This window comes from Streptomyces sp. NPDC004284, assembly GCF_042874035.1.
Lineage (GTDB): Bacteria > Actinomycetota > Actinomycetes > Streptomycetales > Streptomycetaceae > Streptomyces.
In genome coordinates, this window is record NZ_JBIAMJ010000003.1 from 284,342 (window position 1) to 342,012 (window position 57,671).

Sequence of the window (57,671 nt, forward strand, 5' to 3'; positions counted from 1 at the left end):
TGGTCCGGGGCACCGTCCGCATCCTGCTGCCGATCTCCGTCGTGGGCGCGCTGGTGCTGGTGGCCTGCGGGGCGATCCAGAACTTTGCCGGGATCCACGAGGTCGGCCAGTTCACGGGCGGCGCGCAGCAGTGGAACGGCGGGGCGGTCGCCTCGCAGGAGGTCATCAAGGAGCTGGGCACCAACGGCGGCGGCTACTTCAACGCCAACTCGTCCCACCCCTTCGAGAACCCCAACGGGCTGTCGAACCTCTTCGAGATCTACCTGATCCTCGTCATCCCCTTCGCCCTGACGCGGACCTTCGGCCGCATGGTCGGCTCGCTGAAGCAGGGGTACGCGATCCTGGCCACGATGGCCACCATCTGGGTCGGCTTCACCGCGCTGATGATGTGGACCGAGTTCGCCCACCACGGCCCCGCCTTCGACCTCGCCGGCGGTGCGATGGAGGGCAAGGAGACCCGGTTCGGCATCGGCGGCTCGTCGATCTTCGCGGTGGCCACGACGCTGACGTCGACCGGCGCGGTGAACTCCTTCCACTCCTCCTACACCGGCTTCGGCGGCGGGATCACGATGCTGGGCATGCAGCTCGGCGAGATCGCGCCCGGCGGGGTGGGCTCCGGCCTCTACGGCATGCTGATCATGGCGATCATCGCGGTGTTCCTCGCCGGTCTGATGGTCGGCCGCACGCCCGAGTACCTGGGCAAGAAGATCGGCACCCGCGAGATCAAGTTCGCGGCCTGCTACATCCTGGTCACCCCGGCCCTGGTGCTCTGCTTCACCGCCGTGGCGATGGCCCTGCCCACCCCGGCCCACTCGATGACCAACTCCGGTGCGCACGGCTTCTCCGAGATCCTCTACGCGTACACCTCCGGCGCCAACAACAACGGCTCCGCCTTCGCCGGCCTGAACGCCGACACGCAGTGGTTCAACACCACGATCGGCCTCGCGATGCTCCTGGGCCGGTTCCTGCCGATGGTCTTCGTCCTCGCGCTCGCCGGTTCGCTGGCCGAGCAGACGCCCGTACCGAAGACGGCGGGCACGCTGCGCACGGAGAAGCCGCTGTTCACCGGTCTCCTGGTCGGCACGATCGTGATCGTCACCGGCCTCACCTACTTCCCGGCCCTCGCCCTGGGACCGCTCGCCGAAGGACTCGCAGCATGAGCACCCTCACCTCCACCCGGCCCCCGCAGTCAGGGGAGCCCACCGGCGGCCGGCCGGCCGAGGCCGGACGCGTCGGCGGCGGGCTGTTCGATCCGAAGCAGCTGGTCAAGTCCCTGCCGGACGCCCTGCGCAAGCTCGATCCGCGCGTGATGGTCAAGTCGCCCGTGATGTTCGTGGTGCTGGTCGGCTCGGCCGTCACGACCGTCCTGGCGGTCGTGAACCCGGGGGACTGGTTCGGCTGGGCGATCACCGCCTGGCTGTGGCTGACCACGATCTTCGCCAACCTCGCCGAGGCCGTCTCCGAGGGCCGGGGCAAGGCGCAGGCCGACACCCTGCGCAAGGCCAAGACCGACACCGTCGCCCGCCGTCTGACGAAGACGGGCGAGGAGCAGGTGCCCGGCACCGAACTGCGCGTCGACGACCTGGTGGTCTGCGAGGCCGGCGACGTCATCCCCGGCGACGGTGACGTCGTCGAGGGCGTGGCCTCCGTCGACGAGTCCGCGATCACCGGCGAGTCCGCCCCCGTGATCCGCGAGTCCGGCGGCGACCGGTGCGCGGTCACGGGCGGTACGAAGGTGCTCTCCGACCGGGTCGTCATCAGGATCACGACGAAGCCGGGCGAGACCTTCATCGACCGGATGATCAACCTGGTCGAGGGCGCGGCCCGCCAGAAGACCCCCAACGAGATCGCCCTCAACATCCTCCTCGCGTCCCTCACGATCGTCTTCCTGCTCGCGGTCGTCACGCTGAAGCCGTTCGCGATCTACGCGGGCGCCGACCAGCAGACCTCGATGATCGTGCTGACCGCGCTCCTGGTCTGTCTGATCCCGACCACGATCGGCGCGCTGCTGTCCGCGATCGGCATCGCCGGCATGGACCGCCTGGTCCAGCGCAACGTCCTCGCCATGTCCGGCCGCGCGGTCGAGGCCGCCGGTGACGTCTCCACCCTGCTCCTGGACAAGACCGGCACCATCACCCTCGGCAACCGGCAGGCCGCCGAGTTCGTCCCCGTCAGGGGCACCACCGAGGCCGAACTGGCCGACGCCGCCCAGCTGTCCTCGCTCGCGGACGAGACGCCCGAGGGCCGCTCGATCGTGGTCCTCGCGAAGGAGGAGTACGGGCTGCGCGAGCGCCACCAGGGCGAACTGACGGGCGCCGAGTGGGTCGCCTTCACCGCCCAGACCCGCATGTCGGGCGTGGACGTGGACGGGCGCAAGGTCCGCAAGGGCGCGACCGGCTCGGTCGTGGCATGGGTGGAGGAGCGCGGTGGCCAGGTCGCCGAGGACGCCAGGGAACTCACCGACGCCATTGCGCAGGCCGGTGGCACGCCGCTGCTCGTGGCTGTGGAGGACGCGGACGGGGCCCGGGTCCTGGGTGTCATCCACCTCAAGGACGTGGTGAAGGAGGGCATGCGGGAGCGGTTCGACGAGCTGCGCCGCATGGGCATCAGGACGGTCATGATCACGGGCGACAACCCGCTGACCGCGAAGGCGATCGCCGAGGAGGCGGGCGTCGACGACTTCCTCGCCGAGGCCACCCCCGAGGACAAGATGGCCCTGATCAAGCGGGAGCAGGCCGGCGGGAAGCTGGTCGCGATGACCGGCGACGGCACCAACGACGCCCCCGCCCTCGCGCAGGCCGACGTCGGCGTCGCGATGAACACGGGCACGTCGGCCGCGAAGGAGGCCGGCAACATGGTCGACCTCGACTCCGACCCGACCAAGCTCATCGAGATCGTCGAGATCGGCAAGCAACTCCTCATCACCCGGGGCGCGCTGACGACCTTCTCGATCGCCAACGACGTGGCGAAGTACTTCGCGATCATCCCCGCGATGTTCGCCGTCGCCTACCCGTCCCTGGACAGGCTCAACATCATGGGCCTGGCCTCGCCCCAGTCCGCGATCCTGTCCGCCGTCATCTTCAACGCGCTGATCATCGTCGCCCTGGTCCCGCTCGCCCTCAAGGGCGTCCGCTACCGCCCCTCCAGCGCCGACTCGATGCTCCGACGCAACCTCGGCATCTACGGACTCGGCGGCCTGATCGCCCCGTTCGTCGGCATCAAGATCATCGACCTGCTCCTCTCCCTCATCCCCGGAATCGGCTGAAACGCGATGAACAACTCCGTAGGCAGTACCGGCCGGGTGCTCTGGGCCGGCCTGCGCGCCCTCCTCGTCCTCACCGTGATCTGCGGCGTCCTCTACCCGCTCGCCGTCACCGGCATCGCCCAGGCGGCCTTCCCCGGCAGGGCGAACGGCTCCGAGATCAAGGACGGGAGCGGCAGGGTCGTCGGCTCCGAGCTCATCGGCCAGACGTATCTGACCGGCGACGAGCCCGACCTCCGCTGGTTCCAGCCGCGCCCGTCCAACGGCCTCGGCAGCAACAGCGTCAACACCCAGTACAAGCTGATCCTGTCCGGTGCCACCAACCGCTCCGGCGACAACGCCGACCTGATCCAGTGGGTCAAGGACGCCAAGGCCGCCGTCGTCGAGGACAACTCGGTGAACGGCTACACGGTGAAGCCCTCCGACGTCCCCGCCGACGCCGTCACCTCCTCCGGCTCGGGTCTCGACCCGCACATCTCCCCGGAGTACGCGAAGCTCCAGGTCCACCGCGTCGCCGAGAGGAACCACCTCGCCGTCGCCCGGGTCGACAGGCTCGTCGCCGACCACACCGACGGCCGCATCCTCGGCTTCATCGGCGAACCCCGCGTCAACGTCCTCGAACTCAACGTCGCACTACGCGAATTGATTGATCGTCAGTAGGGCAGTACCCGCGTCTCGATCGTCGGGATGCCCTTGACCCACCAGTGGTCGTACCGCCCGTACACCCGTGGATCGCGGTCGGCGAGCAGCGTCCCCAGGGACGCCGCCTCGGCCGCGATCCCGTCCCAGTCCCCGGCCGTCAGCGGGTGGAAGGCCGAGGCCTCGATCCCGCCGTCGACCGGCCGCCAGACCCCGGCCACGTACCCGTCGACGAGCAGCGTCGGGAGGGTGTCGCCGTTCACGCGGATGACGTGCTTGCGGTACTCGGGCGGGATGATCCGGCTGCGGTCCGCGTACGCGAGGAGGACGCTGTCCCACATCGCCATCAGCCGGGGCGGGGCCGGAGTGTCCCCGCCCGGCCGGTCCGCCCCCGGTACGTCGTACAGCACGGTCCCGTCGGGCCCCTCAAGGCGGTCCAGTTCACCCTCCAGGGTCTTCACCGCCTCCCGTACGAGCCGGCGCGGGGCCGTCGTGAACTGCGCCATGTCCGGTACGGAGGCGGGCCCGAAGCCCTCCAGATAGCGCCGGAGCAGCACGGCCAGGCCGGCGGCGGACGCCTCCGGGTCGCCGAGCACCGGCAGTTCGGCTGCCGTGACGAAGGACTGCGCGGTCCCGAACGACCACGGCGGCCCGGTCGGCGCGTGCCACAGCGGCGCGTACTGCCGGATCATCCGCCAGACCACGGCCTCCACCGGCCCGCCCCGGTCCTCCTCGATGCGCCCCCTCATCTCGGCCCCGGTCCGCACGCTCCCCGCGTACGCCAGGAGGTCGGGCAGCAGCGCGTCGGCGTCGGCGGCCGTGAACCCCGCCTTCGTGTACCGGGGATCGTGCAGCCGCGAACCCCGCAGCGTCGGCTCCATGCCCTCCCGGAAGGCCCGGTAGTCCTCGGCGTGCACGAGGTGCAGCGTGAGCCGCATCAGCGTCGATCTGACCAACTCGTAGCCTCCCACGGCCCCGTCGAGGTCCTCGGGGTCGAAGTCCGCGATCCGGTTCCACAGCGCCACGTACGGCGAACCGGGGTGCTGCGCCTGGAGGCACACCACCCGCCGCACCGCTTCCGTGACGCCGAGCGGCGCCCGGTCCAGGAGCAACTGCCGGTGGAGCGTGGAGCGGTTGAGGGCGCGCGCGGTGAGGGCCATGGCGCGATTCTCCCTCCCGGGCCGCCCGGACACGCAACGTAGGGTCATGGCCATGGAGAACGCGCTGTCGCACATACCGACCCGCCCGCGCCCGTCCGGAGGGCGGGACGCGGTGGCGGCTCCCCCCGACGAGCCCTCGGACGCGCGGACCGGGCGCCGGGGCGTCGCCCTCACCGCCCTCTGCTTCCTCGTCTGCGCCGCCCTCGGCCTCCAGTCCTGGACGGCCCTGCGGGCCACGGGCTTCGACCTCGGCATCTTCGACCAGGCCGTGCGGGCGTACGCGCACCTCGCACTGCCCAGGTCGCCGATCAAGAACGTCCACCACGAGTTCCCGCCCGGCTTCTCGCTCCTCGGCGACCACTTCACCCCGGCGCTCGCCCTCCTCGCGCCGCTCTACTGGCTGTGGGACGACCCGCGGACGCTGATCCTCGCGCAGGCCGCGCTGTTCGCGGCGGGCGTGCCGGTGGTCCGCCGCATCGCCCGGCACGCCTTCGCGGACGCCGAGCCCCTCGTCGTACGCCGGGCCGCCGACCTCGGCGGACTCGTGTACGCGCTGGGCTGGCCGCTCCTCAACTCCTCCTACAACGGCTTCCACGAGGTCGCCTTCGCGGTGCCGTTCACCCTCCTCATGCTGGAACGCGGACTCGCCCACCGGTACGGCGCGGCCGCCCTCTGGGCCGCGCTGCTGTGCACGGCCAAGGAGGACATGGGCCTCGTCGTCGGCGCGTACGGCCTCGTCCTCGCGGTCCGCGCCCACCGCGCCGGCCACCGGACGGGCCGGACCACGGGGATCGCGCTCGCCCTGGCGGGGCCGCTGGTGTCCGCCGTCGTGATCGGCTGGTTCATCCCGGCGATGGGCGGACCCGAGGGCTACTACTGGTCGTACGGGCGGCTCGGCGCCGACCCGGGGGACGCCCTGGCCCACGTGCTCACCGCGCCCTGGATCCTGCTCCAGGCCGCCGTGACCCCCTTCGTCAAGGTCGCCATGCTCGCCTGGATCCTGGGCAGCCTCGCCCTGCTCCCGCTCGGCTCCCCGACCTTCCTGCTCGCCGTCCCCCTCCTCGCGGAACGCGTCCTCTCCGACAACCCCAACCACTGGCCGGTCATCAACCACTACGACGCCTTCCTGTGGCCGATCCTGCTGACGGCGTCCCTGGAGACCCTGGCGAGGCTGCACGCACGCCGGAGCTCCGTCCGGGGCTGGGCGGTCACCGCGCTCGTCCTCTCCTCCGCGGCGGCCGTCGCCCTCGGCCTGAACCTCCTCGTCCGCCCCGACTTCTGGCGCCCCTCCCCGGACAAACGCCCCCTCGCCACGGCGGCCGCGCTCATCCCGGACGGCGCGACGGTGGAGGCCGACAACACCATCGCGCCCCGCCTGACCGCCCGTACGGACGTGGTCATCGCCGACCGGACGCCACGCGGCGCCGACTGGGTCCTCCTCCGCACGGACGACCGCACCTTCCCCTTCGCCTCCACCGACGAACAGCGACAGCGGATCGCCCTCCTCCTCGCCCACGGCTACACGAAGACCTGGCACCGGGACGGCACGGTCCTCCTCCACCGCACCGACCCGGCCGTCGCCGTCCCCGGCACGCGCCGCCCGGGCCCGGACAGCACCCCTGTCCGGGAGGCCGTTCCCGGCGACGTGGGCGCCAACCTGCTCCTGAGGTGAGGCACTTCCCGACGCCGCCGGTTCACCGGGGGCACGTCCGCGGGTCACGCGGTCCTCACCCGCGCTCGTGAGCATCGGCGCATGACCTTCCTGCCCCGTGCCACGCGCCCGGTCCTCGCCGGTTCGGCCGTCGCCCTCGCCGTCGCGCTCCTCGCCCCGACCTCGCCGGCGTACGCGGCGGCCAACGCCGTCCCGACGTACGAGGTGAAGATCAACCTCACGACGGCGGCCCTCGACGCGGGCTTCGCGCCGAGCGCCGCGGTCAGGTCGGCGTTCGGGATCACCGGTTCCGCCAAGGCCCGCTCGTACAGCTACTACGACACCGACGGGCTCGCGCTCGACGCCCAGGGCTGGAGCGTCCGCCTCCGCCACAAGAGCGGCTCGTCGTTCGAGGAGACGTACAAGAAGCGGTTCCCCGTCACGAACGGCGACATCGACGCCGCGCTCACCACGGCCAACGCCGCCGGCTTCGACAGCGGCGACACCAACTACGACGCCGAGGTCGACTGGGGCTACGCCAAGCAGACCCTCAGCTTCTCCAACGAGAAGTCCCACAGCTCCAGCGGCTACTCGGGCACCGCGATGCCCACGAGCACCACCGGCCGCACCTGGCTCGTCAACGACATCCCCGGCAAGCTGGAGAACTGGAACGCCGCCGGCTGGGGCAAGACCACGCTCCAGGCCTCCCGCGCCCACGGACCGGTCACCGCCAAGGTGTACGGGGGCGCCTGGGGCCCCTCCGACGACGCGAGCATCGAGGTGCTGCCGGTCGTCGGCGCGAACGGGACGGGCACCGAGTACGTCGTCGAACTGTCCTTCAAGACCTCCTCGTACGCCGACGCGGCCACCCTGCACACGGACGCCATCGACGTCGCCGAGGCGAACGGCTGGCTGTACCACGGGGACATCCTCAAGACGCAGCTGATCCTCGACCGGTACTAGGCGGACCGCGCGTTCACCCAGGGCTCACCCGGGCGTCGCGAACGCGCCGCCCGGAATTGAGTGAAGGACTGGACCATGAGGCCGCCCTCACCGGCGACTTTCCATGTCATCCAGGGAGTTCAGATGAATCCGCTGAGCGCGCGTCTCCTGCGCCGGCCCGCCCTCGTCGTCCTGCCGTTCTCCGCCGCGCTCGCGTGCTCGGTGGTCGTCGGGACGGCCGACGCCACGCCGGCGCACCACGGCGAGCCCGCCGGCCGGGTCGTCTCCACCGCGACCCTGCCCGACATCCCGCTGGCCGGCTTCAGCAACGGCCTGCTGCCGGGCAGCGTCGCCGACGACCGGGGCGTCGCCCTCGGCGGCATCGGCAGCGACCTCTACCCGGCCGGGCGGCGCGGCGAGTACTGGACCGTCACCGACCGGGGCCCCAACGGACAGATAGCCGTCGGCAAGGACAAGCGGCGCACCTTCCCCGTGCCCGGCTTCGACCCGGCCATCGTCAAGGTCCGGGCCGAGGGCGACCGGCTCCGGGTCCTGAAGTCGATCCCGCTGACCACGGCGTCGGGCGCGCCCGTGACCGGGCTGCCCAACCAGGCCGGCCGCGACGAGGCCCCGTACACGTACGACGCCTCCACCCCGCTCACGTACAACCCGAACGGCCTCGACACCGAGGGCCTCGTCCGCGACCGGGACGGCAGCTTCTGGCTGGTCGACGAGTACGGCCCCTCGCTCGTGCACGTCTCCCCGAAGGGCCGGATCCTCGCCCGCCACGTCCCCCGGGGCCTGGGCCTGACCGGCACCGACTACCCGGTCGTCGAGTCCCTGCCGTCGATCTTCCTCCAGCGCAAGATCAACCGCGGCTTCGAGGGCCTCGCGCTGCTCCCCGACGGCGACCTCGTCCTCGGCCTCCAGAGCCCCCTGCTCCACCCCGACAAGGTCTCCGGCGAGAACTCCCGCACCACCCGCCTGCTGCGCTTCTCGCCCCGAGAGAACCGGGTCACCGCCGAGTACGCCTACCGCTTCGACGCCGTCGACGTCGTCGAGCCCGGCCAGACCAAGACCTCCGAACTGAAGCTCTCCGCCCTCGTCGCCCTCGGCGGCGACCGCCTCCTCGTCCAGGAGCGCACCGACAAGGCCGCCCGTCTCTACGAGGTCCGTCTCCGTCCCGCCTCCGACATCCTCGGCACCACCTGGGACACGGCGGCGACGCCCACCCTGGAGCAGCTCGACGACACGGCCGCGGCCGGGGCGCCGGTCCTCGACAAGCGCCTCGTCATCGACCTGAACACGGTCGAGGGCGTTCCCGGCAAGATCGAGGGCGTCGCCGTCGAAGGCTCCTCGACGCTCGTCCTCCTGAACGACAACGACTTCGGCATGACGGACGGCCCGGCGGCCTTCGACGCGAACGGCCGACTCGTCGACAGCGGCGTGGAGACCATGCTCGTACGGGTCAGGCTGGACCGCCCGGTCCACTGACGGCCGTTCGGCGGCCGTCCTCAGTACAGCGGATTGGGCATGGGCACGTAGCGGGCGTCGGCACCGTCCACGTCGAGCCAGCGCAGGAGCAGGTTGGTCTTGGCGGGCACGTGCGGAGAGCCGAGCAGCTCCCGGACCTCCGCCGGGCCGCCGTGCTCCGCCGCGTACCCGGCGAACACCGCCCGCGCCCGGGGCCACAGCTCACCGGCGAGCTCCGGATGGCGGTCGGTGAGGGTGCCGGCGATCTCGGACAGGTTGTTCGTCACCAGGCAGTACGCCAGCCGCTCCCAGCCGTGCGCCGCGTCCAGGACCGGGGCGGGCCCCCGCGCCGCGAACCGGTCCAGGAGCGCGCGGTGCCGCTCGGCGACGATCCGTACGCCCTCGTGGTCGCGGAAGACCACCCGCGCAGGGAGGCCGGCGCCGTCCACGCCGACGAGGACGTTCTGCAGGTGGCACTCCAGGACCAGGCCGTGCGCCCGCCAGGCGTGCAGCACCGGCGGCACCAGCTGGTCGAGGTAGCGCTGCCACCAGACGAGCGCCCGCTCGGCGGTCAGCCCGTCGAGCGGGTTGCCGGGGAAGCCCTCGGCGATGCCCGCCGCGAGCAGCGGCGTCACCCCCGGCGGCAGATGCGGCCGCAGGCCCTCGCGGGCGATCACCGCGAAGCCCTCGTAGGCGTGCTGCCCGCCGAGGTCGGCGGTGCGATAGCCCCGGTCGGCGAGGAAGACCGCCGTGGGCAGCGGCTCGAAGGCGGGCGCGAGCAGCTCGCCGACCGTCCGCAGCCACAGCAGGTCGCGCAGCTCCAGGCGCCGGTTCCCGTTGGTGATCCGCACGTCCAGGCTGAGCTTGCAGAAGAGGTCGGCCTCCGGCAGGTACACCGTCCGCACGGAGGAGGTCGCCACGGCCGGCCCCGCCCCCGGCGCGGTGGTGCCGAGCCGCAGCAGCCGCCCGTCGCGGAACGCGGGCAGCCCGTCCGCGTGGAGCAGGTCCAGCTCCCAGGGGTGGACGGGGAGCGGTACGTAGCCCTCCGGGGCGGCCCCGTCGGTGAGCACGTCGAGGAGCGACAGATCGCCGTCCTCCGCGACCACGTCGGCCCGGACCCCGAGGAGCTCCAGCGGGAACCGGGCGTACGCCTCCGGCGCGTACGGCAGCCAGCTCTCCGGGGCGCCCGTGCCGCGCGCCTTGGGTGCCGGGTGGTACCGGTGCCCGGCGAGCAGCGCCTGCTCCGACCGCAGGTACGGGTCCTCCGGCGGCCCCGTGGACGCCCGCGCCTCCTGGAGCGCCGCGATGACGTCCCGGCTGGCGGTCATCTCGCCGACGACGGTCCTGTTCGTGACCCCGGTGCGGCGGGCGAGCTCGTCCGCGGTCAGCGCCACGAGGGCCTCGAAGGTCAGCGGGAGCCAGCCGCCGTCGGTCCGGACACAGGGATCGGCGGGCCGGCGCCCGGCCCGCACCCGCAGCAGCCGACCGGTCTCGGGGAGCCGGTGGACGGCATGATCCGCGTCCACGTCCGCACCTGATCCGGGCCGGGCCACCTCCCGGATCAGACAGTTCAGGAGGGCGGTGGTCGACAGGGCGTCCGCCCGGTCCTTGGCTTCGCTCACGACAGCGCCTTCCACCCGTGCCCCGGAGGTTCCTCCACCGGTAGGGACATCTTGCGCCGGGTAGTGAGCCTTCATGCACTTCGCTCCGGATCACGACACGGGCGTACGCGACGCGGCACGCGCCCCCGAGGCCGCCTTCGCCGCCCAGCTCGCGGACGCGGCCCCCGGGCTCCTCGCCGCCTACCGCCAGGAGCTCCCCCCGGCCCGGGCGGCCGTCCTCGGCCGACTGTGGCGCGCCCTGCTCCACGAGCCGCTGCCGGGCATCGCGGCCCGCGACGCGCACACCGGGCGCGTGGACCTCGCCGACGGCCGGATCCTGACCGGCCCGCCCCGCCTCCCGTACGACCTCGTGGCCCCCGGGGAGGACACGACCGTACGGCTCGACGCCCACGCCCACGACCACCCGGCCACCCTCCTCGCCGCACTCGCCCTCCCGGGCGCCGACGCCCTCGTCGCCGAACTCGGCGACAGCGTCGCGTCCTTGGCGCTGTCCCGGGCGGGGGCGGGGAGGGCTGTTCCCGGGCCCGCCCCCGCGGACGACCCCCTCGCGTACGTCGAGCAGGGCGTCGTCGACGGGCACCCGTACCACCCCTGCTGCCGCAGCCGCCCCGGCCTCTCGGTGGCCGAGCAGCTGGCGTACGCGCCCGAGCACCGCCCGGTCGTCGGCCTCGACCTGGTGGCGGTCCCGGCCGACCGGTGCCGGGTCGCGGGGGAGTGGCCGGACCGGCTGCGCGACGGGGACCGGCTGCTGCTGCCCGTGCACCCCTGGCAGAGCGCGCACGTCCTGCCGGAGCTCGGACACCGGCCGTACGCCACCGGCGCGATCCCCGCCCGGCCGCTGATGAGCGTACGGACCCTCGCCCCGCTCGACGGGGGCCCGCACCTGAAGACGGCACTGACCACGCGGATGACCAGCGCGATCCGCGACATCTCGGCGAGCGGCGTCGAGAACAGCGCACCGCTCTCGGCCCTGCTGACGCGCGTCGTGGCCGACCTCGCCGACACCCTGCGGATCACCCGCAACCTCGCCGGCGCCTCCGCGCTCGTACGCGGCGAGCCCAGCGGCGACCTCGCCGTCCTGCTCCGCGAGTCGCCGTCCGCCGCCGCGCGCCTGCGGGCGGGGGAGACGGTCCTGCCGGTGGCGGCCCTCGCCGCCCGCCCCGCCGGCGACGGACCGCCCCTGATCCGGGCGCTCCTGGCCTCCGCCGGCGCCCCGGGCGCGGGCGCCGACTGGCTGGCCGCCTTCGCCGCCCTCGCCGTACCGCCCCTCGTCCGCCTCCTGAGCCGGGGTGTCGCGCCCGCCGCCCACGGGCAGAACCTCCTGGTCGTGCTCGACGCGCACGCCCGCCCCCGCCGCCTGGTCTACCGCGACCTCGCCGACGTCCGGCTGAGCCCGAACCGCCTCGCCCGGCACGGCTTCGACGCCGCCGCCGTCGGCGGGCGGGTGATCGACGACGACCCCGCCCTGCTCCGGACGATGCTCTTCGGCCACCTCTTCGGCACCACCTTCGGAACCCTGGTCTCCGCCCTGTCCGACCGGGACCGGACGGCCGGTGCGCGACTCTGGTCGACCGTCGCCGCCGCTGCCCACCACGCGTACGACGACCTCCCCGCGACCCCGGAGAACCGCACCGACCGCGCGGCCCTCTCCGCCCCGGAACTCCACGTCAAGGCCCTCACCCTGATGCGCCTGCACGGCGCGGACCACGACGAGTGGATCCCGGTCCCCAACCCACTGGCCCGTACGCGGCGGCCTTCATGAGGGTCTACGGGCCCGTCAGAGGCTGCGGGCCGTGATGTCGCCGTAGGAGGTGGTGGCCCGGATGGCAAGCCCGGCGGCGGAACCCCCGTCGTTCCGAAGGGAGTTGCGGATCCGGCCGTAGGCGGTGCCGGCGTCGAGGGAAGCGGAGACACCACGGGCGGCGCCGACACTGATCCCACCGGCCTCGGTGCGCAGCACGACGGTGCCGCGCACGGCCTCGTCGACCCGGATCTCGCCCTTCAGGCTCCTGATGTCGGCATCGCCGCCGAGCCGCCCGACCGTGATGTCACCGGCCTGCACGCCGAGGCGGGCGCTCGCGGTCTCATCGAGCTTGACGGCGCCCTGCGCCCCCTCGAACACGACGTCCCCCAGCCGCCCCACCCCACGCAACTCGGCAGCGGCCCCCTTCGCCTCGACCCGAGACCCGGCAGGCAGCTGGACCGTCACCTCGACCGCCCCGGACGGCCCGAACAACTCGTTCTTCGCCGCAGGCCCCGCGACCCGCAGAACACCGTCCACGAAAGAGACTTCGGTCCGCTCGGCCGCCCGCACGTCACGACTCCTGGAGGCGTCGGCCGGCAGGACCTCGACGGTGGTGTCGTCCCGATCGGCCGCGATGAGCCGGATACGCCCCGAGGGGATGTCGAGAACGGCGGAGACGGGGGCGGTGGTGGTGAACTTCTGCACGGTACTTCTCCTTGGACTCGTCGTTTCCGATGCAGGAAAAGCTACGTTGCGTTCGTGGGTCTGGCAACGCGAATGTTGCGCGAGATCGCCATCATTACAGGTAGATGCCAAGATTTCGTTGCAACGACTCTGGGGATAACGCAACGCCCGGAGCGCCATTCATTGCAATGGGATGAAAGTGAACGCCATGCGCGCACCCTCGGCCCGTGAACTGCGCGGGCGCGGGCGCCGGTACGGCCCCACCCGCCCTCGCGCACCCGCACCTCACCAGTGGGTGAAGTCATGGACGCCGGCGGGGGCACAGGGGTCCTGGACAGGGGAGCGGTTGACGTCGAGCTCGTCGGGGACGAGTGAGGGCGGCGCGGCCATGAGGGCGGTGTCGCCGACACGCACCCGCCCGCTGCCGTCCCGGAGGGAGACGTCGAGCCCGAGCCGGCCGGCGACGCCGGGCGTGGTGACGTCCAGCCGTGCGGTGGCGCGGTCCCGGAGGGGAAAGCCGTCCAGCCGCAGGCCGCTGCCGCCCTCCCCGTCGCCCTGGGGCCGAAGCGTCGAGGCGGCGGCGCGCAGCGCGTCCCCGAGCTCGAACGTGACGCCGTCGAGGGCGTCGAGCGCCTGCCGGCGGGCATCGACGAGCGGAATGCCCACGGGATCGGTGCCGTCCGGCGCGGGAGGGCGGACGAGCACCTGCCGGAAGGCCGCGATGGGATGGGTCCAGGGGATGCTGCCACCCTGCGGCTCGACCAACGGCACGTCGTACGCCACCGCCCCCTCCATCCGACGCCCGTCCCGCAGCACGACCCGAGCGCCCCCCGCCGGTCCGGCGGCGCCAGACCCCCCCCCCGGACGAGCCCCGCTTCACCCGTGCCCGAGAGCGGCGCCGACGTGAAGCGGAACAGCTGCCCCGTCAGGGTTCCGGCGCAGGTCCGGCATCCCCTCGTCGTCCCACCGCGACCATTCGTCCGGTGCGGCGCCGCGCTTCGGCCGAAAGCCATTCCCGAGCAGCAAAAAGACCCTCCCGAAGGAGGGTCTTCGTCGTGCGCCCCCGGCAGGACTCGAACCTGCGGCCAAGTGCTTAGAAGGCACCTGCTCTATCCACTGAGCTACGGGGGCCGGGTGGTGGCCGTGTGGCCAGGAGCCCCTGGTGGGTGGGGTGTGCCTGCCGGGACAAGGATAGGGCTCCGATCGCCTTGGCCTGGTTGCTTCACCTGCGTGGCACGATGTGGAGGTTCGGTGAAGCGAACCGATAATCGCAGGCAGGTGCGATTCGCGCAGCGCTTTTCACGCCACTCGGGGCGGGTGTTGTGCACTCGTTATGCCCGGCCTTCCGGCCACCACCCTTCTCTTCGGCGCGCAGGGTCGCAATAGGCTTCAAAAAGACTCATAAATTGGGCATTCTTCGCATGTGGTGACCTTGGACGAACGGCCTCAGCTGATCGACGCACTCTCCGCCCTGCGCGACCGAGTCGCGGCCGTGCGTCTCCCACTGCCCCTCCCGGACACGCCCCGCGCCCGCCAGACCCGGACCGAGCTGCTGGCCCAGCTCGACGACTACCTGGTGCCCCGCCTGAAGGACCCCGACGCCCCGCTCCTCGCCGTCGTGGGGGGATCGACCGGGGCGGGGAAGTCCACGCTGGTCAACTCCCTTGTCGGGCGCCGGGTCAGCGAGGCGGGGGTGCTCAGGCCCACGACGCGGACGCCCGTGCTCGTCTGTCATCCCGAGGACCACCACTGGTTCGCCGGAATGCGGGTCCTCCCGCAGCTCACCCGCGTCTGGCTGCCCCAGGCCGACGAGGACCACCCCGTCGACGAGCCCGCCCCCGAGGAGAACGCGCTCCGCGTCGAGACGGCCTCCTCGCTGCCCCGGGGGCTCGCCCTGCTCGACGCGCCCGACATCGACTCCCTCGTCGTCGAGAACCGGCTCCTCGCCGCCGAGTTGATCTGCGCCGCCGACATCTGGGTGATGGTCACCACCGCCTCGCGGTACGCCGACGCCGTGCCCTGGCACCTGCTCCGTACCGCCAAGGAGTACGACGCCACCCTCGTCACCGTCCTCGACCGCGTCCCCCACCAGGTCGTCGGCGAGGTCTCCCGGCAGTACGGGGCGCTGCTCGACAAGGCCGGTCTCGGCCACGTACCCCGGTTCACCATCCCCGAGCTGCCCGAGTCCACGGGCGGCGGCAGCGGACTGCTGCCCGAGAGCGCCGTCGCCGAACTGCGCGGCTGGCTCTCCCACCGCGCCGTGGACCCGGCCGCCCGCCAGCAGGCCGCCGACCGGACCGCCTCCGGTGTCATCGACTCCCTCGACGCCCGGCTTCCCGAGCTGGCCGGCGCGGTCGCCGCCCAGTACGCCACCGCCGTCCGCCTCGGCGGCGTCGTCGAGGCCGCGTACCGGGAGCAGGGCAGGCGGGTCCGCAAGGAGCTCGGCCGCGGTGCCGTCCTCGCCGGCGACGCCCGCACCCGCTGGCGCGGCTACCCCCGTGACAGCACCGCCGACGAGCTCCTGGACGCCCTCGCCGAATCCCTCGCCGCCCTCCTCCACTGCGCGGTCTCCGCCGCCGAGGAGCGCATCCGGGACACCTGGCGCCGCGAACCCGCCTCCGAGGCCCTCGGCCCCCTGCGGGCCGGCGGCGACCGGGAGGCGGCGGAACGCATCGGCGTGGAGGTGCGCCGCTGGCGCCGCGTCCTCGAAGAGCTCGCCGAGGAGGAGGTACGGGAGGTCGAGCGGCCCTCCGGCTCGCGCGCGGCCCGCACCGCCGTCCCCGAGCCCGACACCGTCGCCGCCCTCATCGCCGCCTCCCTCCTCGGCGGCCGCCGCGCCCGCGCCGCCGGCGAACGCCTCGCCGAACTCCTCGGCGCCCAGACCGCCCTGCGGCTGCGCGACAAGGGCGGCGAACTCGTCCTCTCGTACGTCGACCGAGTCCTGCACGCCGAGCGCGACCGGCGCCTCGCCCCCCTCGAAGCGCTCGACGTGACCCCCGAGCCGCAGGCGGAGCTGATCGCCGCGCTCTCCGTACTGCAGAAGGAGAAGTGACGTGGTGGACGAGCAGCTTGGACGTGACGGGCGGCGCGGTCACGAGCCCGAGCGTGGTGCCGGGCGCTGGGACGACGGGCTGATCGCACGGCGGGCCGCCGAGCGGACCGCCGTCGCCGAGGAGGCGCCGCGCGAACCGACGGAGGAGGACGCCATGCCGCCCCTCGGCGGCAGCTACGGCGGGCCCCTCCGCAACCGCCTCGACGCCCTCCACGAGCTCGTCGGACTCTCCCGCACCCGCGTCGAGAGCGAGGCGCTCGCCGAGGCCGGGCGCGTCCTCGACGAGGCCGCCGCCCGCCAGCGGCTCTCCTCCCGGCACACCGTGATCGCCCTCGCCGGAGCCACCGGCAGCGGTAAGTCCACCCTCTTCAACGCCCTCGCCGGCGTGCCCGTCTCCGAGACCGGCCTGCGCCGCCCCACCACCTCCGCGCCCATCGCGCTCAGCTGGTCCGAGGGCGCCGCCGGCCTCCTCGACCGGCTCGCGGTGCCGAGCAGGCTGCGCCGCCGCCCCCTCGCGGGGGGAGCCGCCGACGCCGAGCTCCAGGGGCTCGTCCTCGTCGACCTGCCCGACCACGACTCGGCCGTCACCGCCCACCGCGACCAGGTCGACCGGGTCCTCGGCCTCGTCGACGCCGTGATCTGGGTCGTCGACCCCGAGAAGTACGCCGACGCAGCCCTCCACGAGCGCTACCTGCGGCCGCTCGCCGGGCACGCCGAGGTCACCTTCGTCGTCCTCAACCAGATCGACCGGCTCGGCACCGAGGCCGCCGACCTCGTCCTCGACGACCTCCGCCGCCTCCTCGACGAGGACGGCGTGGCGCTCGGCGAGCACGGCGAGCCGGGGGCCACGGTCCTCGCGCTCTCCGCGCTGACCGGCGAGGGCGTGCCCGAACTGCGCGAACTCGTCGCCCGGTTCGTCCAGGAACGCACCGCCCCCGAACGCCGCCTCGCCGCCGACATCGACGCCGCCGCGGCCCGGCTGCGCCCCGCGTACGTCGCCGACGGGCGGCCCGGCCTCGACGAGCGGTCCAGGGACGCCTTCACCGACCGGCTCGCCGTCGCCGTCGGCGCCCAGGCCGCGGGCGAGGCCGCCGAACGGGTCTGGCGGCGCGGCGCCATCCGCGCCTGCGGCACCCCCTGGCTGCGGCTCTACCGCTGGTACGAGCGGCAGCGCGCGCACGGCTCCACCGACCCGCACCTCGCGGCCCCCGTCGAGGACGAGCTGACGGCCCGCCAGCGCGTCGAACAGGCCGTGCGGATCGTCTCCGACGAGGCCTCGCGCGGGCTCCCGACGCCCTGGGCGCAGGCGGTCCGCGAGGCGGCCGCGCGCGGGGCCGAGGGGCTTCCGGAGGCCCTGGACGAGCTGACGGTCTCCCTCGGGGACCCGGCGGCCCGGCCGCCCCGCCCCGCCTGGTGGCCCGCGGCCGTCCTCACCCAGGCGGTCATGACGCTCCTGCAGATCTTCGGAGCGCTCTGGCTGGTGGCGCAGATCGTCGGCGTCGTCGAGCCGGGCCTGCTGCCGCCGGTCCTCGTGATGCTCGGCGGGATCATCGGCGGTCCGCTGGTCGAATGGGCCTGCGAGGGCGCCGTGAAGGGACCGGCCCGCCGGTACGGGCAGGAGGCCGAACGCCGCCTGCGGGAAGCGGCCGCGGCCTGCGGCCGGGCCCGGGTCCTCGACCCGGTGGCGGCGGAGCTCGTGCGCTACCGGGAGGTGCGCGAGCAGTACGCGACGGTCGTCGGCACCCGGCCGTCGGCGGCCGCCCGGGTGGTGGGCGGAAGCCGTTCCGGTACGAGGCGGCTGGGGGCGACGCGGACGGGGGTACGGGGGAGGTAGCGAGGGCCGAGGTGCCCGTTTCCCGCCCTTGCGGGTGAGGGAGTTGTCCCCAGGTACGCGGCTGTCCACAGGCCTGAGCAGGGTTCGCCCGACCGCCTCACCATGGTCCTCACGGGGTGTCCACGCAGCAGGACACAAGGACAGCAGGGCACCAGGACAGTGAGGGCGACCATGAACGACACGACCGTGACGCTCGTCGGCAACGTGGCGACGGCGGTGGAGTACCGGGACACGGCGGCCGGCGGGGTGGCCCGCTTCCGGTTCGCGGTGACGGCGCGCCGCTGGGACCGGGAGCGGGGCCTCTGGTCCGACGGGAACACCAGCTTCTACACGGTGTCGGCCTGGCGCGCGCTCGGGGCCAATCTCGCGGCCTCGGTGGCCGTCGGCGAACCGCTCGTGGTGCACGGACGGTTGAAGGTCCGCGAGGAGGAGCGCGACGGGCTGCGCAAGACGTTCGTGGACGTGGACGCGGTGGCCGTGGGGCACGACCTGAACAGGGGGACGGCGGCCTTCCGGCGTTCCCCGCGGGCGGAGCGGGCGGCGCCCGAGCCGCAGCCCGAGCAGGACCCGTGGACGGTGGCGGCGGAGGAGGGAACGGCCGTCACTCCGCAGCTGGTAACCGCTCCCTGACCTTGTGTTGTGGCGATTTGTCGACCAACTTGCGTGGGTGATAACGATTCCGAGTCGGAATGGTTATCTGACCGTAGGGCAGGGCACAGGGGGGTTTCCCGTCCCTAGGATTCCCGAATACTCGTGCGGCACATGAGCCCATTGAGTCTGTGAGTTCTGCTGGCGTGCGCTCCCCCCACGCGAATCGACCAAGTTCGCGGAGCGTCTCGCCCGGAGGGGAATCCAATGTTTTCAGTTCGTGGGCGTGGCGTTGCCCGCCTGGCAGCCACGATCCTGGTCTCCGGCCTCGTCGCGACCGGTGCGATAGCGACCGCCGGTCCGGCGCTGGCCGATGACGGCGCCCCGGGCGCCGGCGGTGTCACGGCGAAGTTCGGTGGTTTCACGGCGGACAAGGGCTCCATCGAGATCACCGAGAAGGACGGCACCGACGAGCAGGACGCCACCAAGTGGTCCGTCTACGGCGGTCTGTTCAAGATGGAGGTCGACGGCGGGGGCACGCTCTTCACCTACTGCATCGACCTCCGCACCGAGGCGAAGCACGACTTCGACTACAAGGAAGTCGGCTGGGACCAGTCCTCCCTGCACGCCAACGACAACGCGGGCAAGATCCTCTGGATCCTGGAGAACTCCTACCCGAAGCTGTCCGCCGAGACCCTCGGCGGCAAGGTGGGCGCCGACCTCTCCAAGGGGGAGGCCGCCGCCGGCACCCAGGCCGCGATCTGGACCCTCTCCGACGGCGTCGTCGCGACGCCGAAGGACGAGGACGCCGAGAAGCTGAAGGAGTACCTGCTGGAGAAGGCGGTCGGGCTCGACGAGCCGACGGCCTCCCTCAGCCTCTCCCCGGCCACCGTGGCGGGCAAGGCCGGCGAGAAGCTCGGCCCGATCACCGTCACCACCAACGCCACCGCCAAGCTCGCGACCGCCCCGGGCGCCCCCGCCGGCGTCCAGGTCGTCGACAAGGCCGGCAAGCCGGTCACCGACGCCAAGAACGGCGACCAGGTCTACCTCGACGTCCCGGCCGGCACCGCCGACGGCACCGCCGACCTGACCGCCGAGGCCACCACCAAGGTCTCGCTCGGCCGCGCCTTCGTCTCCATCGACGGCCCCTCGCAGACCCTGATCCTGGCCGGCTCCAGCGACTCCACCGTCACCGCCAAGGCCTCCGCCACGTGGGCCAAGAAGGGTGCCGTCCCGTCCGTCTCGGTCGCCAAGGACTGCGACAAGGGCGGCCTGGAGGTCATCGCCTCCAACAAGGGCGACGAGGCCTGGACCTTCGACCTGAAGGGCACCTCGTACACGGTCGCCGCCGGCGAGACGAAGACCATCACGGTCCCGGTCGCCGAGGACGAGGCGTACAACTTCACGATCACCGGCCCGAACGGCTTCGAGGAGACCTTCGAGGGCGTCCTGGACTGCAAGACGGCCACCCCCGGCCCGAAGCCGTCCGAGACCCCCTCCACCACCCCCTCGGCCACGCCTTCCACCCCGTCGACCACCGGCGGCACCACCGGTGACACCACGGGCGGCACGACCGGCACCACCGCGACCGGTGGCGGCGACCTCGCCGAGACCGGCAGCTCCAGCGCCACCCCGATGATCGCCGGCATCGCCGCCGCGCTCGTCGTGATCGGCGGCGGCGCGGTGTTCTTCCTCCGCAAGAAGAAGACCACCGGCCAGTAAGCCCGAGCCCAGGGTGCCGGGCCCGCGCCCGGCGCCCTGGCTCAGGCCCCGGCCCACGCCCGGCACCCCGGCTCAGGCCCCGGCCCACGCCCGGCACCCCGGCTCAGGCCTCAGGAGTGAGGCCCGGCCACAGGGAGTGAGGCTCAGCTTCGGCGCGTGAGGCCCCGCCTCGGCGGACGCGGCGCCGTCTCGACGGGCGAGGCCCCGGCTCGGTCGGTCTCGGTCGGTGAGACCCCGGCCCCGGCGAGTGAGGTACCGACCCCGCGGGGTGATCCGCGTCACACGCGCTTCCCGTCGAGGCCCCCGTACGACCCCGGACCGCATCCGCGCCCGGGGTCGTCGCACGTCCATGGCCCGAAACGGCCCCATTCCGCCCCCGGTGGACCCTGCCGGGGCCCCGCCCCGTGGCTCACCGGTTTCCGCCTGGGGGTGGCGGTCAGGCAAGATGGGGTGTATCTGCCCACTCACTCCTTGCCGGACGGTTTCTCTTGGCTGAGTACATCTACACGATGCGCAAGACGCGCAAGGCGCACGGCGACAAGGTCATCCTCGATGACGTGACGCTGAGCTTCCTGCCGGGTGCGAAGATCGGTGTGGTCGGCCCGAACGGTGCCGGTAAGTCCACCGTTCTGAAGATCATGGCCGGCCTGGAGCAGCCGTCCAACGGTGACGCGTTCCTGTCGCCCGGGTTCTCCGTCGGCATCCTCATGCAGGAGCCGAAGCTCGACGAGAGCAAGACCGTCCTGGAGAACGTCGAGGACGGCGTCGCCGAGATCAAGGGCAAGCTCAACCGGTTCAACGCGATCGCCGAAGAGATGGCGACGAACTACACCGACGAGCTCATGGAGGAGATGGGCAAGCTCCAGGACGACCTGGACCACGCCAACGCGTGGGACCTCGACGCCCAGCTGGAGCAGGCCATGGACGCGCTGGGCTGCCCGCCCGGCGACTGGCCGGTGAACAACCTCTCCGGTGGCGAGAAGCGCCGCGTGGCGCTCTGCAAGCTGCTCCTCGAGGCCCCCGACCTGCTGCTCCTCGACGAGCCCACCAACCACCTCGACGCCGAGTCGGTGAACTGGCTGGAGCAGCACCTCGCCCAGTACAAGGGCACCGTCGTGGCCATCACCCACGACCGGTACTTCCTCGACAACGTCGCCGAGTGGATCCTGGAGCTCGACCGCGGTCGCGCCCACCCCTACGAGGGCAACTACTCGACCTACCTCACCAAGAAGTCCGAGCGCCTCAAGGTCGAGGGCCAGAAGGACGCCAAGCGCGCCAAGCGGCTCAAGGAAGAGCTCGAGTGGGTGCGGTCGAACGCCAAGGGGCGCCAGGCCAAGTCCAAGGCCCGTCTCGCGCGCTACGAGGAGATGGCGGCCGAGGCCGACAAGATGCGGAAGCTGGACTTCGAGGAGATCCAGATCCCGCCGGGCCCGCGTCTGGGCTCCATCGTCGTCGAGGTCGAGAACCTCTCGAAGGCCTTCGGCGACAAGGTCCTGATCGACGACCTGTCCTTCACCCTGCCCCGCAACGGCATCGTCGGCGTCATCGGCCCGAACGGCGCCGGCAAGACCACGCTCTTCAAGATGCTCCAGGGTCTGGAGACCCCGGACTCCGGCACCGTCAAGGTCGGCGAGACCGTCAAGATCTCGTACGTCGACCAGAGCCGCGCCAACATCGACCCGAAGAAGACGCTGTGGGCCGTCGTCTCCGACGAGCTCGACTACATCAACGTCGGCCACGTCGAGATGCCCTCCCGCGCGTACGTCTCCGCGTTCGGCTTCAAGGGCCCGGACCAGCAGAAGCCGGCCGGCGTGCTCTCCGGCGGTGAGCGCAACCGTCTGAACCTGGCGCTCACCCTCAAGCAGGGCGGCAACCTGCTGCTCCTCGACGAGCCCACCAACGACCTCGACGTCGAGACCCTCTCCTCCCTGGAGAACGCGCTCCTGGAGTTCCCCGGTGCGGCCGTGGTCATCTCCCACGACCGCTGGTTCCTGGACCGAGTGGCCACGCACATCCTCGCGTACGAGGGCGACTCGAAGTGGTTCTGGTTCGAGGGCAACTTCGAGTCGTACGAGAAGAACAAGATCGAGCGCCTCGGCCCGGACGCGGCCCGTCCGCACCGTGCCACGTACAAGAAGCTGACCCGAGGCTGATCACCTCATGGCTCGGCACATCTACAGCTGTCCCCTGCGCTGGTCGGACATGGACGCCTTCGGGCACGTCAACAACGTCGTCTTCCTGCGGTACCTGGAAGAGGCGCGGATCGACTTCATGTTCCGGCTGGCGCCGGGGGACGGTTCCCCCTCGTTCTCCGGCGGGTCCGTCGTGGCCCGGCACGAGATCGACTACAAGCGGCCGCTGGTCCACCGGCACGAGCCGGTGACCATCGAGTCGTGGGTCACGAAGATAGGCGCGGCGTCCCTGACGATCGCCTACGAGGTCAAGGACGCCGACGTCGTGTACGTCCGGGCGTCCACGGTCGTCGTGCCCTTCGACCTGGAGGCGCAGCGCCCGCGGCGGATCACCGCCGAGGAGCGCGAGTTCCTCCAGGAGTACGTCGACGACGGGATGTCGTCCGCCGCATGACCGTGCTCGCACCGCTGCACTTCGCCGACGCCAGGGAGGCGGCCGCACTCGCCGCCTTCCTCACCCGGCTCGTCCACTACGACCGGGCCGCCGCCGTCCGCCTCCAGGCGGGCGGCGGGGCGCTGGCCGTCTTCGGCCGGCCGCCGTCGTTCGAGGTGCTCGCGATCCGTACGGCCCGCCTCGTCGACGCCGTCGACCTCGACGTCACCGTCTCCGCCGGTGAACTCCTCGACGGCATCGAGGAGTCGGCGGGCAAGGCGGTCGTCCCGGACTCCGTGACCGGCCCGCCGTGGACCGGTGTCCTCCCGCCGCGCGGCGGCTGGGAGCCGGTCCCCGGCCTGCCCGACGTCGCCGGGCTGCGGGGCGCCGTCGCGGCCGCCGTCGGCGAGTTCCGCACGCGGGACGAGGAGCTGCCGGAGGAGCGGCGCACCCGGGCCGGGCGCGACGCCCTCGGCCGCGAGATCTGGTCCCGGACCCTCGGCACCACCGGGCTGCCGCTGCGCGCCGTGCACGCCGCGCAGTCGCTGGGCTTCCTGCCGCCGGTGGAGGCGCCGGTGGCGCTGTTCTCCTCCGGGCCGTGGCTGCGGCTGCGCACCCCGTACGGCTCGATCGCGCTGCGCACCGTACCGATCGCGATGGGGCTCAGCCCCCGGTGACCGACGGCGACATCGGCATCGGCATCGACATCGACGTTGAGGTCGAGGTCGAGGTCGACGGGGTCCTCACCGGGGACGAGCTGAACGCCCTCTTCCGGGCCGCCTGGCCCGGGCACCGGGACACCGACTTCGGGCCCGTGTTCGCCCGCAGTCTGCTCCGGGTGACCGCCCGCCGGGCCGGGCGGCTCGTCGGATACGTGAACGCCGTCGGGGACGGCGGCGTCCACGCGTTCCTCCTCGACACCACCGTCCACCCCGACGAGCGCCGCCGCGGCCTCGGCGGCGCCCTCGTACGGGCCGCCGCCGCGGCCGCCCGCGAGCGCGGCGCGCACTGGCTGCACGTGGACTACGAGCCGCACCTCGCCGGCTTCCACGAGCGGTGCGGCTTCCGTCCCACGGCGGCCGGGCTCATGGACCTGACCTCCTAGGGCCTTTCCGCGTCGTCCGGCCACACCCCGATGTGGTCCTGCTCCAGTTCGAGGGCCACCCGGTGCTCCATGCCCAGGGACTCCGTGTACTCCGCCGGGAGCTGGAGCCGGCCCGCGCGGTCGAGCATCGCGTACTCCCGTGCCACGAGCGACTCCTGGCCCTGGGCGTCGACCTCCGTGCGGCGCAGGACCTCCGAGGAGGTGCGGCCGTCGCGGATGGCGACCGTGCGGCGGACCTCGGAGGCGACCGCCTGGTCGTGGGTGACGATCACGATCGTCGTGCCCAGCTCCTCGTTGGCGCGGCGGAAGGCCGCGAAGACCTGCTCGCCGGTGGCCGAGTCCAGCTCGCCCGTCGGCTCGTCGGCGAGGAGCACGGCCGGGTTGTTGGCCAGGGCGACCGCGATGGCCACCCGCTGCTGCTGGCCGCCGGAGAGCTGGTGCGGGCGCCGGTCCCGGATCTCCTGGATGCCCAGCATGGCGAGGAGCTCCTCGGCCCGCTCCGCCTTCTGCTTCGAGCGGCCCCGCAACTGCATGGGCAGCGCCACGTTCTGGGCGGCCGTCAGATACGGCAGGAGGTTGCGGGCGGTCTGCTGCCAGACGAAGCCGACGACCTCGCGGCGGTAGCGCAGCCGCGCCTTGCCGTCCATGCCGAGCAGGTCGCAGCCCGCGACCCGGGCCGCGCCGGCGGTCGGCACGTCCAGGCCCGCCAGGATGTTCATCAGCGTCGACTTGCCGGAACCGGAGGCGCCGACCAGGGCCATCAACTCGCCCTCCTTGACGAGGAGGTCGAGCCCCTGGAGCGCCTGCACCTCCACCCCGTCCGTGGTGAAGATGCGGACGAGCCGGTCGCAGGCGATGAGCGCGTCATGACCGTACGAGGGCCGGTCGCGGTGCGCCGTGGCCCGCCGCTCCAGCTCCTCCAGGGTCGTGTCGGACGGGGCCGTGCCGGTCTTCGTCATCGTGCGTCTCCTGCCCTGAGTTCCTTGATCGAGCCCCTGCGTCCCACCCACCACGCCTGTCCGACCGCCGCGAGCCCCGTGAGGACGACGACGGCGAGCGCGGGGAGCACCAGCGACCACGGGTCCGCCCGCAGCGGGGCGCTGTCCAGCGGGGCGAACTCCGGTGCCGTCCCGAGCGCGAGCCGGAACAGGTCGATGCCCGGGGCGAGCAGCGGCACCGTCGCCAAGCCGACGAGGATGCCGCCGAGCGCCGCGAGGACCGCCTGCGGCAGCGCTTCGAGGCCGAGCAGCCGCCGCGCCTGCTTCCGGGTGAGCCCCATCGTCCGCAGCCGCGCGAGGAGCGTGTTCCGCTCGGGCGCGCTCTGCAGGAGCGAGAGCAGCAGGGCGACCACGGCGAAGGCGGCGCCCGCGCCGATCGCGCCCAGGTAGATCCGCTCGGCGCCGGACTGGAGCGGCGAGTCCACGTACGTGGCCCGCTTCTCGCTGCGGAGCGCCACGTCGAGCCTGGACGACTTCGCCTTCACGGCGGCGCGCAGCGCGGTGCCGTCCACCGGTCCCGTGACGAGCAGCTGGGTGTTCGTCCGGTGGGTGAGGTCGGCGCCGTTGACGAGGAGGAAGTCCGCGTCGTCCAGGGCCGGGGTGGTGGAGCGGACCGCGACCACCTTCACCCGGAAGGCGCCCGCCGCCGCGATGATGCCGATCGGGGCGCGGCCGAGCCGTTCGGCGACCTTCGGCGAGGCGATCGCGGGCAGCACCCGCTCGGTGTCCGCGACGGCGTCCTCGCCGCCCTTCCCCGTCGAGGCGAGCAGCCCGGCGGGGAACGGCCCGAAGCCGGTCCGGTTCGCGAGCCGGGTGTACGAGGCGGGGTCGACGCCCACGATCGGCGCGCTCATCGGCTCGACGGCGGTCCCCTGGACGGACGGCAGGGAGACCCCGTACTCGATCTGGACCGGCGCCACGTCCCGCACGCCCGGCAGACCGCGCACCGACTCGGTGAGTCCGGCGGGCAGCGGGGTCCATTCGACGTAGCCGCCGATCCGGGCGTCCGCGCCGGTCGCCAGGAGCGCCGCCCGGTCGCGGGCGTCGGCGACGCCCGCGAGGACGGAGCCGCCGAAGGCCGCCGTGGCCAGCGCGAGGACGAGGGCGAGCAGCGGGAGGGTGCCCGAGGACGGGGCGCGTCCGGCGCGGGCCAGGGCCAGCGGTCCGACGGCCCCGCGCAGCCGGCGGGCCGGGCGGGCCAGCCAGCGCAGCGGCAGCGGGTAGATCCGTACGAGGACGGAGGCGGCGATCAGGCCGACGAGCACGGGTGCGGAGCTCACCAGCGGGTCGCCGGAGTCGCCGGAGCCGTCGGTGCCGCGCAGCCGCAGCGAGGCGACCGCGCCCACCGCGAGGACGAGCAGGGTGAGTTCGAGGACCGTGCGCCGCCGGGAGGGGCGCGCGGTGAGCAGGTCGTCGCGTCCGCCGTGCAGGCGCGGCCGCCGGTGGCGGACGACCGCCCGTACGGGCAGGACGAGCATCGCGATCAGGGCGACCAGGGCGGCGGCGAGGACGGAGGGGGCGAGGGGGATGCCGCCGGACCCGCCTTCGGGCGGCCGGACGGTCGCCACGGCGAGGCCGAGGGCGAGCGCGGCGGCCGGCAGGGTGACGGCCGAGGTCTCGCCGAGCAGCCGCAGGCCGATGCCGGTGAGGGAGGCGCCGCGGGAGCGGAGCAGCGCGAGCTCGCTGTCGCGGCGGGCGACGAACAGGCCGCCGGTCATCGCGAGGACGACCGCGGCGACCGTGCCGACCCCGAAGACGGCGACGGCCACGACCGGGTTGATCGCCTCGCGCATCGACCGGTACGAGTCGACGATCGCGTCGAGGTCGGTGGTGAGGGCGGCGTTGCCCCCGACGGCCTTGCGGAGCTTGACCAGGTCGGGGCCGCTGGCCGCCGAGTCGAGGGCGGAGGCGAGCCGGCCGGTGTCCCGGCCGGTGAGGTGGCCGGCCGTCGGCATGTACCGGAAGAAGAGCTCCGGCTCGGTGTTGGTGGAGAGGACGAGGGGTGCGGAGGTGGGGGAGAGGAGCAGCGCCCCCTGCCAGTAGTACTTGATCTCGTCGCCGACCTTGGCGGTCAGCGCCGGGGTGCGCAGCAGCGGTTCGACGGCCCAGTACGGGGACTGGGGGCCGCGGGGTTCCACGATCCCGGTGATCGTGACGGCGAGCGGTTTCGGGCTGGTCTTGCTCGGTACGTGCACGACGGAGCCGGGCTTCATGTGCAGGGACTCGGCGGTCTGCGTGGTCACGACGGCTTCCGGGGCGTCGGCCGTGCCCGCGGCGAGCCGGCCCTTCCGCAGCGTCGCGTGCTCGGGGAGACGGGACGGGGCGGAGAGCGCGAACTCCGGGAGGAGCCCGTCGGGCTGGGGCAGCCACGGGTCGAGGCCCTCGACGCGCTTGAGCGTGCGGACGCCGTGGACGGTCTGCTCCGGGTCGGTCAGGATCGGCTCGGGCAGCAGCGCGCGCGCCTCGTCGCTCTTCCGTTGGATGAGGCCGGGGTCCAGGCCGGGACCGTGTTCGGACAGCGGGATCGGGGTCGTCAGTTCGAGGACGGCGTTGCGGGGTTCGGCGCTCCGGATGTCGTGCCGCAGGCCCTCCGTCTCGTACCGGTCGACCGCGCGCGGCAGCGCCGCCGCGAGGTACGCGGTGACCAGGACGAGCAGGGCGAGGGCGGCGGCGGCCCAGGGGGCGGTCCGCAGCCGGGTCCGCACCCAGGGCGCCACCGCGCGGGCGGGCTTGTCGGACCGGGACCGGGGCATGTCGGGGGCCTTCCTGCGTACGGCGGGCACGTCGGTGCGGTCGTGGGGGGCTTGGCCCGTACGGGGCGTGTCGGTGCGGTCGCTGTCCTCGTCAGGAGTCGTCGGCGGCATCAGTTGTCCCCCTGGTGGCGCAGGGTCACGGCCGGGTCGGCGCGGCGCAGGGCGATCGAGGCGACGATGGCGAGCGGCAGGGCGGCGACGCCGGCGAGCAGCAGCGCCACCTGGCCGAGGGGCAGTTCGACGAGGACCGGCGGGACGGGCCGGGCGGCCTGGCCGGTGAGGACGACGAGCGGGACGACCGTCCGGGCGAGGACGGTGCCGAGCCCGATGCCGACGAGCAGGCCGATGCCGATGAGCAGCCCCTGTTCGGCGGCGACGAGCCGGGCGAGCTTGCGGCGCGGTGCGCCGAGCGCCCGGAGCACGCCGAACTCGGCGGCCCGTTCCCGCATCGCGCCGGCCGAGCCGACGGCGAAGCCGACGGCGGCGAGCGCGGCGGCGGCCGCCGCGACCGCCATCAGGGCGGCGTTGGGGCCCGCGCCGAGCGGGTCGCCGAGGAGTTCGGCGGCGACCTCGTTCCGTACGAGGATCTGGGTCGGTTCGATGTCGGGGCGGGCCCGCAGGGCCGCGGCGGCCTCGGCCGCGTGGCCGGGGGCGGTGGTCAGCCACCACTCGGTGGGCGGCAGGGTCGCGGTCCCGTCGGAGTCGGCCGCCAGGAACCGGTTGACCGCGGCCAGGTCGAGGAGGATCGCGCCGCCGTCCTCGGGGGTGGCGGTGCCGGAGGCGACGGAGTCGGTCTGCGCGCCCGGTCCGGTGGTCGGCAGTTCCTTGACCACCTGGTCGACGGTGACGTCGAGCTGCCGGCCGGCGAGGGCGACCTGGATCGGTTCGCCGGGCTTGGCGCCGGTCGCCGTCATGAAGGTCTCGGTGGCGACGGCGGCGAGTCGCCCGGGGGCCTTCGGGGCGGGGGCGTTCATCCGCAGGGTGAACCCCAGCGCCCACGAGTAGTCGCCGACCTTCCCGCCGACGACGGGGAACGCGAGGGAGTACGGGGCCGGTCGGCCGGCGGGTCCGGCGGACCCGGCACGACCGGTCGCGCCGCCCTCGGTCGTGCTGCCGTCGGCCTGGGTCTGCTCGAACGCGGAGGCCCAGGAGCCGAGGACCTGCGCGGGGGCGTGCGTCTTCGTCCCGCCGTCGGCTCCGACGGTGGTGAAGCGCTCGACGTGCAGCGTCTGGGTGTGGTGCGCGCCGTCGGCGACCGTGCCGGTGAGCTCCAGGTCCGTGAGGGTGAGGAGGCCGCCGGAGCCGGGGGTGCCGTCGGCGCCGGGCACGGCGCCCTCGGCGGCCAGGTCGAGGGTCAGCCGGTGCGTGCGGTCGTCGGAGGGCAGCGGTCCCAGGTCCCGCCGGTACGGGACGCCGCTCGGGTCCTCCAGGACGGCGCCGACCCGGGCGTCGGGCGTGCCGGCGGGCGCGGTCGTCCGCAGGTCGACCGCGAGCGTGCGGGTTCCGGCGGGCAGCGCGAGACCGGTGCCGGCGAAGGCCTTGGGGGTCAGCGGGGCGAGCAGGTCCGGGGCCGGGAGGGCCGAGAGGTCGGAGCGGAGGAGCAGGCCGCCCGCGTTGCGGGTGTCCACGGCCAGGACGGCGGCGTTCTTCCCGGCCACGTCCAGGGAGGCGCGGTGCACGGGGGCCACGGCCCTGACGCCCGGCACGGCGGCGAGGCGTTCGGTCTGCGTCGGATCGCCGAAGCCCGCGCCGAGGACGCGGATGTCCGTGCCGGCGCGGAAGTCGGCCTGGTCGCGCTGCGAGCGCTCCCACGAGCCGCTCTGCCCGATGGCCAGCATGCCCATCGCCACGGCGAGGACGAGGAGGAGGACGGGGCCGGCGCCGCGCAGCGGACGGCGGCTGAACTGCCAGCCGGCGAGGGCGGCGGAGAGCCCGCGCCCGCCGGCCGCGCGCCGCTCGGCCAGCTTGGCGGCGGGCGGCAGCAGACGCAGCGTCAGGACGGTGCCGGCGAGCAGGGCGAGGGCGGGTGCGGCGATGAGCACCGGGTCGATGGAGCCGCCGCCGGCCTCGTCCGCGCCGAGGGTGCCGCCCGCGGCGGACGGCCGCTGGAGCTGCCAGTACGCGACGCCCGCGATGGCGAGGAGGCCGAGGTCGGCCCCGGCCCGTACCGGAGCGGGCAGGGAGGCGGAGCGGGCCTTGCGCAGCGAGACGACGGAGCCGTCCCCGGCGGCGAGCGCGGGGGCGACGACGGCCGCGGCGCAGCAGAGCGCGACCACGGCGGCGACCAGCCACACCTGGGCCGAGGGGGAGGTGTCGAGGTGCACGCCGAGCTCGGAGAGCGCGGACCGCTCGGCGAAGAGCCGGGTCAGCGGGCCGGACAGGAGCGGGGCGGCGAGCGCGGCGGGCAGGGCGAGCAGCAGCGCCTCGGCGGCGGCGAGCCCGGCGATCCGGCGCCGCGAGCCGCCGCGGGCCCGCAGCAGGGCCGTCTCGCCGGAGCGCTCGGTGCTGAGCAGCCGGGCGACGAGCAGCAGCGCGTACGCGGCGAGCAGCACCAGCTGCACGGCGACGATCAGGAGGGTGGAGCGGGAGACGAGCAGGGACCGCCGGGTCTGGTCGAGGACGGTCGGGAGCGCGGTCGACGCGGAGATCGTCGTCCCGAAGGCGTCCGTGGCCTCGGCGAGCTTCTTCGGGCCCTCGGTCGAGGCGGCGCGCAGGGCGTCCATCCGGTCCGTGGTGAAGCCGGTGTAGTCGGCGGAGCCGAGCCAGGTGGTGTCGCCGGGGCTCAGCGCCCCGGAGGTGAGGACGGCCGGGTCGACGTCCAGCGGCCCGTACGTGGTGAACGCGACGGTCCGCACGCCGCGGCCGCCCGCCGGGTCCAGCTGCCAGTACAGGTCGGTGGTGTCGGCCGGCTTGTAGACGCCGGTGATCCGGGCCTTCACCTTCTGGTTCTTGAGCCGGTCGGTGAGGTCGAGGACGGTGCCGGGGGCGACCTTGAGCCGCCGGGCCGCCTCCTCGGGGACCGCCGTCTCGATCACGCCCCCGGCCCGGGTGGGGGAGGGCCAGGAGCCCTTGACGAGGGAGAGCCGCGAGCGGTCGAGCGCGGCGAACTGCGTCAGGTCGGGGTCGCCCCCGCGGGCGGCGGGCGGCTGGAGGTCACGGGGCAGCGCGTACGGCCCCGAGCGTTCGAGCCGCTGTACGGTCACCGGCAGTCCGTCGAAGGTCTTCCGTACGCCGTCCTCGACGGCGGCCTCGGCACTGGCCCGCTTCGCGGCCGGCACCTGTCCGCTCACGAGCAGCGAGGCGGCGGCCGCGGACCGGCCGCGCAGTCCGGCCTGGAGCGCGGCGTCCCCGATCGCGCCGGAGAAGGCGGCGAGGGCGGCGAGCACCGAGGTCGTCAGGAGCACGGAGAGCAGTGCCGCGGAGAGCAGCAGCCGGTGTGCCCTGACACGCAGAAATACGAACCCCGTCACCCATCCCCCTGGATCCGCTGAAGGTTTCCTCGGATGCTTTCAGAGGGCACACGTCGCTGGTAACCGCTTCCCAGCGCACCTTGATGGGATCGTGACCGTTATTCGGCGTTCCGTGTCCGGAACGTTTCAGTCCGTGGAACCGGACGGACGGGCCCGCTAACCCGCGCTGTTCACCATCGACGCCGCCGCGTACGTCAGATAGCGCCACAGCTCGCTCTCGTGCTCCGGGGCGAGACCGAGCGAGTCGAGGGCGTCGCGCATGTGGCGGAGCCAGGCGTCGTGGGCGGCCCGGTCCACGGTGAACGGGGCGTGGCGCATCCGCAGGCGGGGGTGGCCGCGGTGGTCGCTGTAGGTGCGGGGGCCGCCCCAGTACTGCATCAGGAAGAGGGCGAGGCGCTCCTCGGCCGGGCCGAGGTCCTCCTCGGGGTACATCGGGCGGAGCAGCGGGTCCGCCGCGACGCCCTCGTAGAAGCGGTGGACCAGACGGCGGAACGTCTCTTCGCCGCCGACCTGGTCGTAGAAGGTCTGCTCCTGCACTGTTTCCCCGGGAATCTCGTTCACCGTTCCATCGTCTCAGATGCCCCGGCCGAGGACCGGAGTCTTAGGACCACCGTACGGGCGGTCGCCCAGGGCCCGGCGGGGCGGGAGAGTGGGGGCATGGGTGCGGTGCGGGACGAGTTCGCCGAGGCCGGCGCGCGGGAGCGGCGCGCGCTCGTGCGGGAGCTCCGGGCGGACGGCCTGCTGACCGATCCCGCCTGGCGGGCGGCCTTCGCCGAGGTGCCGCGCCATCTCTTCGTCCCGTACTACTACGTCTCCGCGCCCGGCGGCTACCAGCGGCTCTGGTCCGGCGACCCCGAGCCCGCGCGGCGGGACCGCTGGCTGCGCGGGGCGTACGCGGACACGGCGATCGCCACCCGGGTACGGGACGGGGAGCTGGTCTCCTCCGCCAGCCAGCCCTCCCTGATGGCGCTGATGCTCGACGCCCTCGGCGTACGCGACGGGGACGACGTCCTGGAGATCGGCGCCGGCAGCGGCTACCACGCGGCCCTGCTCTGCCACCGCCTCGGCGCGGAGCACGTCACCACCGTCGACCTGGACGAGGAGATCGCCGAGTCCGCCCGCACCCATCTCGCCGCCGCCGGGTACCGGCCCGCGGTCCTCGCCGCCGACGGCGCCCGCGGCTGCCCCGAGCGCGCCCCGTACGACCGGATCGTGGCGACCTGCGAGGTGCCCTCCGTCCCGTACCCCTGGCTCGCCCAGTGCCGGCCCGGCGCGCTGGTCCTCGCCCCGCTCTCCACCGGGCTGATCCTGCTGCGCGTGCGCGACGCCGCGCACGCGGAGGGGCGGTTCCTCGCGACCTCCGCGTACTTCGTGGCCCTGCGGGGCGTCGCCGCCCCGACCCCGACGGCGGCCGTCCCGCGCCACGGCCCGGCCGGGGACGAGCGCTTCCTCTTCCTGTGGGGGCTGGTCGCCGGGACCCTCGACAGACGCGAAGCGCTCTCGCTCTGGCTGCGCGAGCGGCGGCCGGAGCGGGAGCGCTTCGGGGTGACGGTCAGCGGCGGCCGGCAGTGGGCCTGGCTGGACGACCCGGCGGGGCCGTACGCCTGGCCCCTGCGCTGAGGCCCTCCGTCAGGAGCTGCGGATCGTGATCGTGGTCCAGGCGCCGACGTGCACCCGGTCGCCGTCCTGGAGCTGGACGGGGACGTAGGGCTGGATCGGCTCCTCGCCGCCGTTGACCGTGGTGCCGTTGGTGGAGTTCTGGTCCACCACCGCCCACGAGCCGTCCGGCTGCTGCACGAGCACGGCGTGCTGGTGCGAGACGCCCGGGTCCTCCGGCGGCACCGACAGGTCGATGTCGGGGGACTCGCCGGTGGAGTGCCGGCGGCGGCCGATGGAGACCTGGTTGCCCTGGAGCGGCACGTGCTTGTCCGGCGAGTACGCGGGCAGGTTCAGGCCCGTGGCCTCCGGGCCGCTGCGCTGCATCATCGCCATGAAGTACTCGCGGTCGGGACCGATGACCGCGGTCCAGCTGAGCGGCTGCGGCGGGCGCGGCGGCTGGAACTGCTGCGGCGGCCCCTGGTGCGGCGGAGGCTGCGGGGGCTGGTGCTGCTGCGGGGGCTGCGGAGGCCCCTGGTGCTGCGGCGGGGCCGGAGGTGCCTGCGGCGGCTGGTGCTGCGACGGCGGCGACAGGACCCAGTCGTCGTCCGCGCGCGGCTGCGGCGGCGCGGGCGGGGCCGGGGCCTGGGCCGGAGCCTGGAGGTACGCGGGCGGGGCCGGCGGCTGCTGCGCCTGCGGGCGCTGCGGCGGGGCCTGGTGGTGCGTGGGCTCGGCGCCCAGCGGCTCGGCCGGCCGGTTCACCTGCGAGGGCCGCGAGCCCTGGTAGCCGAAGGGGTCCGACTCCGGGGGCTGCTGCCGCGGAGGCGCGGGCGGCGGGGCCTGGAAGCCGGGCGGCAGGTTCGGTCCGGGCGGCGGTCCGGGCTGCCGAGGCGGGGCGGGCGGGGCGCCCTGCGGGGCCAGCGGCGTGTACGAGGTCGCCGTGTTCGTGAGGAAGTTCCAGCGGCACTCCTCGCAGAACGGCGCCATGTGCTCGCGCGGCGTACGGCACTGCGGGCACAGCTCCGCCTGGGCCGTCGCGTTCGGGTCGCCCCCGGGGCCGAAGCCACCAGGGGCGGCGGGCGCGCCGGGACCGCCGAAGGGGCCGGGACCCGCGGGGGCTCCGGGGCCGGCAGGAGCTCCGGGACCCCCGGGACCGCCGAAGGGGCCGGGGCCGCCGGGAGCCGCGGGGGCACCCGGGCCGCCCGGGCCGAAGTTGCCGGGAGCGCCCTGAGGAGCACCCGGAGCGCCCGGCGGCGGGCCCATCGGGGCCTGGCCGGGACCGGCGGGGCCGGGGTATCCGTAAGCGGGGGGCGGCGGCGGGGGAGGCGGCGGTACGGCACCCGTCGGCGCACCCGCCCCGGCCATGCGGTGGCCGCAGACCTCGCACCAGTCGTCGGAGACCGACTGGTGTCCGTTCGGGCAGGTCGGCATGTCGGTGCTTCCCCCTCTCGTCGTCCGGCCCGGAGACCGGGCTACCTCTTGACGCGAACGGTCTTGGTGGAACGGGTCTCGAGAGTCATCTCGTCCGCTTCCGCGACCTTCGCCTTCAAACGCACAGTACCGGTCGCCGCGTCGACGACGTCGACCACCTTCGAAAGCAGTTTCGCGGTATCGGCGTTGCCGGAGGCCGCCGCGAGCTGCACGGCACGGCCCAGTTTGGCCGTCGCCCCGTCCCGATCGCCCGTTTTGCGGGCATCCAGACCCTGCTGGATGACGTCCGCCAGCTCGGCCTGGCCCGTGTAGTGCGCGACCTGCGGGTTGATCGACGTCGACATCGCGACGTCGTCCGTCCACACCGCCCGTACCAGTCCTTGAGACAGCGGGCGCGGATCGCCGCCCGCCGGGTCCGGGGCGAGCAGCGAGACCCGGGCGGCGAGCATCTCCTGCCCGATCGCCGCCTGCGGGACGCGCACGCTCACGTGGTAGTCGCGGGACTCGTCGCCCCACGAGCCCGTCGGGTAGTCGCCGGCGCGCGGCCCGGCCCCGGTGCGCCGCCCGGTCAGGTCCTCGACCGCCGGCGCCACCTGCTTCACGAACATGATCTCGGCCCCGACCGGGGTCCACAGGCGCAGCGCGACGTCCGCCACGCCCTTGCCCATCGCGTGCTCCATCATCACCGTGAAGTCGGCGGCGAGCCCCGCCGGATCGGCGACGATGTCGGCGGTGCCGAGGAGCGCCGAGGCGATCCCGGTGACCTCCTTGACCTCCCAGTCCGTGCCGACCCCGCGCGCGTCGCAGGTGAACCGGCCGGCGCAGGCGTCGAGCGCGGCCCGCAGCTCCTCCGGCGACTCGTGCTCGTTGCGGCCGTCGGTGAGCAGGATGCCGTGCCGGATGGTGAGCTCGGCGGAGGAGAGCAGCCGGTCCGCGAGGCGCAGCCAGGTGCCGATCGCCGTGCCGCCGCCCGCGGAGAGCCGGCGCAGTGCCTCCTTGGCCTCGGCGCGGGTCCGGGCGTCGGCGACCGCGAGGCCGCCGTTCCCCGGGTAGACCTCCTTGGCCACGTGCGTCCCGGCGACGACGGCGAAGTGCGTGCCGTCGCGCAGGGTGTCGACGGCGGCGGCGGTCGCCTCGCGGGCGCCGCGCATCTTGGTGGCGGGGTAGTCCATCGAGCCGGAGCAGTCGACCATGATCACGACACCGGCCGGTCCGCTGCTCGCGAACCCGCCGGTGGTGCCGCCCCCGGTCGAGGTGACCGTGACGATCGCGCTGACGTCCCGGCCGCCCTCCGGCAGGAACTCGTTCTGGTAGACGTCCACCGAGAACTGGGGCACGGTCGACTTGGAGAAGTTCGCCATCTGTTTTCGGCTCCTACGCGACAGACGCAACAACGGTGAAGGGGACGGGGATCGGCGACCGCTCTCAGGCGGATCCTGCCCCAAGGGGCTGTCCGGCGAACCAGGGCCGGGTCCGCGACGCCTGCACGGCACCTCGCCGCGTTGCCGAAACGCCCTAATAGCTCCGCTATGAGGGCGCTCCGGCGCCTTGCGGGGCACCGCACCAGACGCCGCGGCCTATCCGTCCCCGGTTCGCCGGACAGCCCCTTGGGGCGTGACGGTGAACGGGACGAGCGCGACCGTGATGTTGTCGTGGCCTCCGCCGTCCAGGGCGTGGCCGACCAGGACCTGGGCCCCGTGCAGCAGCCGGTCCGAGGCGTCGGCCGGGACGACCCGGGCCATGTCCTCCGCGGCCTCCGCGTAGTTCCACAGGCCGTCCGTGCAGACCACCACCACGCCGGAACGATCCGGCTTGAACGCGGCCGTGTGCGGGTCCAGTTCGTACGAGTCGGCGCCGAGCCAGCCGGTGATCGCGTGGGCGCGCTCGTCCGCGTACGCCTCGGCCTCGTTCATCAGGCCCGCCGCGACCATCTGCGCGGCCCACGAGTCGTCCTCGGTGAGCCGGGCGGGCGGGGTGCTGCGGTCGTCCGGCACCCAGTAGGCGCGGCTGTCGCCGACCCAGCCCACGACGAGCAGTCCGGCAGCGACGACGGAGCCGACGATGGTGCACGCCGGGGCGTTGCGGTGGTGGTGCGGATCGTGCTCCGTGCCGTCCTGACCCGGCTCCTCCGCAAGGGAGTTGACGGCCTCGGCGGCGGCCACGATCGCCTCGTGCATCGCCTGCTGCGGGTGCGTGCCCCGGGGGAGCGCGGCGAGCAGCGAGGCTCCGGCGGCCTCGGCGGCGGCGGCCGAGGCCTCGTCGGGCCGGGTCGCCGAGGAGACGCCGTCGCAGACGATCGCGAGGGTGGCGGGGGAGCCGTCGGGCAGGGTGGTCGCCGAGACGGCGAACGCGTCCTCGTTGCGGTGGTGGCGCAGCCCGCGGTCGCTGACGGCGGCCACGCCGGCGAGCTCCCGCTCCATGTGGTCGCGCTCGCGCGGCTGCGCGTGCCCGCAGTTCTCGCAGTACCCGTCGGTGTCCACCCGCCCGGCCCGGCAGGCCACGCAGAGACCGGCGGCGGCTCGGGCGGTGCCGGCGGCGGGCGCGGCGGCGGCCGGGGCCGGGTCCGCGCGTACGGCGGTACGGGGGTCGGGCGCGGCCAGCTCGAAGTCCCCGCCGTCCGCGGGGGACGCGTGCGCGACGCCCTCCTCCGCCGGGACCGGCCCGTCCGTGCGGACCGCCATCGTCGGCAGGTCGCGGCCGCCGGAGTCGGTGCCCGGGAGGTCGCCCGGGTGCTGGGTCATCGTCGAGAGCGAACCGGGCTCGCGGGGCGGGGCGTCCGGCCAGATCACCTGGGCGCCGATCGCCACGGTCGGGCGGTCCGGCCCGGTTCCGGCGGCCGGCAGGGCCGACAGGTCGTAGCCGCACGCCCCGCAGAACCGGTCACCCGACTCCAGCGGCTCCGCGCAGCCCGGGCAGGCGGAGAGTCCGTGCGACGGCTTCGGCTTCTGGGACATCCTCACACCCACGTCCGGGGGCGGAAGCGGTTGGCCCGCTCCACCAGTTCGATCCTCTCCTCGCCCCGCTGGGCGAGCCGGGCCAGCGCCCGGTACGAGCGTTCGAGGCCGAAGCGCAGTCCGCGCTCGTCCAGTTCACTGCCGAGCAGCAGCGCGCCGCCGCCCGGTGCCGCACCGGGACTCCCGGAGAGTACCCAGTCGAGGGCCGTCCCGAGGACCTCCGTCGACAGGCGCTCCCGGCGCACCGGGTCCAGACCGAAGCCCTGGAGCGCGGAGACCTGCGCCGCCGCCGCCGTCAGGTCGGCGCCGAGCGGCTCGTGCGCCGGGCGCCGCCGCAGCCGCGCCCGCACGGCCGCGACCCGGGCCGCCGTGTAGTGGATCGACGCCTCCGGTACGGACTCCAGGGCCTGTACGGCTCCGCCGCGGTCGCCCGCCGCGAGCCGCACCCGGGCGAGCCCGAAGGCCGCGCTGACGAAGCTGGGGTCCGTGGCCCACACCAGGCGGTAGTACTCGGCGGCGTTGTCCAGCTGGCCGAGGACCTCGGCGCAGATCCCGAGGGCCAGCTTCGGCGCCGGCTCGCCGGGGAAGGCGTCGTACACCGCGTCGAAGGCCAGCGCCGCGTGCTCGTGGTCCCCGGTCACCAGGGAGGCGACGCCCCGGTACCAGACGACCCGCCAGTCGTCCGGGTCCCGCTCCTCCAGGCCCGCGAGGGTCCGCGCGGCGGCGGGCAGGTCGTCCAGCTCCAGCTGGGCCCGCAGGGTGCGCAGCAGCAGCTCGGGGGAGGACGCGGGCGCGCCCTGGAGCGCCCCGAGGAGCTCGGCCGGCGCGGCGGCCGCGAGCCCGGCGAGGAAACCGGCGTTGGGGTCGCCCGTGTCGACCCTCGGCACGGGCAGCGCGAGCGCGGTGGCGGGCGCGTCGAGCGCCGCGAGCACGCCCGCGAGCCCGGGCCCGGAGACCGCGGGGGTCCCGGCGGCCGTCCCGGAGACCGGTGCCCGCCCCGGGACGGAACCCGGCAGCGCCGGACCGGACGCGGCCCCGGACCGCTTGCGGCCCCGGCGGGCGCCCAGCAGCGACACGTCCTCCGTCAGCTCGGCGAACAGTGCCGTGTCCGTGACCCGCACCTCCGTGCCGAACAGCGTCGAGAGCGCCGGGCGCGGCCGCCCCGACTGGAGCGCGACGACCTCGCGGAGCACGCCCGTCAGCTGCTCGGCCATCTCCTGCGCGGAGGCGAACCGGCGGGCCGGGTCCGGGTCGGTGGCGCGGACGAGGAAGCGGTAGTACGACTCGTACGTCCGGAAGACCTCGATGTGCTCCGGGTCGGGCAGCGAGTCCACGAAGACGTTCGTGTAGCCCTGGAAGTCGAAGGTCATCACGGCGAGCGTGCGCGCCACCGTGTACAGGTCGCTGGCCACCGAGGGGCCGACCTCGGCCACCTCGGGCGCCTGGTAGCCGACCGTGCCGTAGATCGCGGACTGGTCGTCGTCCATCCGCCGGACCGCGCCCATGTCGATGAGCTTCAGCTGGTCCTCGGTCTGTATGGCGTTGTCGACCTTGAAGTCGCAGTACAGCAGGTTCCGGCTGTGCAGGTGGCCGAGCGCCTCCAGGGCCTCGATGCCGTACGCGCAGGCCTGCTCCACCGGCAGCGGATCGCGCCGGCCGTCGGGGGTCCGCCGGTCGTTGGCGATCTCCTTGAGCGACTTGCCGCCGACGTACTCCATGACGATGTAGCCGTCCATGGAGCCGGTCCGCTGGTCGAGGTGCTCGACGAAGTTGTAGATGCGGACGATGTTGGAGTGCTCGATCTCGGCGAGGAAGCGGCGCTCGGAGATCGCCGCGGCCATCGCGTCCTGGTCGCCGGTGTCGAGCAGGCCCTTGAGGACCACCCACCGGTCGGAGACGGCCCGGTCGACGGCGAGGTAGATCCAGCCGAGCCCGCCGTGCGCGAGGCAGCCCGCGACCTCGTACTGGCCGTGGACGATGTCCCCGGCGCGCAGCTTCGGCACGAAGGAGTACGGGTGCCCGCACTTGGTGCAGAAGCCCTCCGTACGGCCCGGTCGGTCCCCGCGCGAGCGGCCCACCGGAGCCCCGCAGTCCGAACGGGAGCAGAAACGCTTCCGCTCGGGAACCTCGGCGTTCTCCATCACCGCCGCGCGCGGGTCCGGACGCGGCACCTCGGGGATCGTCACCAGGCCCGCGCCCAGCCGGTTCCGGGCGGACTGCCCGGCCGACGAGCCCGAACTGCGCACCGACACCGAGCGCCCGGTGGAGGACCCGGAGAGCGAGCGCGACAGCCGGCCGGAGACCGACCGGCGCGAGGTCGAGGAGCGGGACGAGGAGCGCGAGGAGGCCCGCGAACCGCTCTGGGAGGAGGCGGAGTCACGCCCCCCGACGCCGCTCGTCCCCTTCCCCGGCACGGCCATCCCGGTCGGCGTCGAACCGATGAGCCCCCCGGGCGCGACGACCGGGGCGAGCCCGCAGGTGTCGCAGTACAGCTCGCCGCCTCCCATGTCCTCGTACGAACCCTCGCACGCAGGACGCTGACAGCTCCTCACGTCCGTTCCCCCGCTCACCACTGCCGTCCTCCCGCGTCTTCCGCGTCTCCCGCGTCCCTCGGCCCGGACAGTACCTCCGCCACCGCCTGCTGGTAGCGCAGCACCGCCTGCTCGGCGACCCGCAGATCGCAGGGCGCGCTCCACAGCATCCGGCGCGCCGTGTCGTACCGCTCGACGAGCAGCGGATCCTCCGCCGCGCCGAACCGCGCCGCCTTCGCCTTGTACGCGTCGAGCCGGCCGCGCAGCTCGGCCCGGACCGCGAGCGGCGCGGTGACCGCCGTCAACGACTCGCGGGCCCGCAGCAGTTCGTCCTCCGCCTCCCGCTCCAGGGAGTCCAGGAGCGGGGAGAGCCGGTGCCACTGGGCGTGCCTGCGGTACTCGGCGGCGGCCGCGAGCCGCTCCTGGAGCGCGATCGGCGGGCCGCTGACGGCCGGCACCTCGGAGGCGGCGATCTTCGCGAGGACCTCGCCGCGCGCCGACCGCGCCTCGGCGAGCGTCCGGTCCGCCCGCGAGAGCACGTCCCGCAGCCGCAGCAGCCGGTCCTCGGAGTCCTGCCGGACCGCGAGGACGGCCTCGATCTCGCGCCGGACGTCCTCCAGGGCCAGCGCGGCCCGGTCGTACCGCTCGGTGTCGGGACGGCCCCCGCCGGGCGCCGAACTCCCCGCCGCCGGGCGCCAGAACGCCAGCGGGTCGGTCACCACCTGGGAGCGCAGCGCGGTCAGCTCGGCCGTGATCGCCTCCAGCTCGTCCCCCGCCGGGTGCTCCCCGGGCCGCACGCCCACCGAGTGCGCGAGCGAACGCGTCCGGCCCAGCTCGGCGGCGAGCAGGTCTATCCGGGCCGGCAGCGCCGACCAGACGGCGTCGGCGGTGACCACCAGGTCGAGCGAGGAGGCGTACAGCTCGTTCATCCGCCGGACCAGCCCCTCCAGGCTGAACCGCTCGGTGAGCAGCGCGCCCTCGGCCGCCCCGCCCGGGACGAGCACGGTGTCGCCGCGCAGCCGGTCGGTCAGCTCCACGAGCTCCTCCCGGCCGGGCCAGCGCTTGCGCGCCCGCACCTCACGGGCGTCCCGCAGGGCGCGGGTGTACACGTCGAAGCAGGTCCAGAGCAGGCTGATGGTCCGCTCGGCGGCCGCCCACCGGTCCCGGGTCGTCCCGGTCAGCCCGGCCCCTTCGAGCAGCCTGCGGCCCGCGTGGTCCTGGAGCGCGAGGAGCGAGTCCTCGATCGCCTGGTGCTCCGCGCCGAGCCGCGCCAGCGCACGGTCCACCTCGTCCCGGTCCATCACCGGCCCGGGGGGTCCCGTGACGCCCATCGGTCACCTCTTCCGCTTCGTCGTGTGCAGGGTCGCTCCTCCGGGGCGCGTACCGGGCTACTTGTACAGCGGGGCGGGCGGCCCCGTTATCCCCGGCAGGTCCTTCGCCAGCCACTTCTCGTACGCCCGCTGCCAGGGGCCCTGCCGGTAGCCGACGAGGACCTCGTTGACCCGGCGCACCAGGTCGTCGTTGCCCAGCTTGGCCGCCACGCCGTAGTACTCCTTCGTGAACGGCTTGCCCTTGAGTTCGACCGCCGGGTCCTGCGCGGCCTGGCCGGCCGCGAGGGCGTTGTCGGTGACGACGGCGTCGACCTCGCCCATCTGGAGCCGGGCCAGACAGTCCAGCTGGTTGGGGACGGTCAGCAGGTCCTGGTCGTCCTTGGTGCCGTCGCCCTCGTCCTTGAAGACCGCGCCGAACGAGTTCTCCGCCAGCGCGTCGTAGGCCGTGGAGCCCTCGGCGGTGCAGACCCGCTTGCCGCGCAGCGAGGAGTCGTAGCCGGTGATCCCCGTGGCGAGCTTGGGCGCCAGGACCTGCTGCCCGGCCTGGAAGTAGGCGGTGGAGAAGGCGACCTGCCCGATCCGCTTGCAGTTGATCGTCATGGTGCGCACGACGAGGTCGACCTTGCCGCTGTCCAGGGCGGCGATCCGCTGGTTCGTCGGTATCGTCCGGAAGATGACCGCGCTCGGGTCGCCGAGGACGTCCTGGGCGATGGCCCGGGCCAGGTCGATGTCGAAGCCCTCCAGGACGCCCTTCTCCGGGTTCCGGTAGCCCCAGCGGTAGCTGGACTGGTCGACGCCGACGATCAGCTTCCCGCGCTCCTTGATCGCCCGGATCGACGGGCCGTCCGCCGACGAGGGCGTGAGGGAGGCCTCCGGGTGCTCGCAGGTCTCGGCCTTGACCTGGACGCCGGTGCCCACGCCGGGGCCGGCCGTCCGGGGCGCGTCCGCCGCGCCGCTTCCGTCCTGCGCGAGGGGCAGCAGCGTGAGCGAGGCGGTGAGTCCGCAGGCCACGGCCATGGCGGCGACTCCGCCCCAGCCCCGCAGCCGCCTGGCCGCCCGCACCACGCGCGGCTCCGCGCCGCTCGCCGCGCGGCGCGCCACCGGCTCCGCGCCGCTCGCCGCCGATCGCACCAGCGGGTCCGTGCCGTTCGGCATCCCGCCCCCTCTCACCGGTACTCCGACAGTCTGCGGTTGATGCCGAGCACGGCGCCCGCCGCGCCCAGGATCCCGAGGGCCGCCGCGCCCAGCGGCAGCGCGGTCAGCGCGTCCCTGGCGCTTCCGGCGGAGCGGGTGAACTCGTCCTGCTCGTGCGCGAGGGCCCGCTCCAGGGCCGCGTCGACCTGGTCGAAGGACTGGCCCGTCGACCCCTTGGCGCCGACGACCAGGCCGAGGGCGCCCTCGTAGTCGCCGGCCTCGTCCTTGGCGCGGGCCTCCTTGTGGCGCTCCCGCCACTCGGCCGCGCGGGCGGCGGACTCGTCGACCGGGCCGCGCCCGGCGTCGTCGTCGGCCCGCTCCCGCGCCGCGGCGAGCGCCGTCGTCAGGGCGCTCATGCTCGCCGTGTAGTCCGCCTCGTACTTGTCGTTCTTGCCGTCGGCGGTGAGGACGGCGCCCCGGGCGACCAGGGTCAGGTTCTCGTTGGAGCGGGCGGTGAGGGAGCTGATCCGGGCCGTGTTGAGGACCTGGAGGGAGTCCTGTCCGTGCGCCCGCGCGCTGTTCAGCTCGGTCCGCGTCACGGTGTGCGCGGCGAGGAGCCAGAGCAGGACGGCCGCGGTGGAGGCGGTGGCGGCGAGCAGCCCGTGGTTGAAGACCCGGTGGGTGCGGGCGTAGTTGCGGCGCTGGGCCCAGACGAGGACGCCGAGGGCGAGCAGGCCGAGCGCGATCGACACGTACGGCCAGGCGCGGGCCGAGTCGTCGTCCCCGTGCAGCCGCGCCGTCTCCGCCGCGTACAGCCGCTCGGCGGCCGGCAGCAGCGCGCTGGACATCTGCTGGTTGGCGTACCGCAGATAGGCGCCGCCGAGCGGCAGGCCCTGCCGGTTGGCGGCCCGGGCGCGCTCTATCAGGCCCGTGTAGCGGGGGAGCAGCTCGTTGAGGGTGGCGATCTCACGGGCCGAGGCGGACGAACCGTCCGTGTTGGAGGCGGCCTTGACGAGGAGCCGGGAGGCGGTGGTGATGTCCCGGTCGTACCGCGCGCGGGACTCCGCGGGCTCCAGGGTGCCCGCCAGGAACCCGGCGGCGGCGGTCGTGTCGGCGTCGGCGAGGGAGCGGTAGATGGCGGCCGCGTCGGCGCTCAGGGGCTGGCTGCGGCTGACGACGTCGTCGGCGGCGGAGGCCCGGCCGGTGACCTCCAGGGCGGTGACGGCCCCGAACGCGACGACGAGCAGCGCCAGTACGGCCCCGAGGATCTGGAGCCGACCGGGCTCGGTCGTCGCGGCCTCCCTCAGCCGCGCGCGCCCCACGGCCCAGGCTCCGCGCCCGGCGGGCAGGGGCCCGGGGACGGTGCCCACCGACTGCTGCGCCGGCACCCCGCCCGGACGTACGGGCGCGGGCGCCGTCCCCGGCGCGGCCGAGGCGGACGGCGCGCTCGGCGGATGCGGATGTGTCACGTGACCTCCCCCTCGGTCTCGACGTCGATCGCTCGCCTGGCGAGCAGTATGGCCGCAGGGCCCCACCCGCACACCGGAAATGGCGCGATCTTGTTCTTATCCTGCCGCATGCCCACGGGACTTCCGCGGGCGAACCCCCTACGAAAGGAATACGTCGCCCGGCCGCGATCGGTTCCGTATCGGCCATCGCTCGAACAGGTGAACATGCGTGCGGGGCGCCCCGCCGCGAACGACGACACGCCCCGCACCCCTCGACCCTCAGCCCTCGTACCGCTCCCGAAGCCGGGCCTTCGCCTCCGGGCCCGCGCCCACCGCGTCCAGGGCCAGCAGCCCCGCCCCGAGGACCGGCCGCGCGGTCACGAAGCCGATCACGGCCTTCGGCGCCCGCGCCGCCAGGAGTTCCCGGATCCGCTCCTCCAGCTGCGGATGGCGGGCGGCGAGCACGCTGCCGCCGAGCAGCACCGGCGCCTCCTCGCGGTGCAGCCCGAGCCGCCGGAGCGCGACCGCCGCCATGGCGACGACCTCCTCGGCCTGCCGGTGCACGATCGACAGCGCCACCGGATCGTCCCCGGCCGCGACGCGGAACAGCACCGGCGTCAGCTCGTGCCGCCGCGCCATCGGGATCCGGCCCAGGTGCAGCGCCTCGATCAGCGCGTACATCGACTCCAGGCCGAAGTGCGCGGGCAGCGCGTCGGCGAGGGCGGTGGGCAGGCCCCGTCCGTCCTCGGCGCGCGCCGCGCACCACAGCGCCTCGTCGGCGAGCCCGCCGCCCCCGCCCCAGTCCCCGGAGATCTTCCCGATCGCCGGGAAGCGCGCGGTCCGCCCGTCCGGGGTCATCCCCACGCAGTTGATCCCCGCCCCGCACACCACGGCCACGCCCCGGGGTTCGTCGACCCCGGCGCGCAGGATGGCGAAGGTGTCGTTGTGCACCCGTACGGACGGGCTCCAGCCCCGGCCGAGCAGCTCGGCCCGGAGCGCGGCCTCCTCCACCGGCAGATCGGCGTTGGCGAGACAGGCCGCGACATGCGCGAACGTCGGATCGAGCCCGGCACCGCCGGCCTCCTCCCACGCCCTCCCGACGATCTCCGCGAGCCCGTCGACCGCCGTCTCCACCCCCACCACCGGCGGCTGGAACCCGCCGCCGCGCGCCGCCCCCAGGACGGTCCCGTCCTGGGCGAGCACCGCGACGTCGGTCTTGCTGTTCCCCGCGTCGATCGCGAGGAGCCCCCCATTCAGCTTCACGCCCACGCGAGGTGCTCCCGGTTGTGCGCGATCAGCCGGTCGGTGAGCCCGTCGGCGTACGCGTACTGCCCGACCAGCGGATGCGCGAGCAGCGCCTTGAACACCCGGTCGCGGCCGCCGCGCAGCGCCGCCTCCAGGGCCAGGTCCTCATAGGCCGTGACGTTCGCGATCAGACCGGCGTACAGCGGGTCCACCGGCGCGACCGGCAGCGGCGTGGCGCCGTGCGCGCCGACCGCCGCCTGCGTCTCGATGACGGCGTCGTCCGGCAGGAAGGGCAGCGTGCCGTTGTTGTACGTGTTCACCACCTGGTACGGCGAACCCCCGCCGCCCAGCAGGGCCGCCGCCAGGTCCACGGCCGCCTCCGAGTAGAAGGCGCCGCCGCGCTTGGCCAGCAGCGCCGGCTTCTCGTCGAGCGCCGGGTCCCCGTACATCTCCAGGAGCTCCCGCTCCATCGCGGCGACCTCGGCGGCCCGCGAGGGCTTGGTGCCGAGCTCGCGCACCACCTCGTCGTGCGCGTAGAAGTACCGCAGGTAGTACGAGGGGACGACGCCGAGCCGGTCCAGGACCGGGCGCGGCAGGCGGAGGTCGCCGGCGATCGCGTCGCCGTGCTCGGCGAGCAGCCGGGGCAGGACGTCCTCGCCCTCGGGGCCCCCGATCCGTACCGCCCGCTCCCAGGTCAGGTGGTTGAGCCCGACGTGGTCGAGGTGGACCTCGGACGGGGTCACGCCGAGGAGCTTCGCGAACTTCCGCTGGAAGCCGATGGCGACGTTGCACAGGCCGACGGCCTTGTGCCCGGCCTGGAGCAGCGCGCGCGTGACGATGCCGACGGGGTTGGTGAAGTCGATGATCCAGGCGTCGGGGTTGGTGCGGCGGACGCGCTCGGCGATGTCGAGCACCACCGGCACCGTGCGCAGCGCCTTCGCGAGGCCGCCGGCACCCGTCGTCTCCTGGCCGACGCAGCCGCATTCGAGCGGCCAGGTCTCGTCCTGGAGGCGGGCGGCCTGCCCGCCGACCCGCAGCTGGAGCAGGACGGCGTCGGCGCCCTCGACCCCGGCGTCGAGGTCGGTGGTGGTGACGACCTTCCCGTCGTGGTCCTGCTTGGCGAAGATCCGCCGGGCGAGCCCGCCGACGAGCTCCAGGCGCTCGGCGGCCGGATCGACGAGGACGAGTTCGGTGATGGGCAGGGTGTCGCGCAGCCGCGCGAATCCGTCGATCAGTTCGGGGGTGTAGGTGGACCCGCCCCCCACGACAGCGAGCTTCATTGGTGACTCAGCCCTTCACTCCGGTCAGTGTGACTCCCTCGACGAACGCCTTCTGCGCGAAGAAGAACACGAGGATCACGGGGGCCATGACCAGGACGGTCGCGGCCATGGTCAGATTCCAGTCGGTGTGGTGCGCGCCCTTGAAGGACTCCAGGCCGTAACTGAGCGTCCAGGAGGCCGCGTTCTCGGAGGCGTAGATCTGCGGCCCGAAGTAGTCGTTCCAGCAGGAGAAGAACTGGAAGAGGGCGACGGCGGCGATGCCGGGCTTCGCCATCGGGAGCACGACCCGTACCAGGGTGCGGAATTCGCCGCAGCCGTCGATCCGCGCGGCCTCGACGTACTCGTTCGGGATGGTCAGCAGGAACTGCCGCAGCAGGAAGATGGCGAAGGCGTCCCCGAACGCCATCGGGATGATCAGCGGCCACAGCGTGCCGGAGAGGTCCATCTGCTTCGCCCAGAACAGGTACATGGGGATGATCACGACCTGCGGCGGCAGCATCATCATCGAGATGACGAGCAGCAGCGACAGGTGCCGCCCGCGGAAGCGGAACTTCGCGAGCGCGTACGCCACGGGGACCGAGGACACCACGACGAGGACGGTGCCGAGTCCCGCGTACAGCAGGGAGTTCCTCCACCAGGTCAGGAAGCCCTCGGTCCGGAAGACCCGGACGTAGTTGTCCCAGTGCCAGGAGTTCGGCGTCAGGTCCCGGGTGAGGGCCTGCTCGTCGCTCATCAGGGACGTCAGGAAGACGAAGACGAACGGGAGCACGAAGAACAGGGCGGCGGCGATGCCGAGCGAGTGCACGGCGATCCAGTGCAGCAGTTCCTTGCGGCGGGCCCGCTTCGCGGCGGGGCTCGCCACCCTCAGGACGGGAGTGGTTGCGGTCGTCATGGTTCAGTCACCCGAGCCGATCAGGCCGCCGCGCCGGCGCATCAGCAGCGCGGTGAAGGCCATGGAGAGTGCGAAGAGCACGAGCGCCACCACGCAGGCCGCGCCGTAGTTGAACTGGCTGAAGCCGAGGCTGTAGATCAGCTGCGGGAGCGTCAGCGTGGAGTCGTCCGGATAGCCGGGCTGGAAGGTGACGCCGGAGCCGCCCATCACGCCCGAGGCGACCTTGGAGGCCACGATCGGCTGCGTGTAGTACTGCATCGCGCCGATGATCCCGGTCACGACCGCGAAGAGCACGATCGGCGAGATGTTCGGCAGGGTGATGTACCGGAACCGCTGCCACGGGGACGCGCCGTCCAGCTCGGCGGCCTCGTACTGCTCCTTCGGCACGTCGAGCAGGGCGGCCATGAAGATGACCATGAGGTCGCCGACGCCCCACACGGCGAGGACGGTGAGGGCCGGCTTGGCCCAGTCCGCGTCGTTGAACCAGGAGGGGGCGGGGATGCCGACCGCCTCCAGGAACGAGTTGACCGGCCCGGTGCCGGGGTTGAGCAGGAAGACGAAGGCGAGCGTGGCGGCCACCGGCGGAGCCAGGTACGGCAGGTAGAACAGGGTGCGGAAGACCCCCGTACCCGTCTTGATCTTGGTGATCAGCATGCCGACGCCGAGGCCGAAGACGACCCGGCAGGTCACCATCACGACCGCGAGCCAGAGCGTGTTCTGCATCGCCGGCCAGAACTTCGGCATGTCGGAGAAGACGTACGTCCAGTTCTCCAGGCCCCGCCAGGTCGGCGGGTTGAGGCCGTCGTACCGCATGAACGAGAAGTACAGGGTGGAGACCAGCGGATAGGCGAAGAAGAAGCCGAAGCCGATCAGCCAGGGCGACATGAACAGCGCGGTGCGCAGGGCGCCCAGCCGGCGCTTGGACCGCAGGGTGTACGTGGTCATGGCGGGTTACTTCGCCGCGGCGATGTCGCGGTCGATCTGGGCCGCGGCGTCCGCGAGACCCTTCTTGAGGTCCGTGACCTGGCCCTTCTCGTACTTGTGGGCGAGGTCGGAGAGGGTCTCCTGGTAGGCGGGGCCGTTGATCGCGTTGTCCATGGAGGTGGACTGCGGGTGCCGGGCGATGTCGAGGAAGGTCGTGAAGCGGGCGTCGAACTTCAGGTTCGGGGACTTCAGCGCCTCGAAGGTGGAGGGCACGTTGCCGATGTCGTTGGCGAAGCCCACCACGGCGTCGGTGTCCGTGGTCATGTACTTGACCAGCTCCCAGGCCGCGTTCTGCTTCTTGCTCTGCGGCGCGATGCCCATGATCGTGCCGGAGAGGTACCCCTTGCCGTACTCGGCGACCTCGTCGTCCGCGACCGGCAGCGGCGCCACGCCGACGTCGAACTTCACCCCGGCGTTCTTGATGAAGTTCAGCCGCCACTCGCCGTCCAGCTGCATGGCGACCTGCCCGGTCTGGAAGGGGTGCTTGGCGCCCCACTCGTCGCCGAAGGTGGTGCGGTACTTGTCGAGCTTCTGGAAGCCGCCGAGCGAGTCCACCAGGGACTTCTGGTACGTCATCATCTCGGCGAACGCCGGGTCCTTGGCGACGTTCGACCTGCCGTCCTTGGTGAAGTACGCGTGGTCCCACTGCGACATGTAGTGCTCGACGACGGTCTCGTAGCCGAGGTAGTTCGGCATGAAGCCGAGCTGCTCGTACGAGTCGCCCTTCGCCTTCGTCAGCGTCTTGGCGACCTTGGCGAACTGGGACCAGGTCTTCGGCGGGGCCTCGGGGTCGAGGCCGGCCTTCCGGAAGGCGTCCTTGTTGTAGTAGAGCCCGTACGCGTCGGAGAGCAGCGGCAGGGCGCAGCGCTTGCCCTCGAACTGGGTGTACTCCTGGAGGACCTTCGGGAAGGTCTTGTCCAGGTCCAGCTTCGACTTCTCTATGAAGGGCTGGAGGTCGGCGAGCGCGCCCGAGGAGCAGAACTTTCCGACGTTGGAGGTGGTGAACGAGGAGACGACGTCCGGGCCGTTCGAACCGCCCGCGCGCAGCGCCTGGCCGAGCTTCTCGTCGTTGATGTCGCCGACGACCTTCACCTTGATGTTCGGGTGGGCCTTCTCGAAGCGGGCGACGTTGTCCTCGATCGCCTTGACCTCGGCGGGCGCGTTCCAGCCGTGCCAGAAGGTGATGGTGGTCTCGGCCTTGGGGTCGTCGGCGGCCGCGTTGTTCGCGGAGCCGGTACAGGCGGAGGCGAAGAGGGCGATCGAGGCGGTGGCGGCGAGCGCGGCGGCGGCTCTGCGCGGGCGTACGGGCATGGCGGTGTCTCCCTGGGGCGGGTGTCGGGCTGGTGGGGGGCAGGGACGGTTCAGCGCGAGGTGTCGAAGACCTCGTCGCGCGTGGTGGCGAGGGCGCTTTCGAGGGCCCCGCGCAGGACGGGGCTCCGGCGGACGGCGGAGAGGACGAGTCGCGGCCGGGACGGGGCGAGATCGACGAGCTGGGACTGCACGCGCGCGCGGAGGGGCTCGCCGCCGGTGACGAGGGCGGAGCCGGACAGCACGATCAGTTCGGGGTCGAGGACGGCCACGAGGGCGGCGAGCCCGGTGGCGACGCGCTCGGCGTAGCGGTCGAGCAGCTCCGCGTACCGGGGGTCCTCGCCGTGCGCCTCGGCGGCGTGCGCGAGGAGCCCGGTCACCACCGGTACGTACGGCTGGTCGGGGGTGTCGATCCCGGCGTCGCGGGCGATCCGGGGCACGGCCTGGATGCCCGCGAGCTCCTGGAAGCCGCCGGAGTTGGCCTTGGTGACCTGCCGTACGAGCGGGGTGCCGGGCACGGGCAGGAAGCCGACCTCGCCGGCGCCCCCGGTGAAGCCGCGGTGGAGCCGCCCGCCGAGGACGAGGGCGGCGCCGAGGCCCCCCTCGTTCCACAGCACGGCGAAGTCGGAGTGGCCCCGGGCGGCGCCCAGGCGCTGTTCGGCGACGGCGACGAGGTTGACGTCGTTCTCGTACTCGAACGGCATGGGCAGGACGGCGGCCAGTTCCTCCAGGAGGGTGGGGGAGTGCCAGCCGGGCAGGTGGGAGGCGTACCGCAGCCGTCCGGTGGCCGGGTCGAAGGCGCCTGGGGTGCCGATGACCAGGCGCCGCACGTCCGCGCGGGTGAGCCCGGCCGCCTCGACGGCCCCGTCGAGGGCCTCGGTGACCTGGCGGACGACACCGGAGGCGGCGCGGCCGGGGGTGCGGAGCTCGTACTCGCCGACGATCTCGCCCGTGATGTCGGCGACGGCGGCGTGGACGCGGTGCTGGTCGACGTCGAGCCCGGCGGCGTACGCGGCCCGCGGGTTCACCGCGTACAGCTGCGCGTTCGGCCCGGGCAGCCCCTCGGTGGTGCCGGTGGCGACGACGAGCCCGGCCGCTTCCAGACGGGCCAGCAGCTGGGAGGCGGTCGGCTTGGACAGACCGGTCAGCTTGCCGATCCGGGTCCGCGAGAGGGGGCCGTGCTCCAGGAGCAGGTCCAGGGCGGCGCGGTCGTTCATGGCCCGCAGGACGCGCGGGGTGCCGGGGGTTCCCGGGGTCGTGCCGGCCATGGGGATCGCACCTGCCCTCGTACGTGGCTGCAGTACCTGCGAGGGGCACTGTTAGGAAAGTTTCCTATCTGGTTGGGAGGAAGGTAAGGCGGCCGTCACGGCGTCGTCAATACCCGGGAACGCGACACGCCCCCGAAGGCAACCGAAGCGTTGCCGGCGGGGGCGTGCGTGGCGTGGGGGAAGGGTTACTTGGTGAGGTCCGGCTTCGGCAGCGGGGTCGCCGCCGCCGACTGCGGCGAGGTCGCCGAGGCGAAGACCGACGGGGCCGCCATGCCGGCCGTCGGGTCGGACTTCGGCTCCTCGGTCTGGGGCGGGATCCCGCCCACGATCCGGATGCCGGCCTCGTCCAGGCCCCGCTTGATGCGCCAGCGCAGCTCGCGCTCCACGCCCAGCTTCTTGCCCGGCATCGTCTTCGCCGAGACCCGGATCGTCATCGAGTCGAGCAGCACCTCGCTCAGACCGAGCACCTCCACCGGACCCCACAGGCGCTCGTCCCAGGGCTCCTCCTTCGCCATGGAGTCCGCCGCCGCGGTGATCACGGCCTTCACCGTGTCCAGGTCCTCCGTCGGCCGGACGGTGACGTCCACGCCGGCGGTCGCCCAGCCCTGGCTGAGGTTCCCGATCCGCTTGATCTCGCCGTTGCGCACGTACCAGATCTCGCCGTCGACCCCGCGCAGCTTGGTCACCCGCAGGCCCACCTCGACGACCTCGCCGGAGGCCACGCCCGCGTCGATCGAGTCGCCGACGCCGTACTGGTCCTCCAGGATCATGAAGACGCCGGACAGGAAGTCCGTCACCAGGTTCCGCGCGCCGAAACCGATCGCCACACCCGCGACACCGGCCGAGGCGAGCAGCGGCGCCAGATCGATCTTGAAGGCGCCGAGGATCATCAGCCCGGCCGTGCCCAGGATCAGGAAGGACGTCACGGAACGGAGCACCGAGCCGATCGCCTCGGAGCGCTGCCGCCGCCGCTCGGCGTTGACCAGGAGACCGCCGAGGGCCGTCCCCTCCACCGCCTGCGCCGAGCGGTTCATCCGGTCGATCAGCTTGGTCAGGGCCCGGCGCACGGCCCAGCGCAGCACGACCGCCACGACGAGGATCAGCAGGATGCGCAGCCCCGTGTTCAGCCAGGTGGACCAGTTCTGCTCCACCCAGCTCGCCGCGTTCGTGGCCTTCTCCGCGGCCTCGTCCAGGGTCACCGGTATCGGTTCGGGTTCGGTGGCAGCCGCCAGGGCGGACCAGGACACGGGACAACCTCCAGGCATCGCGTACGCAGGCCATCCACACTAACGGGGCGTCGGACGTGCTCCCGCAGCCGTGTTCGAGGGAGAGACGGACCTCACCTGGGCACATACAGGGGAGAGATGCCGATGTGGTCGAGAACACCCAGGGGCCACCACCCCGATTCCGGTACGTGGTGGCGCCGCGACCGGGCATGAGGAGAGACTGAGAGCAGTTCGTCCCGGCGCGAGCCACGCGCCGCCGGCGCCATAGGAGGCATCCGTGCCGCATGTCCTGGTCCTCAACGCGTCGTACGAGCCACTCGGCGTCGTACCGCTCCGCCGCGCACTCGTCCTCGTACTGGAGAACAAGGCCCTCTGTATCGAGGAGTCCGGCGCCTTCCTGCACAGCGAGACCCAAGTCCTCCCCGCTCCCAGCGTGGTGCGACTGAAGCGCTTCGTGCGGGTCCCCTACCGGGGGCCCGTTCCCTTGACCCGCAGAGCGCTCTTCGCGCGCGACGGCGGGCGCTGCGCGTACTGCGGGGGCGTCGCGACCAGCGTCGACCACGTCATCCCGCGCAGCCGCGGGGGCACGCACGCCTGGGAGAACGTGGTGGCGGCCTGCCGCCGCTGCAACCACGTCAAGGCCGACAAACACCTGCGGGAGATCGGCTGGCGGCTGCGCCACCAGCCCGCCCCGCCGACCGGCCTGGCCTGGCGGATCATCGGGACCGGACACCGGGACCCCCGCTGGCTGCCGTACTTGGAGCCGTACGGCGCCGAGGACGTCATGGCCCGGATCGACTCCGTCGCAGACACCCCCGCAAGGGCGCTGACGACGGGTTGATCCGGGCCTTTCGCGTACGCGGGGACTCGTCCGGCACGGAGAGCGGCACACCTCTCAGGGGGTGGGCCGCTCCTCCGGCGCGTCCTCCCGCGTCTGCCCGGGCTGTGTCTGCTCGGACCGCGCCTGCTCGGGCTGCTTCCCCTCGGGCTGCTTCCCCTCGGGCTGCGTCTGCGCGGGCTGCTTCTTCTCGGGAGCGGCCACCGCGTACGTCTCCACCGACCAGAGCGAGTAGCCGAAGCGGGTCGCCCGCTCCTCCCCCTGCACCCGCAGGAAACGGGTGTCCGCCGCGTCCATCCGGACCGACTCCCGGCCGCCCCTGCCGTCCGCGACCGTCGCCGCCGTCCGCCAGATCCGCCCGTCGGCCGAGACCTGGACCCGGTAGCGGGAGGCGTACGCGTCCTGCCAGTGCAGCACCACCTGCCCTATCCGGGCCGGCTCGGGCAGCTCCAGCTGCCACCAGGCGCCGTCCTCCGCCGGGGAGGACCAGCGGGTCGCCGGATCGCCGTCCACCGCCGAGGCGGCCGGGAAGTCCGGGGTCTCGTCGCCCGAGGAGGAGGCCGTCGCCGTCCGCGCCAGGTCCGGGCCCGCCGTCCGGGGGAAGGCCCGCACCGTCAGGACCCGCTCCTCGCCCGCGAAGGACACCGGCACCCGGTACGACCCGGCCGGCGCGCCCGCCGCCACCGACACCTCCAGGGGGACGCTGGTCCGCGCGCCGCGCTCCACCACGGCCCGCGCCGGCAGCCGTACCGCGATCCCCTTCGGGGCCTTCGCCGTCAGCGCCCCGCGCACCTCGCCCGCGCGCCGGCCCGTCAACTCCACGTCCACCCGCTGCGCCGGACCGCCGATCTCCGCGTCCGTCTCCGTCCGGGCGAGGTCGAGACCGGCCCGCGGCCCGTCCGCGAACCACGGCACGAGCGCGCGCACCTCGGGCGCCGGACCGCCGCCGCTCCACACGACCCGCAGCGCGTCCGCCCGCAGCCCCTTCGGCTCGGTCTGCGTCCACCCGGAATCCGACAGGGGGCCGAGCGACCGCCAGCCCTCGCCGGGCACGAACGCCTCCACGCGCGCGTCCCCGGCGATGTCCGGCTCGGTCATGACCGTCAGCGCCTCCACGGGCCGCGCCCGGTCGAGCCGCACGGTGTACGAGCCGGGGGAGCGGTCGGTCTTCGCCGCCGGGATCCGGTCGGCGCCGGTCCAGGCCGCGGACTCCGTCACCGCGCGCGTGAGGAACGGATCGAGGACCCCCGGGCCGACCGTCACCCGGCTCGCCCCCAGGGCCTCCCGCTGCGTCTCCAGGGCGAGCTGCGCCCGCCAGGCCGCCGCGCCGTCGCCGCGCGCCTGGGCGAGGAGCATGTCGACCGCCGTCTCGCCCGCCCGGCCGTACCGGGACAGCTGCTCCAGCCAGGGGCCCGTCTCGTCGTCGAGGGTTCCGCCGGCCGTGGCCGTGAGCCGCTCGGGGGCCCGGCGCATCACGGTGAACGCGTCCCGCAGTTCGCGCGCCGCCTTCTCCCGGACGGTGGCGCCGCCGCTCGTGCGGGACGCCCAGAACGCCTCCAGGAGCGGCTTCAGATAGGCCGATTCGCCCGCCGGGTCCAGGATCGAGGAGGAGCCGTTCCCGGCGAGCGCGCGCAGCGCCTCGCGGGCGGCGGGGTCCGGCCCCGCGAGGTCGTCCACCGCGGCCTGCCAGGACTCCCGGGGCCGGTAGCCCCGCGGGTTCCAGGCGTAGTCGGCGGTGGTGAAGAGCGGGACGCGGGAGGCCGCGGGCTGCTCCATGGCGTGCGCGAGATAGGCGGTGGAACCGGCGGCCACGGCCGGCTCCCGGCCGGTGGCGGGGCCGAGGAACAGCCGGTCCTGCGCGTAGTCGTTGACCGGGTAGTTGTCCATGGTGACCAGCGGATGGCCGCCCAGGGCCTCGCGCGCCCCCGCCAGTTCGCCGCCGGTGATCGTGCGCGGGACGACGCCGACGCCCGTCCACGCCACCCGTACCTCGGCGTCGAGCGCCTCGGCGAGCTTCGTGCGGTACGCGCTCGCGCCGTCCTGGTAGTACTCCGTCGGCATCACCGTCAGCGGCTCGGCGTCCGGGTGCCGTTCGGCCAGCCACCCGGCCACGGCGTTCGCCACGCGCGCGTGGGCACCGGCCGCGGCCTCCGGGCCGCGCCCGAAGACGTCGGCGTCCTTGTCGCAGTGCCACTCGTCGTAGGAGGCGTCCTGGAACTGGAGCTGGAAGGAGCGCACCCCCAGCTCCCACATCGCGTCCAGCTTCCGCGTCAGCGCCGTCACGTCGCCGGCCGAGGCCAGACACATGGACTGGGCGGGCGCCACGGCCCAGCCCAGCGTCACGTGGTGGGCGCGGGCCCGCTCGGCGAGCGCCCGGAACTCCTCCTGCTGTGCGGCCGGGTAGGGCTCGCGCCACTGCGCCTGCCGGTACGGGTCGTCCCCGGGCGCGTACAGATAGCGGTTCTGCTTGGTCCGGCCCAGGAAGTCCAGCTGGGCGAGGCGCTGGGCCTGTGTCCAGGGGCGGCCGTAGAAGCCCTCGGTGATGCCGCGCTCGGCCGTGCCCGGCCAGTCGCGGACGACGACCCCGGGGACCTCCCGGCCCGCGCCGAGGAGCTGACGCAGCGTCTGGACCGCGTGGAACAGGCCGTCCTCGCCGACCCCGTCCAGGACGACGGTGTCCCGCCCCTGGAAGCGGCCCGTCGCCAGCCGGTAGCCGCCGCGCGGCAGATCGAGCCGCTCGGACACGCGCAGGGCCGTCAGCGCCGCCTCCGCGCCTGAGTCGCCGCCCTCGCCCGAGGGCCCGGCGGCCCGCAGCACCGGGCCCCGGCCCGGCAGCCCGTCGTGGACGGTCCGCACCCCGGCGGCCCGCAGCAGCTCGCGCAGGGCGGCGACCGCGTACGGATCGGCGTCGGCGTCCGCCAGCAGCGTCACCTCGTCCCCGAGGCGTACGGAGGACCCGGCGGCGGTCAGGGACTGCGGGCGCGGCCAGACGGCGGGCACGCGCGCGGTGGAGGCGCCCGGCGGGGTCGCGGAGGCGGGCGTCGGGGGCGGGGACGGCGGTGTCACGGGCGCTGTCGAAGCCGAAGGCGCGGCCGGGGGCACGGGAGCCGTCGGAGCGGAAAGAGCGGCCGGGGGCACGGGAGCCGTCGGAGCCGTCGGGGTCGCCTGCGCCGAGCCCGGTACCGCGCCGCCGAGGAGGCCGCCGATGACGGCGGCGGCGACGGCCGTCGCGGTGCGCTTCCTGCGCCCGAGGTGCACGCGGGTCTCCCTTCGGCCGGGACCGGCGGCTCTGCCGGATGGTCACGAATGAATCACGAGCCCACCACCCGTCGCACTGGGGTGTCAATGCGCGTGGCCGATGTGTCGGCTTTGCCCGGCGAGCCGTCGGCGAGGTGACGTCGCTTCGCCGCGATCCGCCGGTAAAACGAGGTGCGGTGGGTAGGGCTTCAGTCATGCCTCAGGTCCCGCCCGTCGAGACGAACCGGGAGACCCCCGTGACCACGACCGCCCGCCACCTCGGACGGATACGGATTCCACAGCAGCCGGCACCGGCCGGCGAACCGCTGACCAGCGAACCGCCCCTGCCCGCCGCCTCGCCCCTCACCAGCGAACCGCCCCTCGCCGTGGCGGCCCCCCTCACCAGCGAACCCACCGCCCCCGGCAGCGCGGGCGGCCCGGAGTCCCCAGGAGTGTGAAGTGACCCTGGCCCGTCTCGCCGCCCGTCACGGCGTCGCCACCGCCCACAGCCCGTCGGAAGGCGTCACCGTGCCCGTGCCGGACGCCACCGTGGTGGCCGTCCTCGGCGCCCTGGGCGTCGACGCGGGCACCCCGGAGGCGGTCGCCGCCGCCCTCGACGCGGCCGAACGGGCCGACCGGGAGCGCCTGCTGCCCCCGACCCTGGTCCGGTGGCGCGGGGAGGAGGTCCGCCCGCCGGAGGACCTGCCGCCCGGCACCCGGCTCCGGGTCACCACCGAGGACGGCGCCGTCCTCACCGGCCGGGACTGGTCCGGCCTGCCGCCCGGCGTCCACACGGTCCGGGCGGAGGCCCCCGACGGGCGCGCGGCCACCGGAACCCTGATCGTGGGGTCCGCGCGCGTACCCGGTCCTGCCCACCGCTCGTACGGACTGCTCGTCCAGCTGTACTCGCTGCTCTCCACCCGCTCCTGGGGCATGGGCGACCTCGGCGACCTGCGGGAGCTCGTCACCTGGGCGGGCCGCGCGCACGGCGCCGGGTTCGTCCAGGTCAACCCGCTCCACGCGGGCGTGCCCGGGGCGCCCGCCGACCCCTCCCCGTACCGCCCGTCCACGCGCCGCTTCCCGGACCCCGTCCATCTGCGGATCGAGGAGATCCCCGAGTACGCCCTGGTGGGCCCCGAGCGCCGCGAGGAGCTCGACCGGATCCTCGCCGAGGCCGCCGAACTGCGCGAACGGGTCCTCGGCAAGGGCGCCCTGATCGACCGGGACGCCGTCTGGGAGGTCAAGCGGCGGGCCCTGGAGCTGGTGCTCGGCTCCGTGGAGCCAGGTCCGGGCCGGCGCGCCGACTTCCACGACTTCCTCGCCGAGCGGGGCCGCGCCCTGGAGGACCACGCCACCTACCAGGCCCTCGCCGAGCGCCACGGCCACCACTGGCGCACCTGGCCCGAGGAGCTGCGCACCCCGCGCGCGGCGGAGACCGCCGTGCGCGCCGACCCCGACCTGGCCGCCCGGGTCGACTTCCACTGCCGGCTCGCCTGGCTGACGGACCGGCAGCTCGCCGACGCCGCCGCGGCCGCCCGCGCGGCCGGCATGGCGGTCGGGATCGTCCACGACCTGGCCGTCGGCGTCCACCCCGAGGGCTCGGACACCTGGGCCCGGCAGGAGGCCTTCGCGGCCGGCATGTCGGTCGGCGCCCCGCCCGACGCCTTCAACTCCCGGGGCCAGGACTGGGGCCTGCCGCCCTGG

At 73.8% G+C, this 57,671-nt stretch carries 42 protein-coding genes and 1 tRNA gene (2 of these 43 running past the window's edge); 19 read left to right on the forward strand and 24 right to left on the reverse strand.

Annotated features, from left to right (window positions below; translation table 11 throughout):
* The 3 genes in view from kdpA to ACFYUS_RS10935 are tightly spaced (at most 6 nt apart) and all read left to right on the forward strand, a layout consistent with a single transcriptional unit that may run on beyond the window.
* Positions 1-1,160 carry the 3' portion of a potassium-transporting ATPase subunit KdpA gene (gene kdpA / locus ACFYUS_RS10925; RefSeq protein WP_388848422.1) on the forward strand. 505 nt of this gene lie to the left of the window's left edge, so 1,160 of the gene's 1,665 nt are visible here — the last part of the coding sequence; its start codon lies beyond the left edge, outside the window; the stop codon is at positions 1,158-1,160.
* On the forward strand, positions 1,157-3,265 hold the full coding sequence (gene kdpB / locus ACFYUS_RS10930) for a potassium-transporting ATPase subunit KdpB (protein WP_388848425.1): 2,109 nt from the start codon (positions 1,157-1,159) through the stop codon (positions 3,263-3,265). The genes kdpA and kdpB overlap by 4 nt, the downstream gene beginning before the upstream one ends.
* A gap of 6 nt (positions 3,266-3,271) precedes the next feature.
* On the forward strand, positions 3,272-3,922 hold the full coding sequence (locus ACFYUS_RS10935) for a potassium-transporting ATPase subunit C (protein ID WP_388848428.1): 651 nt from the start codon (positions 3,272-3,274) through the stop codon (positions 3,920-3,922).
* Here ACFYUS_RS10935 and ACFYUS_RS10940 read toward each other — a convergent pair.
* Complete coding sequence (locus ACFYUS_RS10940; RefSeq protein WP_388848431.1) at positions 3,916-5,061, reverse strand: winged helix DNA-binding domain-containing protein; 1,146 nt, start codon at positions 5,059-5,061, stop codon at positions 3,916-3,918. The genes ACFYUS_RS10935 and ACFYUS_RS10940 overlap by 7 nt on opposite strands.
* Positions 5,062-5,113: 52 nt before the next feature.
* On the opposite strand from ACFYUS_RS10940, the gene ACFYUS_RS10945 reads away from it, so the two are divergent.
* The 3 genes from ACFYUS_RS10945 to ACFYUS_RS10955 all read left to right on the forward strand — a co-directional run bounded on the left by ACFYUS_RS10945 (position 5,114) and on the right by ACFYUS_RS10955 (position 9,148).
* A complete protein-coding gene (locus ACFYUS_RS10945; RefSeq protein WP_388848434.1) occupies positions 5,114-6,733 on the forward strand; it encodes a DUF2079 domain-containing protein in 1,620 nt (539 codons plus the stop codon).
* A gap of 81 nt (positions 6,734-6,814) precedes the next feature.
* A complete protein-coding gene (locus tag ACFYUS_RS10950; RefSeq protein WP_388848437.1) occupies positions 6,815-7,675 on the forward strand; it encodes a hypothetical protein in 861 nt (286 codons plus the stop codon).
* A gap of 123 nt (positions 7,676-7,798) precedes the next feature.
* Positions 7,799-9,148 (forward strand): esterase-like activity of phytase family protein, encoded by a 1,350-nt coding sequence (locus ACFYUS_RS10955; protein ID WP_388848440.1) that lies wholly within the window; start codon positions 7,799-7,801, stop codon positions 9,146-9,148.
* A 20-nt stretch (positions 9,149-9,168) separates the two neighbouring features.
* On the opposite strand, the gene ACFYUS_RS10960 is transcribed toward ACFYUS_RS10955, so the two are convergent.
* Positions 9,169-10,824, reverse strand: coding sequence for an IucA/IucC family protein (locus ACFYUS_RS10960; protein WP_388848443.1), 1,656 nt, complete (start codon positions 10,822-10,824; stop codon positions 9,169-9,171).
* On the opposite strand from ACFYUS_RS10960, the gene ACFYUS_RS10965 reads away from it, so the two are divergent.
* On the forward strand, positions 10,823-12,511 hold the full coding sequence (locus tag ACFYUS_RS10965) for an IucA/IucC family protein (protein ID WP_388848446.1): 1,689 nt from the start codon (positions 10,823-10,825) through the stop codon (positions 12,509-12,511). The two genes, ACFYUS_RS10960 and ACFYUS_RS10965, sit on opposite strands and share 2 nt — an antisense overlap.
* 15 nt (positions 12,512-12,526) lie before the next feature.
* On the opposite strand, the gene ACFYUS_RS10970 is transcribed toward ACFYUS_RS10965, so the two are convergent.
* From ACFYUS_RS10970 to ACFYUS_RS10980, 3 genes are all read right to left on the reverse strand, one after another.
* Positions 12,527-13,198, reverse strand: coding sequence for a DUF4097 family beta strand repeat-containing protein (locus ACFYUS_RS10970; RefSeq protein ID WP_388849164.1), 672 nt, complete (start codon positions 13,196-13,198; stop codon positions 12,527-12,529).
* Between the two features lie 264 nt (positions 13,199-13,462).
* The gene (locus ACFYUS_RS10975) at positions 13,463-13,960 is read right to left on the reverse strand and encodes a hypothetical protein (protein WP_388848449.1); all 498 of its coding nucleotides are present in this window, start codon (positions 13,958-13,960) and stop codon (positions 13,463-13,465) included.
* 275 nt (positions 13,961-14,235) lie between these two features.
* A tRNA-Arg gene (locus ACFYUS_RS10980) sits at positions 14,236-14,308 on the reverse strand.
* Positions 14,309-14,609: 301 nt separating this feature from the next.
* Between ACFYUS_RS10980 and ACFYUS_RS10985 the strand changes: the two genes are divergently transcribed.
* From ACFYUS_RS10985 to ACFYUS_RS11020, 8 genes are all read left to right on the forward strand, one after another.
* Positions 14,610-16,229, forward strand: coding sequence for a dynamin family protein (locus ACFYUS_RS10985; protein ID WP_388848452.1), 1,620 nt, complete (start codon positions 14,610-14,612; stop codon positions 16,227-16,229).
* 1 nt (position 16,230) lies between these two features.
* Entirely contained in the window at positions 16,231-18,063 is a 1,833-nt protein-coding gene (locus ACFYUS_RS10990) for a GTPase (protein WP_388848455.1), read from the forward strand.
* A 171-nt stretch (positions 18,064-18,234) separates the two neighbouring features.
* Positions 18,235-18,693 carry a single-stranded DNA-binding protein gene (locus ACFYUS_RS10995; RefSeq protein WP_388848458.1) on the forward strand — a complete coding sequence of 153 codons (459 nt, stop codon included), beginning with the start codon at positions 18,235-18,237 and terminating at the stop codon, positions 18,691-18,693.
* A gap of 225 nt (positions 18,694-18,918) precedes the next feature.
* Complete coding sequence (locus ACFYUS_RS11000; RefSeq protein WP_388848461.1) at positions 18,919-20,373, forward strand: LAETG motif-containing sortase-dependent surface protein; 1,455 nt, start codon at positions 18,919-18,921, stop codon at positions 20,371-20,373.
* Between the two features lie 488 nt (positions 20,374-20,861).
* Entirely contained in the window at positions 20,862-22,526 is a 1,665-nt protein-coding gene (ettA, locus tag ACFYUS_RS11005; protein WP_388848464.1) for an energy-dependent translational throttle protein EttA, read from the forward strand.
* A 7-nt stretch (positions 22,527-22,533) separates the two neighbouring features.
* Positions 22,534-22,959: an acyl-CoA thioesterase gene (locus tag ACFYUS_RS11010; RefSeq protein WP_388848467.1), complete on the forward strand. Its 426-nt coding sequence runs from the start codon at positions 22,534-22,536 to the stop codon at positions 22,957-22,959.
* The gene (locus ACFYUS_RS11015; RefSeq protein ID WP_388848470.1) at positions 22,956-23,615 is read left to right on the forward strand and encodes a hypothetical protein; all 660 of its coding nucleotides are present in this window, start codon (positions 22,956-22,958) and stop codon (positions 23,613-23,615) included. The genes ACFYUS_RS11010 and ACFYUS_RS11015 overlap by 4 nt, the downstream gene beginning before the upstream one ends.
* Positions 23,612-24,043, forward strand: coding sequence for a GNAT family N-acetyltransferase (locus ACFYUS_RS11020; RefSeq protein WP_388848473.1), 432 nt, complete (start codon positions 23,612-23,614; stop codon positions 24,041-24,043). Before ACFYUS_RS11015 ends, ACFYUS_RS11020 begins: the two co-directional genes overlap by 4 nt.
* On the opposite strand, the gene ACFYUS_RS11025 is transcribed toward ACFYUS_RS11020, so the two are convergent.
* The 4 genes from ACFYUS_RS11025 to ACFYUS_RS11040 form a co-directional block, all read right to left on the reverse strand.
* Positions 24,040-25,002 (reverse strand): ABC transporter ATP-binding protein, encoded by a 963-nt coding sequence (locus ACFYUS_RS11025; RefSeq protein WP_388848477.1) that lies wholly within the window; start codon positions 25,000-25,002, stop codon positions 24,040-24,042. The genes ACFYUS_RS11020 and ACFYUS_RS11025 overlap by 4 nt on opposite strands.
* The gene (locus tag ACFYUS_RS11030; RefSeq protein ID WP_388849167.1) at positions 24,999-27,794 is read right to left on the reverse strand and encodes an FtsX-like permease family protein; all 2,796 of its coding nucleotides are present in this window, start codon (positions 27,792-27,794) and stop codon (positions 24,999-25,001) included. The genes ACFYUS_RS11025 and ACFYUS_RS11030 overlap by 4 nt, the downstream gene beginning before the upstream one ends.
* A gap of 110 nt (positions 27,795-27,904) precedes the next feature.
* Positions 27,905-31,264 carry an FtsX-like permease family protein gene (locus tag ACFYUS_RS11035; RefSeq protein WP_388848480.1) on the reverse strand — a complete coding sequence of 1,120 codons (3,360 nt, stop codon included), beginning with the start codon at positions 31,262-31,264 and terminating at the stop codon, positions 27,905-27,907.
* Between the two features lie 156 nt (positions 31,265-31,420).
* Complete coding sequence (locus ACFYUS_RS11040) at positions 31,421-31,825, reverse strand: globin (RefSeq protein WP_388848483.1); 405 nt, start codon at positions 31,823-31,825, stop codon at positions 31,421-31,423.
* Positions 31,826-31,921: 96 nt separating this feature from the next.
* Between ACFYUS_RS11040 and ACFYUS_RS11045 the strand changes: the two genes are divergently transcribed.
* On the forward strand, positions 31,922-32,884 hold the full coding sequence (locus ACFYUS_RS11045; protein ID WP_388848486.1) for a methyltransferase domain-containing protein: 963 nt from the start codon (positions 31,922-31,924) through the stop codon (positions 32,882-32,884).
* 9 nt (positions 32,885-32,893) lie between these two features.
* Here the strand turns inward: ACFYUS_RS11045 and ACFYUS_RS11050 are convergent, their stop codons facing one another.
* From ACFYUS_RS11050 to ACFYUS_RS11115, 14 genes are all read right to left on the reverse strand, one after another.
* Positions 32,894-34,291, reverse strand: coding sequence for an FHA domain-containing protein (locus tag ACFYUS_RS11050; protein ID WP_388848489.1), 1,398 nt, complete (start codon positions 34,289-34,291; stop codon positions 32,894-32,896).
* Positions 34,292-34,332: 41 nt separating this feature from the next.
* Entirely contained in the window at positions 34,333-35,652 is a 1,320-nt protein-coding gene (locus ACFYUS_RS11055; protein WP_388848492.1) for a VWA domain-containing protein, read from the reverse strand.
* A 216-nt stretch (positions 35,653-35,868) separates the two neighbouring features.
* Entirely contained in the window at positions 35,869-37,245 is a 1,377-nt protein-coding gene (locus ACFYUS_RS11060) for a PP2C family serine/threonine-protein phosphatase (RefSeq protein ID WP_388848495.1), read from the reverse strand.
* A gap of 2 nt (positions 37,246-37,247) precedes the next feature.
* Positions 37,248-39,752: a tetratricopeptide repeat protein gene (locus ACFYUS_RS11065; protein ID WP_388848498.1), complete on the reverse strand. Its 2,505-nt coding sequence runs from the start codon at positions 39,750-39,752 to the stop codon at positions 37,248-37,250.
* A 59-nt stretch (positions 39,753-39,811) separates the two neighbouring features.
* Positions 39,812-41,107: a hypothetical protein gene (locus tag ACFYUS_RS11070; protein ID WP_388848500.1), complete on the reverse strand. Its 1,296-nt coding sequence runs from the start codon at positions 41,105-41,107 to the stop codon at positions 39,812-39,814.
* A gap of 57 nt (positions 41,108-41,164) precedes the next feature.
* Complete coding sequence (locus tag ACFYUS_RS11075) at positions 41,165-42,262, reverse strand: glutamate ABC transporter substrate-binding protein (protein ID WP_388848503.1); 1,098 nt, start codon at positions 42,260-42,262, stop codon at positions 41,165-41,167.
* Between the two features lie 11 nt (positions 42,263-42,273).
* Complete coding sequence (locus ACFYUS_RS11080) at positions 42,274-43,710, reverse strand: hypothetical protein (RefSeq protein ID WP_388848506.1); 1,437 nt, start codon at positions 43,708-43,710, stop codon at positions 42,274-42,276.
* 258 nt (positions 43,711-43,968) lie between these two features.
* Positions 43,969-44,958 carry an N-acetylglucosamine kinase gene (locus ACFYUS_RS11085; protein WP_388848509.1) on the reverse strand — a complete coding sequence of 330 codons (990 nt, stop codon included), beginning with the start codon at positions 44,956-44,958 and terminating at the stop codon, positions 43,969-43,971.
* Positions 44,949-46,214 (reverse strand): 6-phospho-beta-glucosidase, encoded by a 1,266-nt coding sequence (locus ACFYUS_RS11090; protein WP_388848512.1) that lies wholly within the window; start codon positions 46,212-46,214, stop codon positions 44,949-44,951. The genes ACFYUS_RS11085 and ACFYUS_RS11090 overlap by 10 nt, the downstream gene beginning before the upstream one ends.
* Positions 46,215-46,221: 7 nt before the next feature.
* A complete protein-coding gene (locus ACFYUS_RS11095) occupies positions 46,222-47,106 on the reverse strand; it encodes a carbohydrate ABC transporter permease (RefSeq protein ID WP_388848515.1) in 885 nt (294 codons plus the stop codon).
* A gap of 3 nt (positions 47,107-47,109) precedes the next feature.
* Entirely contained in the window at positions 47,110-48,051 is a 942-nt protein-coding gene (locus ACFYUS_RS11100; RefSeq protein ID WP_388848518.1) for a carbohydrate ABC transporter permease, read from the reverse strand.
* 6 nt (positions 48,052-48,057) lie between these two features.
* On the reverse strand, positions 48,058-49,401 hold the full coding sequence (locus ACFYUS_RS11105; protein WP_388848521.1) for an ABC transporter substrate-binding protein: 1,344 nt from the start codon (positions 49,399-49,401) through the stop codon (positions 48,058-48,060).
* A 50-nt stretch (positions 49,402-49,451) separates the two neighbouring features.
* Positions 49,452-50,666 carry an ROK family protein gene (locus ACFYUS_RS11110; RefSeq protein ID WP_388848524.1) on the reverse strand — a complete coding sequence of 405 codons (1,215 nt, stop codon included), beginning with the start codon at positions 50,664-50,666 and terminating at the stop codon, positions 49,452-49,454.
* Positions 50,667-50,851: 185 nt separating this feature from the next.
* Entirely contained in the window at positions 50,852-51,913 is a 1,062-nt protein-coding gene (locus tag ACFYUS_RS11115) for a mechanosensitive ion channel family protein (RefSeq protein ID WP_388848527.1), read from the reverse strand.
* Positions 51,914-52,169: 256 nt separating this feature from the next.
* Here ACFYUS_RS11115 and ACFYUS_RS11120 point away from each other — a divergent pair, with 256 nt between their 5' ends.
* The gene (locus tag ACFYUS_RS11120) at positions 52,170-52,733 is read left to right on the forward strand and encodes an HNH endonuclease (protein WP_388848530.1); all 564 of its coding nucleotides are present in this window, start codon (positions 52,170-52,172) and stop codon (positions 52,731-52,733) included.
* 54 nt (positions 52,734-52,787) lie between these two features.
* Here ACFYUS_RS11120 and ACFYUS_RS11125 read toward each other — a convergent pair whose 3' ends face one another.
* Positions 52,788-55,988, reverse strand: coding sequence for a beta-N-acetylglucosaminidase domain-containing protein (locus ACFYUS_RS11125; protein WP_388848533.1), 3,201 nt, complete (start codon positions 55,986-55,988; stop codon positions 52,788-52,790).
* A 194-nt stretch (positions 55,989-56,182) separates the two neighbouring features.
* Here ACFYUS_RS11125 and ACFYUS_RS11130 point away from each other — a divergent pair, with 194 nt between their 5' ends.
* Both ACFYUS_RS11130 and malQ read left to right on the forward strand, forming a co-directional pair.
* A complete protein-coding gene (locus tag ACFYUS_RS11130) occupies positions 56,183-56,425 on the forward strand; it encodes a hypothetical protein (RefSeq protein WP_388848536.1) in 243 nt (80 codons plus the stop codon).
* Position 56,426: 1 nt separating this feature from the next.
* A protein-coding gene (malQ, locus tag ACFYUS_RS11135; protein ID WP_388848539.1) for a 4-alpha-glucanotransferase crosses the window boundary here: on the forward strand, positions 56,427-57,671 show its 5' portion. It continues 852 nt past the right edge of the window; the window shows 1,245 of its 2,097 coding nt (coding positions 1-1,245); the start codon lies at positions 56,427-56,429; the stop codon falls past the right edge of the window.

Excerpts from the sequence above, each read along its gene's own strand:
- kdpB (WP_388848425.1), top strand. The coding sequence starts at position 1,157 with ATGAGCACCCTCACCTCCACCCGGCCCCCGCAGTCAGGGGAGCCCACC.
- ACFYUS_RS10935 (WP_388848428.1), top strand. The coding sequence starts at position 3,272 with ATGAACAACTCCGTAGGCAGTACCGGCCGGGTGCTCTGGGCCGGCCTG.
- ACFYUS_RS10940 (WP_388848431.1), bottom strand. The coding sequence starts at position 5,061 with ATGGCCCTCACCGCGCGCGCCCTCAACCGCTCCACGCTCCACCGGCAG.
- ACFYUS_RS10945 (WP_388848434.1), top strand. The coding sequence starts at position 5,114 with ATGGAGAACGCGCTGTCGCACATACCGACCCGCCCGCGCCCGTCCGGA.
- ACFYUS_RS10950 (WP_388848437.1), top strand. The coding sequence starts at position 6,815 with ATGACCTTCCTGCCCCGTGCCACGCGCCCGGTCCTCGCCGGTTCGGCC.
- ACFYUS_RS10955 (WP_388848440.1), top strand. The coding sequence starts at position 7,799 with ATGAATCCGCTGAGCGCGCGTCTCCTGCGCCGGCCCGCCCTCGTCGTC.
- ACFYUS_RS10965 (WP_388848446.1), top strand. The coding sequence starts at position 10,823 with ATGCACTTCGCTCCGGATCACGACACGGGCGTACGCGACGCGGCACGC.
- ACFYUS_RS10960 (WP_388848443.1), bottom strand. The coding sequence starts at position 10,824 with ATGAAGGCTCACTACCCGGCGCAAGATGTCCCTACCGGTGGAGGAACC.
- ACFYUS_RS10995 (WP_388848458.1), top strand. The coding sequence starts at position 18,235 with ATGAACGACACGACCGTGACGCTCGTCGGCAACGTGGCGACGGCGGTG.
- ACFYUS_RS11000 (WP_388848461.1), top strand. The coding sequence starts at position 18,919 with ATGTTTTCAGTTCGTGGGCGTGGCGTTGCCCGCCTGGCAGCCACGATC.
- ACFYUS_RS11010 (WP_388848467.1), top strand. The coding sequence starts at position 22,534 with ATGGCTCGGCACATCTACAGCTGTCCCCTGCGCTGGTCGGACATGGAC.
- ACFYUS_RS11015 (WP_388848470.1), top strand. The coding sequence starts at position 22,956 with ATGACCGTGCTCGCACCGCTGCACTTCGCCGACGCCAGGGAGGCGGCC.
- ACFYUS_RS11025 (WP_388848477.1), bottom strand. The coding sequence starts at position 25,002 with ATGACGAAGACCGGCACGGCCCCGTCCGACACGACCCTGGAGGAGCTG.
- ACFYUS_RS11030 (WP_388849167.1), bottom strand. The coding sequence starts at position 27,794 with ATGCCCCGGTCCCGGTCCGACAAGCCCGCCCGCGCGGTGGCGCCCTGG.
- ACFYUS_RS11045 (WP_388848486.1), top strand. The coding sequence starts at position 31,922 with ATGGGTGCGGTGCGGGACGAGTTCGCCGAGGCCGGCGCGCGGGAGCGG.
- ACFYUS_RS11050 (WP_388848489.1), bottom strand. The coding sequence starts at position 34,291 with ATGCCGACCTGCCCGAACGGACACCAGTCGGTCTCCGACGACTGGTGC.
- ACFYUS_RS11055 (WP_388848492.1), bottom strand. The coding sequence starts at position 35,652 with ATGGCGAACTTCTCCAAGTCGACCGTGCCCCAGTTCTCGGTGGACGTC.
- ACFYUS_RS11060 (WP_388848495.1), bottom strand. The coding sequence starts at position 37,245 with ATGTCCCAGAAGCCGAAGCCGTCGCACGGACTCTCCGCCTGCCCGGGC.
- ACFYUS_RS11065 (WP_388848498.1), bottom strand. The coding sequence starts at position 39,752 with ATGGGAGGCGGCGAGCTGTACTGCGACACCTGCGGGCTCGCCCCGGTC.
- ACFYUS_RS11070 (WP_388848500.1), bottom strand. The coding sequence starts at position 41,107 with ATGGGCGTCACGGGACCCCCCGGGCCGGTGATGGACCGGGACGAGGTG.
- ACFYUS_RS11075 (WP_388848503.1), bottom strand. The coding sequence starts at position 42,262 with ATGCCGAACGGCACGGACCCGCTGGTGCGATCGGCGGCGAGCGGCGCG.
- ACFYUS_RS11090 (WP_388848512.1), bottom strand. The coding sequence starts at position 46,214 with ATGAAGCTCGCTGTCGTGGGGGGCGGGTCCACCTACACCCCCGAACTG.
- ACFYUS_RS11095 (WP_388848515.1), bottom strand. The coding sequence starts at position 47,106 with ATGACGACCGCAACCACTCCCGTCCTGAGGGTGGCGAGCCCCGCCGCG.
- ACFYUS_RS11100 (WP_388848518.1), bottom strand. The coding sequence starts at position 48,051 with ATGACCACGTACACCCTGCGGTCCAAGCGCCGGCTGGGCGCCCTGCGC.
- ACFYUS_RS11105 (WP_388848521.1), bottom strand. The coding sequence starts at position 49,401 with ATGCCCGTACGCCCGCGCAGAGCCGCCGCCGCGCTCGCCGCCACCGCC.
- ACFYUS_RS11110 (WP_388848524.1), bottom strand. The coding sequence starts at position 50,666 with ATGGCCGGCACGACCCCGGGAACCCCCGGCACCCCGCGCGTCCTGCGG.
- ACFYUS_RS11130 (WP_388848536.1), top strand. The coding sequence starts at position 56,183 with ATGCCTCAGGTCCCGCCCGTCGAGACGAACCGGGAGACCCCCGTGACC.